We start from the raw sequence: 56,936 nt of genomic DNA on the forward strand, positions 1-56,936 counted from the left end.
CGCTCACCTCCTTGCGCACGGCGCCCGCGATCTGCGCGTTGATGGTGCTCGCGAGCTGACGGCTGATCGCCTCCGAGGTGCGCCACCACAACAGACTCGAGGCAAGGGCCGTCAGCAGGATCGCGGTCAGCACCAGGGCCGACACGGCGAAGCGGATGCTGACGGTCAGCCGCTCGTCGGCGGCGCCTCGGCGCGGCACTCGGCTCTTTGCGCTCGCCATCATCGCAGGTGGATCTCCGATCGGACCGATCGGCGCGCGGGGCGGCACGCGAGCGGGAGCCGCCAGACTGCGCTCCGATGGCGTGAACCGCCAATGCCGGCCGGCTAAGTCGATGATGCCTGCAAAGCATTGGCACTTCGAGTCGGCTTGCGCTCGACTAGGGCAGCTCCCAAGCACGCAATACCGCTCACAGGGTCGTGAGCGGAGTCGCCACGTAACATTGTCGTGGCTGCGGGCGAAGGAGAGATGCGCGTCGCCAAGCGAGCGACGCAGAACACGAGAGGAATTGTCATGTCCGCCAAGAGAACCGTCACCACGCTGGCGCTCGCCGGCGCCGTCAGCACCGCGCTCGCAAGCCTCGCAATGGCCGGGCCACTGACCAAGGCCGAAGCGGAAGCCGCAATGGCCGCCAAGAAGGAGAAATGCTTCGGCGTTGCCCTGAAGGGCCAGAACGATTGCGCCGCCGGTCCCGGCACGACCTGCCAGGGCACCTCCACGATCGACTTCCAGGGCAACGCGTGGAAATTCGTCCAGGGCGGCACCTGCACCAGCATCGACGTCCCCGGCGGCCGCAAGGGCTCGCTCAAGCCGATCTGATCGCTCTCGTTCACCCCAAGCGGAAAGCGGAGACGCAGCATGCGCACCGATGCCCCCCCTGCACCGGGCCCCACCATGCCGCTTCGCTTTCCGCCACCTCTCGGCGGCGTGGCCGGGACCAGCTTCAAGCCGTCGCACCTGGCCGCCATCCTGGCGGAAGCGCCGCAGTGCGGTTTCTTCGAGGTGCACGCCGAGAACTACATGGGCGCCGGCGGGCCGCCGCATCATCAGCTCGAGGCGATCCGCAGGGATCATCCGCTGTCGATCCACGGCGTCTGCATGTCGATCGGCGGCCCGCAGCCGCTCGATCGCGACCACCTCGCGCGCTTCCGCAAGCTCGTCGCCCGCTATCAGCCAAGCCTCGTCTCCGAGCATCTGGCATGGTCGACGCACGATGCGACGTTCTTCAACGACCTGCTGCCGTTGCCCTACACGACGGCCACGCTGGCACGGGTCTGCGACCATATCGATGAGGTGCAGAGCGCGATCCGCCGGCCGATCCTGCTGGAAAATCCGTCGACCTACGTCGCCTTTCACGACTCGACGATGAGCGAGACCGACTTCATCCGCGCCATCGTCCGCCGCACCGGCTGCGGGCTCCTGCTCGACCTCAACAACGTGTTCGTCTCCGCGATCAATCATGGCTTCTCGCCACAGGACTATCTGGCCGACGTTCCGCTCGCCGCTGTCGGGGAGATCCATCTCGCCGGTCACGCCGTGCAGGCCGACGATGAAGGCGAGCCGCTGCTGATCGACAGCCATGACGGCCCCGTCGCCTATGATGTGTGGGCCCTGTTCGCCAGCGTGGTCGCGCGCAACGGTCCGATGCCGACGCTGATCGAATGGGACAGCAACATTCCGGATTGGCCGGTGCTGAAGGCAGAGGCCGCGGCCGCGCAGGCGATTCTCGATGACCACGCACCCGACTGCTCGCAAGAGGTGCGCGATGCCGCAGCCTGAGCATATGTCCGACTATGCCGCTCAGTTCGCCGCGGCGCTGCTGACGCCGGATCGCGCGACGCCTGTCGCCGTCAGGGGTCCGCTGGCCAAGGCGGCCGGGCGCCGGTTCAACGTCTACCGCAACAACGTCACGGTCAGCCTGATCGAGTCGCTCGTCGCGATCTATCCGGCGGTGCAGCGCATCACCGGGCCCGACTTCTTCCGCGCGATGGCGCGGGCGCATGTACGCGAAACGCCGCCGACGTCGCCGCTGCTCGTCGACTATGGACGCGACTTCCCCGCTTTCATCGCAGCTTACGAGCACGCTCGGACGATGCCGTTCCTGACGGACGTCGCACAGATCGAGCGGGCCTGGCTCGACGCCTATCACGCGGCAGACGCCGCGCCGCTCGACGGCGCCACGCTGGCGACGGTGCCGCCCGAGCGGTTGCCCGAGCTGCGCTTCGCCGCTCATCCCGCCACCCGCATCGTGCGCTCGGATTTCGCGGCGGTGACGATCTTCTCGGCCAATCGCGGCGATGCCCCGGTGCCGCGCATCGACGGCTCGGTCCCGGAGGACGCGCTGATCACGCGGCCCGCGTTCGACGTCGCCGTGCGCCACCTGCCGCGGGGCGGCGCGATCTTCGCGAGCCTGCTGATCACGCGGCAGCCGCTCGGCGTGGCCGCGGAAGCCGCGTTCGAGGCAGCGCCGGAGTTCGATCTCGCCACCAACATTGCCGGCCTGATCGAGGCCGGCGCCTTCACGGACATCGGTTTCGAGGACGCATGATGACGACGGACCACTCCATGGCGCCGACCGCGACACTGTCGCTGCCTTCCCTCGTCGGCCAGACCGTGCGGCTGCTGCAGAGCGCGACCCCGCTCACCCTGGTCCAACTCGTCACCCGCATTGCGCTGGCGGTGCCGTTCTGGCGCTCGGGCATTCTCAAATGGGACGGCTTTCTCAGGCTGAGCGACACCGCCGTGACGCTGTTCAGCGACGAGTTCATGCTGCATCTGCCCGGCGGTCCCTACCACTTTCCCATGCCGACGGTGATGGCGTTCCTGTCGGGCTGCGGCGAGGTCACCTTCCCCGTCCTGCTCATTCTCGGCCTCGGTACCCGCTTCGCGGCACTCGGCCTGCTGTTCATGACATGCATCGTCGAGCTCACGGTGCCCGACGGCTGGCCGATCCATCTGACCTGGGCCGCGATGGCGCTGGGCCTCATTGCCCATGGCGGTGGAAAGATCTCGCTCGATCACGTCCTCGGCGGGCTGTTCGGCGGCGCGCACCAGGGCAGCGCGAGCCGTGGCATGTAGTAGCCGCGCCACTCGCAGACCTCCTCGGGCCCCTTGCGCTTGAGCGCCATCTTGACCGGCTCGGCCTGGCTGATGCCGACATGGAGTGCGAGCAGCACCGCGCCGATCGGATAGGCGAAGCGGGAAAAGCGCAGGTCCGACAGACGATCGAGCAGGACCATGCCGGCGATGATGATCAGGGGATCGGTGAAGACGAAGTACTCGACCTTCAGCCCGCGGCGGACGCCGAGCGTGTCGATGCCGATGGCCGCCAGCATCAGGAGGACGGCTTGGATGGCCGCCTGCCGCTCACCGCGGCGCCAGGCCATGACGATGCCGGGGATGATCAGCCAGGTCAGGAACACGGCGGGGCGGGCCGACGATTGCAGCACGAAGGTGTAGCGCCGGATGACCCCGAGGACGCCGGACAGCAACAGGCCGATCGCACCGCCCAGGCTGCCGGCGGCCTCGGGCGCGTCGACATAGGTGATCATCTTCTCGAGCGGATTGAGCACTACCACGACATCGTTGATGTCGTAGCTCAACTTCAGTGCCAGCAGGCCGAGGCTTGCGCCGGCCACCGCCGCCAGCAGCGCCGCGACGGTCTCGGCCGCGCTCACGCGCCATAACCACGCGAAGGCGGCCATGCAGACCGCGACCACGCCGAGCAGCGCGAACTGATAGAGGCCGAAGCGGCCGAGCAGCATCGGCTTGAGGCCGGCAGCCGTCGCATTGACGGGGTCGAAGCCGGCGGCGACCAGCGGCCAGGCGGCCATCGCGGCGACTATTGCCGCCACGGCAGCGACCATGACGGCCGCCCACGCGCGCGAGCTTTGCCAGAACGCCACGCTTGCGCTCGTCGCCGTCCCGAACGGCAACAGCAGCACGGGAATGGCGGCGATCAGCAGGATCGCATGCACCTTGTTCTCCAGGCCGAGCATGCAGAGCAGCGCGGCGAGTCCGGCGGCGAGCGGCCGCATCAGGCTGGCGCGGCGCGCGACCGCGATCAGGATCATCAGCGCGAGGATGCAGAACGACGCCGCGATCATCTCGCTGCGCAGGATGCGCAGATGCATCTGCACGCCGCCGGAGAACGCGAAGGCGGTGACGGCGAGCATGGCGATGCGCCAATCCGACACCAGCCGGCGCGCGGCCCAAGCAAAGGCGAGGATGATGCCGGCCGCCGTCAGCAGCGCGGCGACGCGTCCGGCATGGACGGCGCCGGTCATCGCGACATCGAAGGCGGCGCGATCGGCCGGGATCGCCGACAATGTCCAGGCCTCAAGCAGGCCGAGCCGATGCAGCAACGCGAACCAGGTCTTGACCGAGAGGATGGTGAGATAGGCCGGGTGATCGAAGAAGGCCTGTGCGCCGCCATCGTTGATGGCGAGCGCATTGTAGATCACCATGAAGTCCATGTCGGCATTGCGCCAATAGACGGTGAAATAGCCGGCGGTCAGGAACGACACGAGCGACAGCAGCAGCGCGACCGCGACCCCGCCGCGCCAGCCGAAGCGCGTCAGGCGGTCGAGGGCGTCGGGAAAGGGAGCCGATGCTTTCGGTACCGCTTTCTCCGTCATGCGCAGGCTTGTCCCACGCATCCATGTCGGCCCTCATCGACGAAAGAAGACGTCGATGGCCGGGTCAAGCCCGGCCATGACGATGTGGGAAGATGGGCAACCGATCCACGCACCGCTTGGTCAGGCTCGACGGCGTAGACAGCGGCCATCTCAGATCGCCTTGATCTTGAAGAACGCGAACACGACCATCTTCAGCAGCATCCAGCCGTGGCGGAAGCGGGAGATCTGGGTTTCGCCATAGCTGCGCGCGGCGTAGCGGATCGGCAGGTCGATCGATTTCAGGTTCAGCTTGGAGGCGCCGAAGATCAGGTCGAAATCGCCGAACGGATCGAAATCGCCGAAATAGGCCTTGCCGGCCTTGAGCCTGACATAGTCGCTGCGGCGGAGCACCTTGGTGCCGCAGAGCGTATCGGTGTAGCGCTGGTTCAGGAGCCACGAGAACAGATAGGAGAAGGTCTTGTTGGCGATGAGGTTGAGGAACCGCATCGCGCCCTCGTCCATCGGATAGACCAGGCGCGAGCCGTTGATGAACTCGCCCTTGCCGGAACGCAGCGCCTCGAAGAATTTCGGCAGTTGCTCCGGCGGCATGGTGAGGTCGGCATCGAGGATCATCAGCACGTCGCCGCGCGCGGCGTCGAACGCGGTGAACACCGCGTCGGCCTTGCCCTTGCCGGGCTGGCGCATCAGCTTGATGTCGTGATCGGGGAATGCCGCGCGCACCCGCTCCATCTCCTCATAGGTACCGTCCTGGCTGTGGCCCTCGACGAAGATGATCTCGACATCGTTGCAGAACGCCGCGATGCGCCGGACCGCCGGCTCGATGTTGCCGCGCTCGTTGCGCGCGGGGATGACGACGGTGGCCGAGCGGACGTCGTCGCTCACGCAGCGCAGCGAACGCGACACCAGATAGTGCCGCAGCGCCAGCGCGCGCAGGCCCGGCAGCACGCTGAGGAAGCGGTTGGCGAAACGGCCGAAGCCGTAGAGCCGCAGCGGCGAGAGCACGCGCTGCTCTGACTTGACGGGATCGAAATCGGCCAGGTGCGCCAGGCTGCGCAGGTCGGCTGGCGACAGCACGTTCTGCTCCGGCTGCGGCATCCGCAGGCCCAGTGCTTCCGCAGCCTTCAGCAGCGGATACCAGAGGTGCGAGAAGTAGCCGATGACGAGTCGCGTCTCGCGCGTGCACAGCGGATGCAGCTGTTCGATGAACTGCTGGCAGTCGTCGAGCGAGCCGATGGTGTCGAGCACCAGGATGACGTCGAACGGGCCTGACACGGCGGCGAGTGTTGCCGGGTCCTCGGCATCGCCGACGACGAAGGTCAGGTGCGGATGCCGGGTGCGGGCGATCGCGATCTGCGCGTCGCTGAAGTCGATGCCGACGCCGTAGGACGGCTCGAGCGCGGCCAGGGTGTCGCCGAGGCCGCAGCCGATCTCCAGCACCCGGCTGCCCGGCGGAATCAGGAAACGCAGATAGCACGCGTCCTCGCCATGGAAGAACGATGCCTTGTCGCGCCAGCCCGCGCGTTCGGCAGCAAAGCGATTGGCATGCGCGAGGATGGCCGCCTTGCGCGGCGACAGCGGTCCGGGCGCAGGCGCCTCGCTTGCCGCGGCCGGTGGCCGCTCATGCTCGTCCTGCAGGACCTGACCATCCAACTCCGCCACTTGATACCATCCTCGTTTGGGGTTGCATCCTTCTAGGCCAGCCCGGTTGGGCGGAGTCAAGGCAAGTGACGAGGCGCTCGGCTCGCCACATTCGTCGCGGTGCTCACCCAGCAACCGGGCGCAGCGAAGCAGCCGACATCGTTCACGCGGCGCGTTCGCGCCCGAGTTTTGCGAGTCGTTCGCGCCCTCAAAATGCGAGGGCGCAGGGAAGGCCGGACCTCGACTGAGGCCCGTGGCCCGCCTGCGGAAAAAAATGCAGGCGGCAGGTACCACAGGTCCAGCCGGACAGATCCGGCCCTCCCTGCGCGATGGGTTGAACGTCTGCTCCGAGCTCTCCCCGGGGACCGGCTTGTTTGCCCCCGTCGCCTGCGCGACACGTCATGCCACACCGACTTAGCGCCAGCATCGGGGCGCCAGGACCACACGGCTTGAACGTCCGCGAGCTGTCCATCGTCCAGCGCATCAGCACCCGACAGACCCGCGGCCACCGCTCCCCGCCTCTACGTATCGTGACGACGCGTACGCCCCTCTGCATGAGGACGGGATGCGCGGATCAAACCATGATTTCTGAAAAATAGCAACAGAAATTTCGTTCATTCCGAATAATGGCCCACACAGCTCACCGCCCGCAGCAGAACTTGGATTTCTTGCCGCTGCCGCAGGGGCAGGGATCGTTGCGGCCGACCTTGGCCGCGCCGGCCGTCCGCTTCTGCTCTGTGACCACGGCCCGCGTGTCGCCCGAGACGAACCGCCAGGCGCCGTCGTCGTCGCGGCGGAACTGCGAGACCTCGTGGTGCTCGATGGTCCTGCCGCCCTCGCGATAGGTGGCGACGAAGCTGACCACGCCGTCAGCGTCGTCAGCCCCGCCGCGCGTCGTCGAGACGATGCGCAGGGAAAGCCAGGTCGCGCGCGTCGCCCAGTTATTTGCCGCGACGGCATCGAACGCGCGACGCTGGCCGGCCGCGAGCGTCGCTGCGATGTAGCCGATGTCGCCGCGCGTATAGGCTGTGTAGCGCGAGCGCATCAAAGCCTCGGCGGTCGGCGGCATCGCATCGCCACTGAGATAGGGACCGCAGCAGCGGTCGAAGGGAAGGCCTGAGCCGCAGGGACATGGCATGAAATTACGCTAGCACCGTTTCGGGGTTGATGAAATCTGACGGCGACGGCTGGCCTGCGGCCTTGGCCAGGAATAACGGTGGTTGTAACGAAACGAAGCCCATTCAGCTTGGAGGCTCGGAGCGTGAGGATAATGGTCGTGCGGCTCGTCTCGATCGTTGTCGCGCTGGTCGCCATGAACGCCGGTTACGGCGTCGCCGTCGAGCAGCCGGGACCCGATCGGATTTCGTCCATTCAGCGCGCCGTGTTTGCGGAGGGGCGGCTCTGGCTGCTCGATACCGGCGGCCGGCTGTCGAGCATGGCGGAGGGCGGTGAACGAAGCGACGTTGCTACGCCGGAGCCGGTGATCGAGTTATTCGTCCAGGATGGACGAGTGGCAATCGTGACTTGCCCGCAGGAGTTCTGCGTGCCGTGGACCTCCGTCGAGCGATGGACTGTGCGCCGACGGGATGGCGACGGTTGGGGAACGGTGGCCAATATCGCAACGAAGGGCGAGAAGTTCGTGGCCGCGACGTCCACCCTCTTGCTGACGGACAGCAGGATGATCGACCTGACCGGCGGTGAATTAGCGGAGACGGCACTTACATCGTCGTCCACGTCGTCGCGCGCCGCCCCAAGGCCGCTGAACGAGGGCAAGGATTTCAGGTTCGGCGGAGCCATCATGCTGCTGGAAGACGGCAGGACCATTGATCTCACCGAAGGCATGCCATGGGAGGCGGCTCCCCTCATGCCTTCCTCCAACCAAACGCTGGCACGCAAAAAGCCGTTGCGGAGATCGCCGGCCGCCAGCGTCCTCCTCACGGCGAAGCATGTCTTCGTCGGCTACAACGCCGGAGAATGGGGCGGCGGGCTGCAGCGGATCGATCGGATCACCGGGATCGTCTCCGATATCGACGATGTCGAGGGCGACCTGTGCGGCGGCAAGCTGAACCCCGAGTGCGATCCGGTCAACGGCATCGCAATCATTCCGTGGAAGCCGCATTGCATCGCCGTCGCGGTCGGGCTGATCCATATGGCCGCGCATGGGCGCATCGTGGAAGTGTGCGACGCCTCGATGCGGCAGCTCTATCAGCATGTCATCCAGGCACCGACGGATCAGACACCTGACGGGCGGACGCGGATCTCTTGGTTCGCCCAGACGACCGCATTCTTCGGGCTGCAGCGCCAGGGCGAGGATCTGCTCGCAATGGGACATGACGGCCTGTACCGGATCGGCCAGGGCGATGTGGTGCGACAGATTCCATTCCCAAACTTCAAGCCAATTGATGGCGTCGCGGTGAGTTTCGACATTCCTGGACTTGTGTTGCTGCTGACCACCGCCAACCGGCGCTTCTCGGTGAGCGGCAGCACGCCCATGCTGGTGCCGCGCTGAGTGTCACTCGCTCCGGCGAGGGATGACGCGCTCATGTTGAGGCTGGCCGCATAGACCATGTTCGACTATCGCACATCATCCGAACGGCTTGCGCGCCGGCCCACGCGTCGCGCCTCCGCTCACGCGCGAGTTGTGACTCCAAAGCCGCAGCTCGCGACTCTTCAGCTCGCACCGTCCCGCTACACGCGCCGCGCGGTTTCGAAACCGGCGAATCCGTGTTAACCATTGGTTAAGAACAAGGGTGTTGGGCAGATTGCTGACCGGCCCGGCCCCGCGCGGACCAGAACCTTCCGGGCGCCGCCTCATTACGCGGCGTCCGTGACCGCAGCCCACCGCATCATCGGCGGTTCAGGGCGCGTGAGATGCGAACGATTTCTTCGCGCGACGCCAGCCAGGCCGCAAGACACCTCAAGCCCGCCCTCGATGCGGGCCGCTGCTCACCTCCCGATCAGACGTGCACCCCGATGCCGGCGCGATCGGCGCTGCGTGCAAACGCAGCGTCGCGCCCATCACCACCGATTGGAGCAGCCCCGATGGCTGATGAGTCCGTAGTCGCATCCATCATTCCCTGGCAGCAGCCGAAGACGGCCAAGCCGCGTCCGAAGCGGGCCAAGGTCGTCAAGCCACGCCCGCGGCCCCGAGCCGACAAGGCCGAGAAGGCCAAGATGGCGGCGCTCGACGACGAGATGCTCGCGTCCGAGACGCTGATCATGCCGGATTTCCTGGACTACGTGAACGAGCCGGCGAAAGCTCCGGCCGTTGCCGAGGCGTCCCGCACGGGGGCGGCTGCCAGCGCGGCGGCCGCGGCGATCCCGGCCGCAGCGCCGCCGGCCACGATACCGCCGCGCGAAGCGTCGGCCGCGACCGAAGGCGAGGTCGTGCCGGCCGCCGCGCCGATCACGCCGGCAAAGCCCGCGCGCGCTGGCATCACCGCCTCGTCGGTCCTGCTGCAGCTGGCCGCACTGGCGCTGGCCGCGGTCGGCATGGCCATGAACGGCTGGTTCGCACACTCGCTCGGCTCGAACAGCACCGCGGGCTACATGTTTCTGGCGGTCGGCGTCACCGCCGACCTCGTCGCGCTGGTGATGCCGACCTGCGCCGCACGGCTGTGGCAGGCGCGCCACCGCGCCTCGGCACTGACCGGCTGGACGGTGTGGCTGATGACCTTCGTGTTCGCGGTCACCGCCGGCATCGGCTTCGCCTCCACCAACATCAGCGACGTCACCTTGGCGCGCGCCTCGCGCGTGACGCCCGCGGTGCAGGCCGCGCAGACGGCGCTCGCGGATGCAATGACCGCGCGCGACCGCGAGTGCAAGGGCGGCGTCGGCAAGTTCTGTCGGGAGCGCGAGGCTGCGGTCGCCGAGCGTCGCCTGGCGCTGGACGCGGCGATGTCCACGGTCAGCCAGACCGCCGATCCGCAGACCGAGGCCGCGATCAAGCTGGTGGCGTGGGTGTCGCGCGGCGTGGTGAAGCCCTCCGCCGACGACTTCGTCATGCTCCGCCTGATCCTGCTGGCGCTCCTGCCGCAGATCGGCGGCGTCCTGCTGATGGTCGGGCGGAGGGTATGAGAGTTCTTGTCGCCGCCGGCGATTGTTTCGCCGGGGTCGGCTCAGCGCCTGCTGCGGCCGCGTGAACGCTGCGGACGATGCGCGGCGCGCCACGCGCTCTCGAGCACGCCGCGCAGGCGAGCGGCGTCGACATCGGCGAGTGACACGGTGGTCCAGCCCTGATCACCCCATTTGTTCGGGACCCGGCGAAACACGCCGGGCTGCAGGCCGGCATGGTGCTCCTGCTCGTCGGGCGTGAGCAGGACGTTGGCGGATGTGCCATCGGCGGCGAGGGTCGCGAAGGTCCGGTGCAGCTTGAACGCGGTGCGATCGAAGTGAGGCGCCGCGGTCGTTCCGGCGAACGACAGGGCGAGAGCACGAAATTCGTCACCGGTCATCTCGACGCGCCTCGTGTGATCGTATTCGAACGATAGGACTAGCACCGGCCATGGCGGTCCGCCATACGGCGGACGTCGCGCCCTGCACGCAAACGTGAAGCCCCGGCATCCCGGGGCCTTGATGCAGGTCAAAACTATACGACCTCGTTTCTATATGGCTTGTCGCAGGATGGATCAGAGGAGAGCAGCCATGCCGGCACAGAGCACGATGCAGGTCTACCTGAACTGGGCCAGGGAGCGCCTCCACGAGATGGATGCCGCGCTGGAGTCGCTGGGGGTCAAGGCAGCCGAGGTCGAAGCAGCATCCAAGGTGAAGACCGAGGAGATCATGGCGGACTTGAAGAAGCGCCGCAGCGACCTCGAAGCCCTGCTCAAGACGCAGGCAGCGGCCGGCGAAGCCGCGATGGCCAGCGCGAAGACCGAGCTGGACGCGCACTGGGCCGGATTCGAGGCGCAGATGAAGGCCTATTTCGACGCCGCCGGCAAGCAGGCCGCCCAGCAGCAGGCGACCTTCAAGGACATCGCCGCCGCGCAGGCGACGGCATGGCGGGAGTCGGCTGACAGGTTTCGCGAGGCGGCGACCAAGGTGACGACGGTCGGCACGACCGATCTGGACGCCGTGCTGAAGCAGCTCAAATCCGACGCGGCAGAGGCCGGTGCCCATCTCGAGAAGCTGAAACAGACAGGCAGCGAATCCTGGTCGGTGCTCAGCGCCGCCCTGAGCGAATCCCGCAAGGCGTTCGATCAGGCCAATCAGGCAGCTTGGAATGCGTTGAAGGGGCCGGGCGGGAAGAGCTGAGGGCGGTACGGCCAGAACGCCGCGATCCATCATGGGGCGGCGTCGCGAAACGCGACGCGCCCCGCAGTCAACGGATGGACGAAATGTGACGGGGTCGAGGGAAGCCGCAGCACCGCCCCCAGGGCAAGCCTACCAGCGCGAGCGGACAGCGCCGCTCGGACTCACTCCCTGATCGAGTCACTGCCCTGCGCGCGGCCGAGATATTGTTTGGGAAGTGGTACTGCTCCGCCGGACTATCGCCGTAGATCGAATCAGTCCGATGCATGAAGACGCAGTAGCTCATGCAGGCAGCTTAACTGAGCGACTCGGATGGAAGCAAATGTCGCAGCCAGCCGAGATCGCCGTGTCGCTGTACTTAGGAGTACGACGCTGGACGTCGATGCACGGCGCCTGCAACCGGCTTGGGCCGTGCTTGAAGGGCCCATAGCCGACGTCGAACCAGGCGTCCGTCAGCCTCGCTTCGAACTACCTGGCGGTGGCGCGCCGCTCACGCCCGGACTGATCGCGAGCGTGGTGCCGGCGGCACCTCCCGCTTCATAGGCCGCCGTCGACACCATCCGGCTCGTGCTGCGCGCCGACCGCAGCTTCAGATCGAGCTTGTCGAACTCGGCATCGACCACCGAGGTCTTGAGCACGACCAGCCCGCGGCCGCTGCTCTGGTTGATCTGATCCCGGGCCGCCTTCATCGCCGCCAGGCGGTCGGCGATCGACACCACCATGCCGAGGGCGAAGGAGGCATTGGCGAGATGCCGGTCCTGGTGCCGGAACCGGCGGTACTCGGCCGAGGTCTTGTAGCGGCCGAGTTCGGCGCGCACGGCGTTGTCGATCAGTTCCGCCAGGTAGTGCGCAACCTCGACATCCGCGGGGAGACCGAAGAACACATAGCTCGCTTCGCCGGCCGGATTCTTCTCGCGCCAGACCCGGCAATCGCAGAAATGCGCGATCGCGCCGATGCAGTCATCGAGCGGAATGCGCTTCTTGCGATGGGTCTCATAGACCTTGCGCTCGCACGCCGACGCGCGCAGCTCGAGGTCGGACAGCGACAGGTCGTGGCGATCGAGCAGTTCGGCGACCTTGGCGGCCGCGGACAGCGCCTCGTCCTCGGTGCAGCCATTGGCGATGGTCTTGGCGCGCAGCGCCTGAATGCGGGATTTCAGCTTGTCGAGCGCAACAGGATCGGAAGCGGCAGGATCGAACGTCTGGCTCACCGCTCAAGGCCCATGACAAGCCCCGCCGGGAGGTGGCCGAGGGAGGAACTGGCGGAGAGGGAGGGATTCGAACCCCCGATAGGCTTGCACCTATGCCGCATTTCGAGTGCGGTGCATTCAACCACTCTGCCACCTCTCCAGGCGCAAATCAGGGGCGAGCCCCCGGGTCGGGCGTCGTTCTAGGGCACGATGCGGGGGGTGACAAGGCAGCCGGTCGAAATTTTCCCGGGGCTCGCGCATGCGCGCGCCATTGCGGTCCGCTCGGGGAAGCGGACCGCACGCGGCGGCTGAACGGCTACACCGCTCGGCCCCGCGCTCCGAAGGCCCCAGACTGACGCGGGCCTTCGAACCCGCTGGTCTGCGCCGCGCTCGTCAGCGGAACAGGTCGAAATGGTAGTTCAAGCCGAGCCGCACGGAGTGAATCTTGGCCGCTCGCCAGTCCGGCAGATCGTCGTGCTTGAGGTCGGTGTAGAGGTACTCGAGCTTGGCCGACCATTTCGGCAGGAACGCCCATTCGGCGCCGCCGCCCGCGGTCCAGCCCATCTTCATCTTGTGGGTCGGCCCGTCCTTCAACTCGCCGGCCGCAAGACCCGCCGTACCATACAGCCACAGGCGCTGGTCGAGCACCGCGATGCCGGCGCGCGCGCGGCCGGAGGTGAGCCAGGGCATGCTGACGGCCGGATTGACGAGGTCGGCCTTGCGCGAGAGACCGGTGAATTCGAGATCGTTCTCGATGCCGACCACGAACATCGGCGAGATCTGGTAGTTGTAGCCGGCCTGCAGGCCGCCGATCACGCCGGACAGCTTACCGCCATTGGCGCCGGCGGCGTTCGTGAAGGAGTCGTTTCCGGTGAAGGCGCCGCCGACATTGGCGCCGGCATAGAAGCCGGTCCAGGAAAACGGTGCTGGTGCGGCGGCATAGGCCGGCGCCTTGTAGGTGGTCGCCGCCAGGTCGGCTGCCTCTGCCCCGCCGAGGCCCAGCGCCGCCGCCGCCACCGCCACCGCCACCGCCGCCGCCGCCGCCACCGCAGCCATCCAGCCTCTCGCCCGTCTGATCATCATGTCCTCACACTCCACCCGGCGCGAGATTGCGCCGTCAAATCCCACCCCATTTGGGATGTCAATTCATAAACCGACTAGACGGTTTGTAAATGGACTTGATTTATACCGACGACGATTTTCTCCTGCCGTTGCGGACGCGGCGGCTGGCGACGGAGGCCAGGAGACAAAGGTGGGACCGCCGTACGCTGACACATACCGGCGGTCCCGTGTCGCTACATCTTGGGGAAACCGACGGAAGAGACGGGGGTCAATCCGGCCGGCCTGAGCGACGCCGGCGACCCTGGGCCATCTGCGCGTGCATCGCAATGCGAACCGTTCCTTAACCTAACCAGTCAAGGTTACCGGGTTCCAGGCCATCCGACTGGTTGTACGGCGGTTTTCCGCACGTCCGGGAGCGCGGAGGCGCCCTGCTGCAGTGCGGCACGCCTCCCCCCTCTCCGGACCGCCGAGAGACATGGTGCGGCGCGCCAATGCTCAATCCTTCTTTTTCTTGGCCGCCTTCTTGTCGTCGGCCTTGTCCTCCTTGGCCTTGTCGTCCCTGTCTCTGCGGCCGTTCTCCTTGCGGCGGTTGGTAAAGCGGGCATTGCCCAGGCCGGTGCCGATGGTCAGCACGCCCCAGCGCTCGAACTCCTGCATGAACGGCACCTCGGAGAGGCCCTGCACGACGCCGTCATTGTGCATCAGCACCGCGGTGTCGTGATCACCGATCATCGGGATCGCCTCGACCAGGCTAGCCGGCAGGTTGAACTTGCTGCTCTCCCAATTGCCCGGCAGGTTCTGTGCGCCCTTCTCGATCGAGCCGTCCTCGTTGATGACGCCGGGACAAGCGATGCCGATGAAGGGCGCCAGCCGCAGGCCCTCGGCGTCCGCCTCCTCGATCAGCTCCTTCAGCATCTTGGCGAGCCGCTTGACCGCACCTTCCCGCGTGGGTTCGTCATCGGCATGGCGCCAGAGATCGGACTTCCACACCGACGCTTTCGACAGGTCCGGGGCCTTCTTGCGCGCGGTCTCGACCACGCCGCAGCGGATGTTGGTGCCGCCGATATCGACCGCCAGGATGCTGTCATGGGCCTCGAAGATCCAGGACGGCGCCAGATGCAGTGCGCCGATCAAGCCGGCATCGTCGGGATGGTAGCGGATCGGCTCCAGCTCGACGCCAAAACCCTCGTCCTTGAGGATGATCTCGGTGCGCGCGATCGCGAGCTCGCCGAGGCGAGAGTCGCGAAAGCCGCCGCCGACCACGATGCATTCGGTCTTGGCCCAGGCCTTGGTGCGCAGGAAGCGCCGGGTGACGTGGGCGAGCTCCTGGGCGAATTCCTCGATCGCGGAGTGCACCACGGCCGAGGCCTCGGTGTCGTCGCCGACCAGGATGGCGTCCAGCGCCTTCTTGCTGATGGTCTCGCTGTCCTCGTCGCCGAACGGATCCTTGCCGGATTTGCGCAACGGCTTGCGCCAGCGCTCCAGGATCTTGCGAAAGGCGCCCTTGGAGGCGCGGTCGCCGAGGAAGCCGTCCTCGTCCTTGAGCTCGATGTTGAAGCTGTCGATCTCGACCGTCGGCAGCCGCGCGGCGCCGTGGCGGGCGATGCCCGTGGTGGTCATGACGTCGTCGGCCATGCGATCCTGCCCTGTTGTGCATTGGGTCCGGACAACGGCGGAGGGAACAGTTGGTTGCGGGTCCGGTGCGCCGGGTCGAGCGAATGGCGGCCGGGGGTCGGCGGGGCCCGGGCATCCCGTCCGAGCGGCAACCGGCCATTCACCTTGACTCGCCGGCTCACGCCGCTATAAGCGCCCGATCGACCGGCGCGGGCGTTCCTGCGCCGTTTGTCGTTGCGCCCTTTCTTGAGGCCTCAAAGCCTCGGGCGCGACTTCCGGCTCCAATCGGGCCGGACCACATGAACCATAACGACTGAACAAGAAGCCGACCCGGAGCCATCGCGCTCTGAGGCCGGGATCGAACACGAAGGATGAGAACGATGTTCGCAGTCATCAAGACCGGCGGCAAGCAATACCGCGTCGCCCCGGATGATGTGCTCGAGATTGGCAAGATCGACGGTGAGCCCGGAACGATCGTGCAGCTGAACGAGGTGCTGGTGGTCGGCGGTGATACGCCGGTGCTGGGCATCCCCGCGGTGGCCGGCGCGTCCGTGGCCGTCGAGGTGCTGGACCACAAGCGCGGCCCCAAGGTGATCGCGTTCAAGAAGCGCCGCCGCAAGAATTCGCGCCGCAAGCGCGGCTACCGGGACGAGCTGACCTTGATCCGCGTCTCGGAGATCCTGACCGACAACGCCAAGCCGACCAAGGGCCCGCGCCCGAAGAAGGTCAAGGCGGAAGCCCCGGCGGCCGACGCCGCCGAGTAAGCGTGCCGGCGCGCGTCTCGCGCGCCGCACCGGCTTGACCTCATCGCGCGTGGATTTTTCGTCCGCGCAGGTTGCAAATGTGAATGATCCCTTAGCGGAATCGCGCTAAAGGTGATCGCAAGAGATCGGAGACGAGCGATGGCTCATAAAAAGGCAGGCGGTTCATCCCGCAACGGACGCGACTCCAAGGGCAAGCGCCTCGGCATCAAGGCGTTCGGCGGCGAGCGCGTGATTCCCGGCAACATCATTGCGCGTCAGCGCGGCACCACCTGGCATCCCGGCCTCAACGTCGGCATGGGCACGGACCACACGATCTTCGCGAAAATCGAGGGCGTCGTCGAGTTCCATGACCGTGCCAACCGCACGTTCATCTCGGTACGTCCGGTACTCGCCGAGGCTGCTGAGTAGAATACGGTGGAACAATTCGCGTCCGCCGGGTCCTGACAAACCGGCGGAGCGCCAGATGGCTCCAGGGGAGGCGGGACAACCGGCCTCCCCTTTTCATTTTCGCTGATCAGTTGATCCCGAAGCGTCGATGGAGCCCGACATGCTGCAGGACATCACCACTCCCACCTTGCGCGAGGCGAGACCTTGCGTCCTCGAAACCTCCCGGCTGACGCTGCGTGCGCCGGTGCTCGCGGACGTGACAGCCATCGCCCGGCTCGCCGACGACCGTGTTATCGCCGAGAATACCCGCCGCCTGCCGCATCCCTATTCGGAGGTCGATGCCGCTCGCTTCGTTCGCGCGCTGGAACAGACGGGTGAGACCGCCTTCCTGATCGAGCATCTGGACACGCCGATCGGCATGGTCGGGATCAATCGAGCAGCAACGGGCCGTGCCGAGCTCGGCTACTGGCTGGGCGTTGCGCATTGGGGCCGCGGCTTCGGCACCGAAGCCGCGCGCGCCGCGATCGACCATTTCTTCGAGACGAGCGAGGACAATTCGCTGATCGGGCACGCCCGCGTCAGCAACCCAGCCTCGCGCAACATCCTGGAAAAGTGCGGCTTCCAATGGACCGGCGTCGAGCTGCACCGCTTCGAGGTGATCGGCTCCTCCGCCCCGGTCGACGCCTTCCGCCTGACCCGCGGCGTCTGGTCCTCGCTGAAGGCCTGGGCCAATGCGGGGCGGCGGAGTTAGGCCGGGCCACCCTCCCCGCCTCACGTGTCGCTTCGCTCCGCGTGAGGCGACCCTCCCCCTCCAGGGGAGGGTCGCATCTCAGGCCGGCGGATTCACCGCACCCTGGCCCTGCCCCAGGCTGCGCTCGCGCAGATAGATGTACAGCCCCGCGCCGATGATGATGGTGGCGCCGATGATGGTGGCGGGATGCGGCACGTCACCGAACACGACGAAGCCGAACAGCACGGCCCAGACGATCATCGTGTACTGATAGGGCACGACCACCGAGGCCGGCGCCAGCTTGAGCGAGCGGTTGACGCAGAACAGCGCGGTCACCGAGATGAGGCCGGCGGCGGCGAACAGCACCAGGCTGCCGGGCGTCGGCGTCACCCAGCCGAACGAGGACATCGCGGCGCCGAGCAGGAAGGTCCCGACGAACTGCGACGACGCCATCACGATGTCCGGCGTCGCGCGCAGACTGCGCGTGATCAGCATCAGCACCGCGAACGACAGACTGCCGCCGAGCGCGATCAAGGCCGGCAGGCTGAAGGTCTGCGCCGAGGGCCGCAGCGCGATCAGCACGCCGCAGAAGCCGATCAGGATCGCGGTCCAGCGCCGCCAGCCGACATGCTCGCGCAGCACCAGCGCCGACAGCGCGGTGACGAAGATGGGCCCGGCGAGATAGTAGGTGATGACGTCGGCGAGCGGCAGATAGACGGTGGCGAGGAAGAACGCCGCGACCTCCAACGTCGACAGGATCACGCGCACGAGCTGCAGCCAGGGGCGCTCGAGCTGCAGGAACGCGGCGCGGTTGCGCCAGATGAACGGTACGAGCAAGAGCAGCGCCGCACAGGCGCGCAGCCACAGGAGTTGGCCGACGGCATAGGTCGACACCAGGAACTTGCCGAGGGCGTCGCCGAACGAGAACATCGCAATCGACAGCAGCATCAGGCCGATGCCGGCCAGCCGCGCCGAGCGCTCATCGTTGGCGGTGGAGATTCGGGACAGCACGCTCATGATGGGGCTGCCTTATCAGGCACGCCGCCGCGGCTCCAGCCCTTCCGCATGGCGCGTCATGCAGCCCTGCTGCAACCCCTGCGCACGCCTTGTCCACGTGCTGCGCAGCGCGGCTTTACCGCTCGAAATTAAGGCTTCGGGCCGAATTAAACCCATTCCGCGGTTGCCGTGGGGACCCGCCTCGCCTACGTAGGGCGCATCATGAAATTCCTCGATGAAGCCAAGGTCTATGTGCGCTCCGGCGACGGCGGCAACGGTTGCGTTGCGTTCCGGCGCGAGAAGTTCATCGAGTTCGGTGGGCCGAACGGCGGCAATGGCGGCCGCGGCGGCGACGTGATCATCGAGGCCGTCGACGGCCTCAACACCCTGATCGACTACCGCTACCAGCAGCATTTCAAGGCCCAGAAGGGCGAGAACGGCATGGGCAAGGACCGCCATGGCGCCGGCGGCAAGTCCGTGGTGCTCAAGGTTCCCGTCGGCACCCAGATCTTCGACGAGGATCGCGAGACGCTGATCCACGACTTTACCGCGGTGGGCGAGCGCTTCGTGCTGGCCGAGGGCGGCAATGGCGGCTTCGGCAACGCCCATTTCAAGTCGCCGACCAACCGGGCGCCGCGCAACGCCAATCCCGGCCAGCCCGGCGAGGAGCGCTGGATCTGGCTGCGCATGAAGCTGATCGCCGATGCCGGCCTGGTCGGCCTGCCCAATGCCGGCAAGTCGACCTTCCTGTCCAAGGTCTCCGCCGCCAAGCCGAAGATCGCCGACTATCCGTTCACCACGCTGCATCCGCAGCTCGGCGTCGTGAACGCCGACGGCCGCGAGTTCGTGCTGGCGGACATTCCCGGCCTGATCGAGGGCGCGCATGAGGGCGCCGGCCTCGGCGACCGTTTCCTCGGCCATGTCGAGCGCTGCCGTGTGCTGCTGCACCTGGTCGATGCCACCTGCGAGCACGCCGGCAAGGCCTACAAGACCGTGCGGCACGAGCTCGAAGCCTATGGCGGCGAGCTGACCGACAAGGTCGAGATCGTCGCGCTGAACAAGATCGACGCGGTCGATCCGGACGAGCTGAAGAAGCAGAGGGACCGGCTGAAGCGCGCCGCCAAGAAGACGCCGCTGCTGATTTCCGGCGCCACGGGCGAAGGCGTCAAGGAAGCTTTGCGCAAGCTCGCCGACGTGGTCGGCGAACAGCCTGTGTCCCTCAAGGCCAAGAGCACGACCGAGAGCGCCGCGACCGAGGAGCCGTGGGCGGCCCCAACGTCACCGCAGGGTTGAACTGAAGCCAACCTTGCCTCGCAGGCCCTCGCTTGCGACACTCGCCGCCATCCATCAACACTTGAGCCCCGTCCCGTGCGGACCGCGTGTCAGCCACGCACCTCTCATCACGATGCGAGGGCTCGAACCGACCCCGTTCACGCCATGGCACCCCGTCTCGAAAATTTCCGCCGCATCGTCGTCAAGGTCGGCTCGTCGCTGCTGGTCGATTCCGAGGCCGGCGAGGTCCGCGCCTCCTGGCTCGCCGCGCTGGCGGCCGACATCGCCCGGCTCCACAGCCGCGGCTGCGAGCTGCTGGTCGTATCCTCGGGCTCGATCGCGCTCGGCCGGAGCCGATTGAAGCTGCCGCGCGGACCGCTGAAGCTGGAGGAGAGCCAGGCGGCCGCCGCGGTCGGCCAGATCGCGCTGGCGCGGACCTGGTCGGAGGTGCTCGGCGCTCATGGCGTCAGTGCCGGCCAGATCCTGGTGACGCTGCAGGACACCGAGGAGCGCCGGCGTTATCTCAACGCCCGTTCGACCATCGCCAAGCTCCTGGAATGGCGCGCGGTGCCGGTCATCAATGAGAACGACACGGTCGCGACCGCCGAGATCCGCTATGGCGACAATGATCGCCTCGCCGCCCGTGTCGCGACCATGGCGAGCGCCGATCTGCTGGTGCTGCTGTCCGATATCGACGGCCTCTACACCGCGCCGCCCGCGCAGGATCCGAATGCGCGGCTGATCCCCGTGGTCGAGAGCGTCACCGCCGACATCGAGGCCATGGCCGGCAGCGCGGCTTCCGAGTTTTCGCGCGGCGGCATGCGCACGAAGATCGAAGCCGCCAAGATCGCCACCACTGGCGGCACCCACATGCTGATCGCCTCCGGCAAGATCGAGCACCCGCTGGCCGCGATCGCCAATGGCGGCCGTTGCACCTGGTTCCTGACGCCGGCAAACCCCGTCACCGCGCGCAAACGCTGGATCGCGGGTTCACTGGAGCCGAAGGGCACGCTGACGATCGACGCCGGCGCCGTGACCGCGCTGCGGGCGGGCAAAAGCCTCTTGCCGGCCGGCGTCATCCGTGTCGATGGCCAGTTCGCCCGCGGCGATGCCGTGGTGGTGCGCGGCCCCGACACCCATGAGATCGGCCGCGGCCTCGTTGCCTATGACGCCGACGATGCCGAGCGGATCAAGGGCCGTTCGTCGCCGGACGTGGCCGTCATCCTCGGCATCTCCGGCCGCGCCGAGATGATCCATCGCGACGATCTGGTGATCGGCCCGGCAGGTGCCGGTCAGGTCTGAGACCGCGGCACCAGCGTTCGCAAACGGCCGAATTCCGTGCTACTGGAGAGCCTTAATTCAAGGTTGAAACGCCCATGACCGCGCCTTTGAAAGCCATCGACGGCAGCGCCGATCTGCCTGCGCTGATGAACGACCTCGCCAAGCAGGCGCGCGCCGCCGCGCGCGTGCTGTCGCTGGCGCCGGCCGCGCAGAAGAACCGGGCGCTGGAGGCGATGGAGCGGCTGATCCGGGCCCGCGCGGACACGATCATCGCCGCCAATGCCGAGGACGTGGTCGAGGCCAAGGCCGCCGGCATCACTTCCTCCTTCCTCGATCGCCTGACCTTGACCCCGGCCCGCGTCGCCGCGATGGCCGACGGCATCGCCGCTGTGCGCGAGGTCGCCGATCCCATCGGCATCGTCACCGAGAGCTGGCAGCGGCCGAACGGCATGACCATCGAGCGCGTGCGGGTGCCGCTCGGCGTGATCGGCGTGATCTTCGAGAGCCGCCCCAACGTGGCGGCCGATGCCGGCGTGCTGTGCCTGAAGTCCGGCAATGCGGTGATCCTGCGCGGCGGCTCGGACTCGTTCCGCTCCTGCCGCGCCATTCACGAATGCCTGGTCGAAGGCCTGCGCGAGGCGGGCCTGCCAGACGCGGCGATCACGCTGGTGCCGACGCGCGATCGTGCCGCCGTCGGCCTGCTGCTGTCCGGCCTGAACGGCGGCGTCGACGTCATCGTGCCGCGCGGCGGCAAGAGCCTCGTCGCCCGCGTCGAGGCCGAGGCACGTGTGCCGGTGTTCGCGCATCTCGAAGGCGTCAACCACGTCTATGTCGACGGCGCCGCCGACCTGGAGATGGCCAAGTCGATCGTGCTGAACGCCAAGATGCGCCGCACCGGCGTCTGCGGCGCGGCAGAGACGCTGCTGGTCGATCGCGCGGCCGCCGACAAGATCAAGCCGCTGGTCGACATGCTAATTGGCGCCGGCTGCGAGGTGCGGGGCGATGAGGTCGTGTGCGCGGCCGATGCGCGGGTGAAGCCGGCCAGCAACGAGGACTGGGACACCGAATATCTCGACGCGATCATCGCCGCGAAGGTCGTCGACGGCGTGGAGGGCGCGATCGCCCACATCCACGCGCACGGCTCACACCACACCGACGCGATCGTCACCGATGACAATGCGGCCGCCGACAAGTTCCTCAACGAGGTCGACTCTGCGATCGTGCTGCACAACGCCTCGACCCAGTTCGCCGACGGCGGCGAGTTCGGTTTCGGCGCCGAGATCGGCATCGCCACGGGCAAGTTCCATGCGCGCGGCCCCGTCGGCGTCGAGCAGCTCACCAGCTTCAAATATCGCATCCACGGCACCGGGCAGACGCGGCCATGACGGCCGCATCCTGTGGTTGAGTTGCACGAGCAGCAGGCGGGGGCAGCCGTGACCGACGCCACAGCCATGCGCCTTGCGATCCGCCAGGCGCTGCCGCCCCACAGTGATGGCATGCGCATCGGCCTGCTCGGCGGCTCGTTCAATCCGCCGCACCAGGCGCACCGCGCGATCAGCCTGTTCGCGCTGAAGCGGCTGCAGCTGGACCGTGTCTGGTGGCTGGTGACACCGGGCAATCCGCTCAAGAACAATGGCGGGCTGCATGCGCTGGCCGAACGCGCCGAGGCGGCGCGCAAGGTGGCCGCCGATCCGCGCATCGAGATCAGCTGTCTCGAATCCGTCATCGGCACCCGCTACACTGCCGACACGATCGATTATCTGCGCCGGCGTGCATCGCGCTTGCGCTTCGTGTGGATCATGGGCGCTGACAATCTCGCGCAGTTCCATCGCTGGCAGAAGTGGCGGCACATCGCGGCCCAGGTTCCGATGGCCGTGGTCGATCGTCCGCCCCGCAGCTTCCGCGCCCTGAACGCGCCCGCCGCACGCGCCCTGGCGCGGTATCGCATTCCCGAAGCGCAAGCCAGCCGTCTGGCCGACCGCGCCGCTCCAGCCTGGGTCTACCTCACCGGCCTCAAGCTCAGCCTGTCCTCGACGGGCCTGAGGAACCCGGACGGCAGTTGGAAGTCGTTCTGAAAGGCCGCGCGTTCGCCATCGCGCGCGGCATCGGATATGCATGGAACTTGCCGTCTCCGCTACGGTCCGAAGCGGGGACGGCCTGGACGCTGTCGGGCCGGACGACCGGGTACTGGATTGTTGAAACCCTTAACCCCACATGCCTAATATGGTCAGCAGGCCGGGTTGGATTCGGCCTGCGATACAGTGAAAGGAATGGTCCCTGACCACATCTGTATTGTCCCAGTCGGCCTTACCGAAGACGAAGGCAACGACTACCAAGTCGGCGACTGCCAAGTCAGCGCGTAAGACGTCGACCCAAGATGCGGCCTTGCAGGCGCAACCCGACGCCGACAAGACCCTGCGCACGATCCTCTCCCGCCTCGAAGATATGAAGGCGGAGGAGACGGTCACGATCGATCTTCACGGCAAATCGGCGTATTCCGACTACATGGTCATTACTACGGGCCGCTCGAACCGGCACGTCGGATCGATCGCGGAAAACGTCGCCAAGGGCCTGAAGGAAGCCGGCACCAAGAAACTCCACATCGAGGGCCTGCCCAATTGCGATTGGGTGCTGATCGATTCCGGCGACGTGATCGTGCACGTGTTTCGACCCGAGGTTCGCGAGTTCTACAATCTCGAGCGATTGTGGACTCAAGGGCCGAACCCGGCCAAGGCGGTCTAGGCGGTCCCACGCCGCGACGGATGCGAATCGTGCGGCGCACGTGCTAGTCGGGTGCGCATGCGCCTGATCGTGGTCGCCATCGGCCGGTTGAAGCAGGGTCCCGAGCGGGAGCTCGCGGAGCGCTACCGCGAGCGTTTCGACGACATCGGCCGCAAGCTCGGCTTTCGCGGCCTCGACATCCATGAAATCCCGGAAAGCCGCGGGCGCGATGCGGCGACGCGCATGACCGAGGAGGCCTCCGCGATATCGGCGGCGATCCCCGACAAGTCCGTGCTCGTCTGTCTCGACGAGCGTGGCCGGAACGTCGACAGTACAACTTTTGCGGGTTATCTTGGGCGCTGGCGGGACGAAGGCATTCCGGCTGCCGTCTTCGCAATCGGCGGCGCCGACGGACTTTCGCCCGATTTGCGGCGCAGAGCCAAGCTTGGGGTTGCGTTTGGCGCCGCCACCTGGCCGCACCAGATCGTCCGCGTCCTGCTGCTCGAGCAGATTTACCGTACTGCTACGATCCTTGCCGGTCACCCCTATCACCGCGCTTGAACAAGGGACGATGGGAGCACAATAAGGACCTCGATGTTCGCTGCGCGGCCCCTCTCCTGCTTCCCAAGACCTGTCCGCAGCGGCCGGTCCTGCCGCGCGTCGCTCATCGCGCTCGTGGTGGTCTTTTCCGGATGTCCGGCGCTGGCGCAGAGCGGACTCCGGCCATCCATCCCCGGCACCGCGTCACCGACGCCGGTCACCCCGGAGCAGTTGAAGCAGCGCGAACAGGAGCTCGAGGCCGCCCGCGCGGCCCAGAAGGCCGCCGCCGAGGCCCAGGAGCGGCTGAAGGCCGACATCGCCGCGCTCGGCGAGGACCGCGGCAAGCTCAATCAGCAGCTGATCGACGTCGCGGCGCAGGTGCGTAGCGTCGAAGTGCGGGTTGGCGAGGCCGAAACGCGGCTGCGCGGGCTCGACGGCCGCGAGCAGGATCTGCGGACGTCGCTGGAAGCCCGGCGGACCGAGATCATCGAGGTTCTGGCCGCTCTGCAGCGCGCCGGCCGCCGCACCCCGCCGGCCCTGCTGGTCCGTCCCGAGGACGCGCTGCAGTCATTGCGCACGGCGATGCTGCTGGGTTCGGTGATCCCCGAGATGCGCAGCCGCGCCGAAAAGCTCTCGACCGATCTCGGCGAGCTCGTCGCCATCCGCAAGACGATCGCCAGCGAACGCGACAAGCTCGCCGGCGACCGCGACAGGCTGCGCACCGATCAGACCCGTCTCGCCGCCTTGGTGGAGGAACGCCAGCGCAAGCAGAGTTCGGCCGAGAAGGACATGGAAGCCGAAAGCGCGCGCGCCGCCGTGCTGGCGCAGCAGATCGACTCGCTGCAGGGACTGATCACGACGATGGAGCTGGACCTCAAGAGCGCGGCCAAGGCTGCCTCGACGGCGAGCCTGCAGGGGGTGCCGGTCAACAGCAAGCCGGACGCGAATGCGCTGCGCAACCCGGGCCGCAAGGCGCCCGCGATCGCGTTCGCCTCGACCAAGGGCATGCTGACGTTTCCTGTCAACGGCACCAAGATCCGCGAATTTGGCGCATCGGACGGTGCGGGCGGCTCGGATAAAGGCATTTCTTTGGCAACCCGGCCAGGGGCTCAGGTCACAACCCCGTGTGATGGCTGGGTTGTGTATGCGGGTCCCTTCCGTAGCTACGGACAACTCTTGATCCTCAACGCCGGTGGCGGGTATCATGTCCTGATCGCCGGGATGGAGCGCATTTCCGTCAACATCGGGCAGTTTGTTCAGACGGGAGAGCCGGTCGCGATCATGGGTAACAGCTCCCAGGTTGCCTCCATTCTCGCTACCAACGCGAGTCAACCAGTGCTCTATGTCGAGTTCCGTAAGGACGGCACTCCAATCGATCCAGGCCCATGGTGGGCCGCAAATGAAGGCGAAAAGGTACGCGGATGATGCGTAAGACTTCGGTAATTCTCCTGAGCGCGGCCACCGGTGCGGCATTGACCCTGTTCGTCTCGCAACCGCGCGCGGTGTTGATGGGATCGACGGCGCGCGCCGCGACCGCCGATACCTATCGCCAGCTCAACCTGTTCGGCGACGTGTTCGAGCGGGTGCGCAGCGATTATGTCGAGAAGCCCGACGATTCGAAGCTGGTCGAGTCCGCGATCAGCGGCATGCTCTCGGGCCTCGATCCGCATTCGAGCTACATGGATGCGAAGAGCTTCCGCGACATGCAGGTGCAGACCCGCGGCGAGTTCGGCGGCCTCGGCATCGAGGTGACGATGGAAGACGGCCTGATCAAGGTGGTGTCGCCGATCGACGATACGCCGGCCTCGAAGGCGGGCATCCAGGCTAACGACATCATCACCAATCTCGACGACGAAGCCGTGCAGGGCCTGACCCTCAACCAGGCGGTCGAGAAGATGCGCGGCCCGGTCGGCACCAAGATCAAGCTGAAGGTCGTGCGCAAGGGCGCCGACAATCCGCTCGACGTGACATTGACCCGCGACAACATCCGCGTCCGCTCGGTGCGCTCGCGCACCGAGAGCGACGACATCGCCTATATCCGCATCACCACCTTCAACGAGCAGACCACCGAGGGCCTGAAGAAGAGCATCGCCGACCTGCAGAACCAGATCGGTGACAAGCTGAAGGGCTACATCATCGACCTGCGCAACAACCCGGGCGGCCTGCTCGAGGAGGCGGTCACCGTCTCCGACGCGTTCCTGGAGCGCGGCGAGATCGTCTCGACCCGCGGCCGCAATGCCGAGGAGACGCAGCGCCGCGCGGCACATGCGGGCGACCTCACCAAGGGCAAGCCGGTCATCGTGCTGATCAATGGCGGCTCGGCGTCGGCGTCGGAGATCGTGGCTGGCGCGCTGCAGGACCACAAGCGCGCGACGCTGGTCGGCACCCGCTCGTTCGGCAAGGGCTCGGTGCAGACCATCATCCCGCTCGGCGCCGGCAACGGCGCGCTGCGACTGACCACCGCGCGCTACTACACGCCGTCGGGCAAGTCGATCCAGGCCAAGGGCATCGTGCCCGACATCGAGGTGCTGCAGGACGTGCCGGATGAGCTGAAGTCGCGCACCGACACCAAGGGCGAGGCGTCGCTGCGCGGCCATCTGAAGAACGACGGCGACGAGAAGACCGGCTCGCAGTCCTACGTGCCGCCGGACACCAAGGACGACAAGGCGCTCAAAATGGCCGCCGACCTGCTCCACGGCATCAAGAACAGCGCCAACACCCCGGCGCCGACCGAGAAGGCCGCGGCCGACAAGCCGGCCAAGGCGGCAAACTGAGGTCGCCAACTGAGCGGCAGCCGACCGACGCGAATCAGGTTTGAAGGGCGGCCTCCGGGCCGCCCTTCTTTTTTGGACGGCTTCTTGGTTTGCCGCTCCGCCGATCTACGGGCTTGCGGACACCGGCCCTGCGTCCGAATCCCCGCCGTGGTATCGTCGACCCGATTGATTCGGGAATTTCGATGACAGAGACGGCCGACGAGCTGAGCGCCCCGCTCGGGCAGACGGAAAAGCGTCGCAGGCGCCGCATTCGGCTTCCCTTCACGGCCCTGCAGGCCCTCGCGATGCTGCTGGCGCTGTTCCTGGTCGTGTTTGCCGGCTTTGCGATGTTCAACGACAATCCACTCGGTGGCGAGCCGGTCGCCCGCGTCGCGATCAACGAGGGCGCAAAACCCACCGACGACAAGCCCGCCGCCAAGCCGGATGGCAAGCCAGACGCAAAGGCCGACCACGGCGCGGCCCCCGCGGCCAAGCAGGAGGGCGGCGAGCGCAAGACGGTCACCATCATCGACGGCTCCAGCGGCGCCCGCCAGGAGGTCGCGATCGGTGCCGGTGGCGAGACGGCAGAGCCTGGATCGGCCGCGCCCGCGAGCCAGATGCCCGGCGTGGACCCGCGGCTGCTGGAGAAGTCGCGCTACGGCATGATCCCGGTGATGGCCGACGGGCTGAAGCCATTCACTGCCTATGCGGCCGAGGCCGACCGCGCCAAGGCGGCGCGCATGCCGGCCGTCGCGATCGTGATCGGCGGTCTCGGCGTCGGCGCCGCCAAGACGGCGGACGCGATCATGAAGCTGCCGCCGGCGGTCACCCTGGCCTTCACGCCCTATGGCTCCGATCCGACCAAGCTCGCCGAGCGCGCCCGGGCGCAGCGCCACGAGATCCTGCTGCAGGTCCCGATGGAGCCCTACGACTATCCCGACAACGATCCGGGTCCGCAGACGCTGCTCGCAACACTCGGACCGGACCAGAACATCGACCGGCTGTTCTGGCACATGAGCCGGCTGCAGGGTTACGTCGGCATCGGCAACTTCATGGGTGCGCGCTTCGTCGCAACGGAAGCGGCGATGCAGCCGATCGTGAACGAGGCCGCCAAGCGCGGTCTGGCCCTGTTCGACGATGGCGCAGCCCCGCGCAGCGTGGCAGCCTCGCTGGCCACGGGGCTCGCGATGCCGTTCGCGAAGGGCGACGTCGCCATCGACGCGGTGCCGACCCCGGTCGAGATCGACAATGCGCTCGCCAAGCTCGAAAGCCTGGCCAAGGAACGTGGCGTCGCCGTCGGGACCGCCTCGGCGCTGCCGGCCTCGATCGACCGCATCGGCACCTGGATCAAGGGGCTCGACCGCAAGGGCATTCTGCTGGTGCCATTGACAACCGCGATGCTGAAATCAAAATCGAACTGAACGAACGTGCGCCGGCCCGACTGGCGACGTGACAGCGGGAGGCCTGCGCAGCGAGGCGCAGGGGTCCCCGCAGGAAGGCCGAGACCGGAATGACGCGCTACGAGGACCTGCCTTACCGCACCTGCGTCGGCATCATGCTGATCAATTCGGAGGGGCTGGTTTTCATCGGTCGCCGCGCCGGCGGAATCGAGCATGTCGACGACACCCATGTCTGGCAGATGCCGCAGGGCGGCGTCGATCCCGGCGAGGATGCCTGGGAGGCGGCCAAGCGCGAGCTGTATGAAGAGACCAGCGTGCGCTCCGTCGAGAAGCTGGCCGAGGTCGGCGACTGGCTGACCTACGATATTCCGCGCACGGTCGCAGGCCGTGCCTGGAAGGGGCGCTATCGCGGCCAGCGCCAGAAATGGTTCGCGCTGCGCTTCACCGGGGCCGATGCCGAGATCGATGTCGAGCGCCCCGGCGGCGGCCACCACAAGGCGGAATTCGTCAGCTGGCGCTGGGAGCCGATGAAGAACCTGCCGGGGCTGATCGTGCCGTTCAAGCGGCCGGTCTATGAGCGCGTGGTCAAGGAATTCGCTCCGCTCGCAGGCGATTGAATCGCGATCCCCGCCCTCGACGCGGTACCCGACATCCGCTAGTCCGCTTCTGCGCAGGAGCTGCAGGGAATCTCTGCAGATGCGTCGCGACGATGCCGTCATGATGCACTGCCATGCGAACGACAGCTCATGGATTCGAGGATGACCGAGACCAGACCCTATCGTCCGAATGTCGGCATCGCGCTGCTCAACGCCGAAGGGCTCGTCTTCCTTGGACGCCGCTTTCGCGACGACGGGCCGGAGATCGTGCTGCCCGGGCTCGAATGGCAGATGCCGCAGGGCGGCGTCGACCCCGGCGAGGATCTTCAGGCGGCAGCGCGGCGCGAGCTGTGGGAGGAGACCGGCATTCGCGACGCCGACATCCTCGGCGAGACCGACTGGCTGACTTACGAATTTCCGCCATTCGAGGATCCGAACCACCGGCTCGCGCGCTTTCGCGGCCAGCGTCAGAAATGGTTCGCGATGCGCTTCACCGGGCGCGACGCCGACATCGATCCGGTGACGCCGCGCAACGGCCAGCCGGCCGAGTTCGACGCCTGGCGCTGGGACCGCCTGGCGCGCGTCCCGGAGCTGGTGGTGCCGTTTCGCCGCGAGGTCTATCGCGCGGTGGCGCAGGCTTTTGCGCATCTCGCCAACGTTGGCGACTGATCTACGTCGAAGCGCGGGGCTCTTCGTCATTCAAGGGCCGACGCTCCGCGCGCCTCGGAAAGGCGATGTCGCGAGAGTTCGCCGGCCTAATTGTCCTCGACCGTGAACGGCCCGATCGCAATCACCCGGCAGTCGTTGTCGCGTGTGGCGCAGTCGGCCAGCGCGCCGCCGATCGCCGTCTCCTCACGGTCGCCATTGAGGCCGAAGCCGGGGTGGCCGGCCGTTCCGACCGCGACTGCATTCCAGCCCGACGTCGCGGCCTCGAGACGTCGCGCCACCTCCTCGCGCGCCTCCGGGGCGATCGCCTGATGGATGGCCGCGCGGAAGAAGCCGGTGGCTTTCATCACCGTCGGTATCGGCACCACGAAGGCATCGTCGAGCGCAACGATGATGCAGGCGGTGCCCGCCTGGGCACCGCAGGCTTCCAGATTGCGGCGAACCACATCGTCGACGAGGTCGCCGCCGACGCTGTAGAAGAACTGCCCGCCGGGCCCGAGCGCGATGGCCTTGGTCCGACGCGCCGTGCCGTAGTTCGCTTCGAGCCGGGCCCGGCCTGTATCGCGCACCAGCGGCATCTCTGCCGCGCTGAAGGCGCGCTCGGTCATCGGGTCGTGGCGCACCCAGGGCTGCGGCGGCAACGGCGGTTTGCTGTGCACGTAAACGACATTGTCGCCGACGGCATAGAGTTCGCATTTGCGCGGGCCGTTCGCGCTCTCCGCGCGTTGCTGACATTGCTCCAGCGCGGCCGATTTCGCCGCCTCATCGCTCGCCTGTCCGGTGACATAGGCGCTGACGCCGTTGATCGTGGTCGCGAACGCCTTGTGATCCGGTGCCGGCACGTAGTCGCGCGCCAGCGCAATGCGGGTCCGCTCGCTCACGAACGGCACGGCTTCAGGTGCAAACTTCTCGGCGGCGACAGAGGATGAAGGCGAGGGCGACTGTTGCGGCTGCGGCGAGTCGGCCGTCTGCCTGGCGACGGATGACTGCGTCGGCGCGGGGGATGGGGATGCAGACGGGACCGAGGACGGCGAAGCCGGCGTGGCCGACAGCCGGGCCAGCGCTTCCGCGGCCGCCTTGGCGGCATCGCGCTGCGCGGGGTGCGGATCGCGATAATCCAGATAGAGCTCGGTCCCGACCCCGACGGCTCCGAGCGCAACCACGGCGGCCACAATTCGCCAGATCAGGCGGAGCCCGCCGCCGCGGGCGACTTTCTTTTCTTCCGGCGGCGCGTAGGTGCCGTCCTCGCGGCGCATCGCCACGCGATAGGCGTGAACCGGGGTCGGGATGTTCTTGACCTCCCGCGCGCCCATGTCGGCGAACTGCACCGACAGCTTGTTGGCGACCTGCTCATGAACGGCGCGCGAGATGCAGATGCCGCCGACGTCGGCGAGGCCCTCGAGGCGTGCTGCGATGTTGACGCCGTCGCCGAGCAGATCGCCGTCGCGCTCGACGACGTCGCCGATGGTGATGCCGATGCGGTAGCTCATCTGCCGGCTCGGCGGATAGGCCATGTTGCGCGTGCGCAGGCTCTCCTGGATGTCGATCGCGCAACGCACCGCTTCGACCGCGCTGGGAAATTCCGCGAGCACCGCATCGCCAGCGGTGTTGAAGATGCGGCCGCCGGCTCGCGCGATGAAGTCGTCAACGACCTCGCGATAGGCCGCCAGTCGCCGTAGCGTCTCTTCTTCATCCTCCGCGACGAGGCGCGAATAGCCGGCGATATCGGCGGCGAAAATCGCCGCGATCTTGCGTTTCAAGACGATCTGTCCTGCCATGTCACCGCGCCCGCTGGATTGGCCGGGAGCATGCCGTCAGATCGGTGAGCATGCAACCGGCCTCCCTTGAAGTAGTCATCGACCGGCGCACGACGTTCGAGCCCCAAACGAAAATGGCCGGGCAGAGCCCGGCCATGAACGTTCATTCATACGTCGTGCGGTGGGATCAATGCAGCGCAGTCGTATTGAGCTGCTGCTGGATCGTCTTGAAGTGATCGAGCCGCTCGATCGCGCGATCGAGCTCGTTGCCTTGCTTCTCGTTCAGCTTGGATTCCATGCCGGCGATCTCGGCCGCGAAAGCTGTCTGGTCGAGCTCCTTCAGCGACGTGGCGACGTCGGCGAGAACCGTCAGACCCTTGTCCGAGATCTCGGCAAGGCCGCCGAGCACGATGATCTTCTGCTGCGATCCGCCTGATGTCACCGTCAGGATACCCGGCCGCAGCGTCGCCACGAACGGCGCATGCCCGGCGAGCACGCCGAAATCACCCTCCTGGCCGGGAACGTCGACCTGGTCGACCTCGCCCGAGAAGGCGATCTTTTCCGGCGAGACGAGATCGAAATGGAAAGTAGCCATTGGGAAACCTGCGAATAGCGAATAGCGAATGGCGAGTAGTGAAGGAGGAAGCAGCGAACAGCTCGTCTATTCGCTACTCCTTATCCGCTAATCGCCCTTAGGCCGCCTCGGCGGCCAGCTTCTTGCCCTTCTCGACCGCCTCGTCGATGTTGCCGACCATGTAGAAGGCGGCCTCCGGCAGGTGGTCGTACTTGCCTTCACACAGGCCCTTGAAGCCCTTGATGGTGTCGGCGAGGTCGACGAACTTGCCCGGCGATCCCGTGAAGATTTCGGCGACGTGGAACGGCTGCGACAGGAAGCGCTCGATCTTGCGGGCGCGGGCCACGGTCAGCTTGTCCTCTTCCGACAGCTCGTCCATGCCCAGGATGGCGATGATATCCTGCAGCGACTTGTAGCGCTGCAGAATCTGCTGGACCTGACGCGCGGTCTGATAGTGCTCCTCGCCGACGACCAGCGGGGAGAGCATGCGCGAGGTCGAGTCGAGCGGGTCCACCGCCGGGTAGATGCCCTTTTCCGAGATCGCGCGGTTGAGCACGGTGGTGGCGTCCAAATGCGCGAACGAGGTCGCCGGCGCCGGGTCGGTCAAGTCGTCGGCCGGCACGTAGATGGCCTGCACCGAGGTGATCGAGCCCTTGTTGGTGGTGGTGATGCGCTCCTGCAGCGCGCCCATGTCGGTGGCGAGCGTCGGCTGATAACCCACCGCCGAGGGGATGCGGCCGAGCAGCGCCGACACTTCCGAGCCGGCCTGGGTGAACCGGAAGATGTTGTCGACGAAGAACAGCACGTCCTGGCCCTGGTCGCGGAAGTGCTCGGCGACGGTGAGGCCGGTCAGGCCGACGCGGGCGCGGGCGCCGGGCGGCTCGTTCATCTGGCCGAACACCAGCGCGCACTTCGACTTGACGCTCGGATCGGGATTGTGCGGATCGGCGTTGACCTTGGATTCGATGAACTCGTGATAGAGGTCGTTGCCTTCACGGGTACGCTCGCCGACGCCGGCGAACACCGAATAACCACCGTGCGCCTTGGCGACGTTGTTGATGAGCTCCTGGATCAGCACGGTCTTGCCGACGCCGGCGCCGCCGAACAGACCGATCTTGCCGCCCTTGGCGTAGGGAGCCAAGAGGTCGACGACCTTGATGCCGGTGACGAGAATCTCGGCTTCGGTCGACTGGTCGGTGTAGCTCGGCGCGTCCGCGTGGATCGGACGCAGGCCCTCGGCCTCGACCGGACCGGCCTCGTCGATCGGCTCGCCGATCACGTTCATGATGCGGCCGAGCGTGCCGACGCCCACCGGCACCTGGATCGGCGAACCGGTGTCGGTCACCTCCTGGCCGCGGACCAGACCTTCGGTGGTGTCCATCGCGATGGTGCGCACGGTGGATTCGCCGAGATGCTGGGCCACTTCGAGCACCAGGCGGTTGCCGGCGTTCTTGGTTTCGAGCGAATTGAGAATGGCCGGCAGGTGACCTTCGAACTGCACGTCGACGACGGCGCCGATGACCTGGGTGATGCGACCGATCTGGTTGGCTGCGGTAGCCATTGAGTGTCTCTCCTTACGATCCGTATACGAAACCACGGTCGGCTCGACCGGGATATGTTCCTGGGTTGCGCTTCAACGGGCGCTGCGCGATCCGGCTAGACCGCCTCGGCGCCCGAAATGATTTCGATCAGTTCCTTGGTGATCATCGCCTGACGCGTGCGGTTGTAGATCAGCGTCTGCTTGCGGATCATCTCGCCGGCGTTGCGCGTGGCGTTGTCCATGGCCGACATCTGCGCACCGTAGAACGAGGCGTTGTTTTCGAGCAGTGCGCGGAAGATCTGCACCGCGAGATTGCGCGGCAGCAATCCAGCCAGGATCTCGTCCTCTTCCGGCTCGTATTCGTAAGGCGCCAGCGGCGCCGCATTGGCCGGGCGCGCTTCGACCACCAGCGGAATGATCTGCTGAGCGGTCGGGATCTGCGCGATCACCGAGCGGAAGCGCGAGTAGAACAGGGTGCAGACGTCGAATTCGCCGGCCTCGAAGCGGGCAATCACCTTCTTGGCGATCTCGTCGGCATTGGCGAAGCCGATCTGGCGCACGGAGCGCAGGTCCATGTGCTCGACGATCTGCTTGTCGAACTGGCGGCGAAGCTGCTCATAACCCTTGCGGCCAACGCAGAAGAACTTCACCTCCTTGCCCTGGTTCATCAGGGCGAGCGCACGCTCGCGCGCCAGGCGGACGATCGAGGAGTTGAACGCGCCAGACAGGCCGCGCTCGCCGGTGCAGACCAGCAGCAGGTGCACCTGATCGCGACCGGTGCCCGCCAACAGCTTCGGGCCGCCGGCGGAGGCGATGGTGGCGCTCGCGATGTTGGAGATCACGGCGTCCATCTTCTCGGCATAGGGACGCGCCGCTTCGGCCGCCTGCTGCGCGCGGCGCAGCTTGGAGGCGGCGACCATCTGCATGGCCTTGGTGATCTTCTGCGTCGCCTTGGTCGAGGCGATGCGGACCCGCATGTCTTTCAGTGACGCCATTGTTCGTCTAGCTCACCCCGGCGGCCGATCCGTTGAAGACCCGACCGCTCAACCCTGAGATTGGTCATGCCCGGCCTGGCGCCGGGCATGAGATGTCACGTTGTCCCACCCCGAAGGGCGTGGATCGCCGGCCGGAGCCGGCCACGACCTCGCGATCAGGCGAAGGTCTTGGCGAAGCCCTCGACAACCGCCTTCAGCTTGGCGGCGCTGTCGTCGGACAGATCCTTGCTGTCGCGGATCGCGTTGAGCAGGTCGGCATTCTTGCCGCGCAGCAGCGACAGCAGGCCGTCCTCGAAGGCGCGCACCTTGTTGAGCGGCAGCGGATCGAGATAGCCGTTGGTGCCGGCCCAGATCACGCAGACCTGCTCTTCCATCTTCAGCGGCGAGAACTGCGGCTGCTTCAGGAGCTCGGTCAGGCGCGCGCCGCGATTGAGCAGGCGCTGGGTCGAGGCGTCCAAGTCGGAGCCGAACTGCGCGAAGGCCGCCATCTCGCGGTACTGCGCCAGCTCGCCCTTGATCTTGCCGGCGACCTTCTTCATCGCCTTGGTCTGGGCCGAGGAGCCGACGCGCGACACCGACAGACCGACGTTCACGGCGGGACGGATGCCCTGGAAGAACAGATCGGTCTCCAGGAAGATCTGGCCGTCGGTGATCGAAATGACGTTGGTCGGAATGTAGGCCGACACGTCGTTGGCCTGGGTCTCGATGACGGGCAACGCGGTCAGCGACCCCAGACCATGGTCCTTGCTGAGCTTGGCGGCGCGCTCGAGCAGGCGGGAGTGCAGATAGAACACGTCGCCCGGATAGGCCTCGCGGCCCGGCGGACGGCGCAGCAGCAGCGACATCTGGCGATAGGCGACGGCCTGCTTCGACAGATCGTCATAGATGATGACGGCGTGCATGCCGTTGTCGCGGAAGTACTCGCCCATGGTGCAGCCGGTGAACGGGGCCAGATATTGCATCGGGGCCGGATCGGACGCGGTGGCGGCGATGACGATCGAATACTCCAGCGCGCCCTGCTCTTCGAGCACCTTCACGAACTGAGCGACGGTGGAGCGCTTCTGGCCGATCGCGACATAGACGCAGTACAGCTTCTGGCTCTCGGGAGCGCCAGCGACGTTCAGCGGCTTCTGGTTCAAGATGGTGTCGAGCGCGATCGCGGTCTTGCCGGTCTGACGGTCACCGATGATCAGCTCGCGCTGACCACGGCCGACCGGGATCAGGGCGTCGATCGCCTTGAGGCCGGTCGACATCGGCTCGTTCACCGACTTGCGCGGAATGATGCCGGGGGCCTTGACGTCGACGCGCTTGCGCTCGGTGGCCTGGATCGGGCCCTTGCCGTCGATCGGATTGCCGAGCGCGTCAACGACGCGGCCGAGCAGACCCTTGCCGACCGGAGCGTCGACGATGGCGCGGGTGCGCTTGACGGTCTGGCCTTCCTTGATCTCGCGGTCGGCGCCGAAGATGACGACGCCGACATTGTCGGTCTCGAGGTTCAGCGCCATGCCGCGGGTGCCGTTCTCGAACTCGACCATCTCGCCGGCCTGGACGTTGTCGAGACCGTAGACGCGGGCGATACCGTCACCGACGGACAGCACCTGTCCGACTTCGGTGACTTCGGCTTCCTGCCCGAAATTCTTGATCTGGTCCTTGAGGATCGCGGAAATTTCCGCGGCGCGGATGTCCATCAGCCTGCCTCTTTCATCGCGTGCTTGATCGAGTTGAGTTTGGTGCGAAGCGAACTATCGATCATGCGGCTGCCGAGCTTGACGACGAGCCCGCCGATAATCGCTGGATCGACTTTCACGTTGAGCGCGACGTCCTTGCCGGTCACCGTCTTCAGTGAGGCCTTCAAGGCGTCGAGATTCTTGTCGGAGAGCGGCTCGGCGACGACGACGTCGGCCGTGGCCTCTCCCTTGTATTTGGCGACCAGCGCGTTGAAGGCGCGGATCACGTCGGTCACCGCGAACAGGCGGCGGTTGGCGGTCAGCACGCGCAGCACGTTGGCGGCGACACCGGCGATGCCGGCCTTGTCCAGCACGGCATTCAGCGCCTTGAGCTGCACGTCCGCACCGAACACCGGACTGCGGACGAGGCGCTTGAGATCGGCGCTCTCATCGAGGAGGGCATTGAACCTGTCGAGATCGGCCTTGACCGCATCGACGGACTTTTCGTCACGGGCCAGTTCAAACAGGGCCGTCGCGTAACGACCGGACACACCGGATACGGAGGGATCTTCAGCAGCCACAGACGTGCTCTTTTTATATGCGCCCAACCCACAAGAGGGACACCGGCGCGCCGCTGCGGCGCAAACCAGCTAAGCCCTTGGAATTCAAGCAGGACTTTGATTTTCGATCGCCGCGAGAGCAGCTTGATCACGAAAAGCGGCGCTTTGCTAACATAGCGTACGCGCAGCCGCAACAAGCGGCGGCCCGCTATTCGGCACCTTGTTGCCGCGCCGCGGTCGGAGCCTACGCGCGGTCCAACGGACTCGCTTGATGGCCGCCCGCGCGCGCCCGCCCCCGATACCAGTCACTCAGCGCAAGGTTCCAGCTGTTGCTGCATGGCCGCCATGCTGGTTTGGCCTTGACTCCCGTCGGCGGTGCCCGGCGGCCGCCGACCAGCCCGCACCGACATTACTTGCTGACATCTTGGCATCCTAAGTGAGAACTTAACTCAACAGTATTTTGAAGTATTTGATCGTTAATAAACCGTTAACGCGGTGGATTACGGAATTTTCCGTGATGAGTAGACCGCGATGCAAGATGTTTCGATCAGAGCGGAACAATTTCTACTGCCCCATTCACGCCTCATTGCCCCACCAAACGGCGCGCGCCTCAACACCTGACGGGGGTCCACTGGCCGCAGAACGCGGCAATACTGTTCGAGGGACATAGATGCTGAAACTGAAGAACCTCTCGGCTGGCAAGATCGCCGGCTCGCGCACCGCGCTCGCCGTTGCCGTGACGCTGATCGTCGGCGGCAGCGCCACCGAAGCCTCGGCCCGGTCCAGGCACCACCATCACCACGCTCGCCACCACCATCATCACATGGCGCGCCATGCTGCTCAGCCCGCGGCCGACTCGTTTTCGAACGGATGGTCGTCCAACGGCTCCTCGTGGATGAACTCCAACGCAGCGGTCACGCCGTCGTCCGGCACCGGCCGCACTTTCTCCGGCATGGCGTCGTACTACGGCAACGAGTCCGGCAGCCGCACCGCCTCCGGCCAGCGCATGAACGCCAACGCGATGACCTGCGCTCACCGCTCGCTGCCGTTCGGCACCAAGCTGCGCGTGACCCATGGCGGCAACAGCGTCATCGTCACCGTCAACGACCGCGGCCCGTTCATCCGCGGCCGGGTGCTCGACCTGTCGACCGGCGCAGCCCGCGCCATCGGCCTGACCCGCGCCGGCGTCGGCCGCGTCACCGCCGAAGTCGTGTCGTAAGATACCCGATCTTTCCGCGCGTCATTGCGAGGAGCGAAGCGACGAAGCAATCCAGAGTCCCAACCCGGCCCTGGATTGCTTCGCTGCGCTCGCAATGACGGTGGAGAGAGCGCTACAAGAAGCTCTGCGGGTCGACGTCGACCTCGAGCTTGAGATTGCCCTTGGGCTTCTCGGCATGCGCCAGCCAGTGGCGCAGATAATCCGACAGGTCGAAATTGCGCGCCGACTTGAGCAGCAGCCGGAAGCGGTAGCGGCCCTTGATCACCGCGAGCGGCGCCTCAGCCGGGCCGAGCAGCAGCACGCCCTCCTCACGCGGCGCTGACGCGACCAGCCGGCGGGCGAAGCCTTCGGCAGTAGGCCGATCCCCCGCCGAGATGATCAGGCTCGCCAGCCTGCCGAACGGCGGATAGCCGGTGCGCTCGCGCGCGTCGATCTCGCTGGTGTAGAACGCCTCGCGGTCGCAGGCGACCAGCGCCTTCATGACGGGGTGCTCGGGCTGGTGGGTCTGCAGATAGCCGCGACCCCGCCCCTGCTCGCGGCCGGCGCGGCCGATCACCTGGTTCAAGAGCTGCCAGGTGCGCTCGGCGGCGCGCGGATCGCCATTGCCGAGGCCGAGATCGGCATCGACCACCCCGACCAGATTGAGCCGCGGAAAGTTGTGGCCCTTGGCGACGAGCTGGGTGCCGATGATGAGGTCGACGCGGCCTTCGGCGATCTCGGTCAGCTCGGCGCGCATGGTTTCGATCGAGGTGATCAGGTCGCTCGACAGCACCATGCTGCGCGCCTCAGGAAACAGCGCCGCCGCCTCCTCCTGCAGCCGCTCCACGCCGGGCCCCACCGCGACCAGCGATTCCTCGGCCGCGCAATGCGGGCAGGTCGGCGGCCGCGGCATCGAGAACCCGCAATGGTGACAGACCAGCCGCTGACGGAAACGATGATCGACCAGCCACGCGTCGCAGATGGTGCAGGCGAAGCGATGGCCGCAGGCGCGGCACAGGGTCAGCGGCGCATAGCCGCGGCGGTTCAGGAACAGCAGCGCCTGCTCGCCGCGCTCGATCGCGGTGCGGATCTCACCCGCCAGCCGCGGCGAGATGTAGCGGCCGCGCGGCGGCGGCTCGCGCCGGAGATCAATGGCCTCGATATGCGGCATGTGCTGGCCGCCGAACCGCGACGGCAGCGCGACGCGCTGATAGCGGCCCTTGCGAGCATTGACCTCGGTCTCGACCGAGGGGGTGGCCGAGGCCAGCACCACCGGAAATTTGGCGATGTGGCCGCGCACCACCGCCATGTCGCGGGCGTGGTAATGCGCGCCCTCGTCCTGCTTGTAGGCCTGATCGTGCTCCTCATCGACGACGATCAGGCCGAGATCGGCATAGGGCAGGAACAACGCCGAGCGGGCGCCGACCACGACCGGCGCCTCGCCGGCGGCGATCGCCGCCCAGTTGCGCTGGCGCGTGCGCGGGGTCAGCTCGGAATGCCATTCCAGCGGCCGCACGCCGAAGCGGCGCGAGAAGCGGTCGAGGAACTGGCCGGTGAGCGAAATCTCAGGCATCAGGATCAGCGACTGCCGGCCGCGGCGGACGGTCTCGGCGACCGCCTCGAAATAGACTTCGGTCTTGCCGGAGCCGGTGACGCCGTCGAGCAGCGCGACCTGGAAGCCGCCATCGGCGGCCAGCGCCCGCATCGCCGCGACGCCGGCCAGCTGCGCGTCGAAGAACTCGGGCTGCGCGAACGACGGATCGGGCGCCGGCGGCGGCAGCGCACGCGGCATCGCCTCGACCGTGAGGGTCCTCTCGTCGACCAGGCCGTCGATCACGCTGCTGGAGACGCCGATCTCGCGGACGAGGTCGGACTTTCCATGCAGCAGACCGTCTGACACCGCCTCGATGACCCGCCGCCGCGCCGGCGTCAGCCGCTTGGGCGGCTCGCCGACCAGGCGGACGCCGAGCCGGACACGCTCCGGGCGAAGATGCTCGCCCATGCGCAGGCACATCCGCAGCACCATGCCACGCGGCGACAGCGTGTAATTCGCGACCCAGTCGACCAGCGAGCGCAGCTCCGGCTTGAGGGGCGGCACCTCGAGCTTCTCGCTGACGTCCTTGAGCCGGTTGTGCAGCCGCGGATCCGGATTGGCATTCTCCGCCCACACCACCGCCAGTACCTCGCGCGGCCCGAGCGGCACGCCGACGATATCGCCCGGCTTCAGATCCATGCCGCGCGGCACGCGGTAGGAATAGGTGTGGTCGAGCGCGACCGGAACCAGCACGTCGACCACGCCGGTCGTGCTGGCTGCACCTGGAAAGAGGTCGGTCGCGCGGTCCATGAGGGCGGAGATAGCCTTGCTCTGGCTGAAGCGAAAGCCGTCCGGCAAAGTTAGCGAACGGTAAAGGACGACAGTGCGATATACATGACTCGACGAGATGAGATCGAGCTGTTCCCGCGAGCGCCATTGCACTCCCTCTTCCCGATCTTGCGGGGAGAGGCGCAAACCGAGTTCGCGGCGATCGACAACGCTTCACAGCGACCCATCCGTGGGCACGGACGCCATGACAAAGCAAACAGAGCCGACTCACGCGGACACGGACGAAGAGTCTGAGGCCACCGCCCTCCTCGGCGCCGACGAGGGCGTCGTCCAGGCCATGATGCAGTGGCTGGCGCATCTGCGTAGCGAGCGCCGGCTATCTCCGAAGACCGTGGAGGCTTATGCCCGCGACCTCCGGCAGTGCCTGCAATTCCTCTGCATCCATTGGGGCGAGCCGGTGACGCTGGTGCGCTTCGCGGGGCTGGAGGCCGCCGACATCCGCGCTTTCATGGCGATGCGCCGCGCCGACGACATCGCCGGACGTTCCCTGATGCGATCCTTGGCGGGCCTGCGCTCGTTCGGGCGCTTTCTGGAGCGCGAGGGCAAGGGCAAGGTCGGCGCCCTCTCAGGAATCCGCGCGCCAAAGATCGCCAAGAGCCTGCCGAAGCCGCTGCCGATGGACGCCGCCAAGCGCCTCGCCGATGCCGACGAGCGCGCCGGCGAGACCCGCGAGACCTGGGTGCTGGCACGCGACGCCGCGGTGATGGCGCTGCTGTATGGCTCCGGCCTGCGCATCTCCGAGGCGCTCGGGCTGAAACGCCGCGAAGTGCCGCGCCCCGGCGAAGGCGACGTGCTGGTGGTGACCGGCAAGGGCAACAAGACCCGGATGGTGCCGGTGCTGCAGAACGTGCTGCAGCTGATCGACGAGTATGCCAGGCTTTGCCCGTACCCGCTGCCTGCGGAGGGGCCGATGTTTCTCGGCGCCAAGGGCGGTCCGTTGAGCCCGCGCATCATCCAGCTCGCGATGGAGCGGCTGCGCGGCGCGCTGGGCCTGCCGGACAGCGCCACGCCGCACGCGCTGCGCCATTCCTTCGCGACGCACCTGTTGTCGCGCGGCGGCGATCTGCGCGCGATCCAGGAGCTGCTCGGCCACGCCTCGCTGTCGACGACGCAGATCTATACCGGCATCGATTCGGAGCGCCTGCTGCAGGTCTACGCGTCAGCGCATCCGCGACGGTGACATTTTTCGTTCATATCGTTTCGCTTGCGCTGTCCCCCCGGTTCCGGCAATCGTCTTGGCAGCTTGATCCGGAGGGGAACAGATGAGCGCACATGAGAGCATGGAGCATGCGGAGCATGCCGAGCATGCGTCCGGCGAAAACAAGAAGATCGCGCTGCTGATCGCCGTCATCGCCCTGTTCCTGGCCCTGTCCGAAACGCTCGGCAAGGGCGCGCAGACCGAATCGATCAGCAAGAACGTCGAGGCCTCGAATCTCTGGGCCTTCTTCCAGGCCAAGACCGTTCGCCGCACCGTGGTGCAGACCGCCGCCGAGCAGGGCAAACTGAGCTTGCCGGCGCTGCCTGACGAGGCGGCCAAGGCGGCGTTGCAGAAGCAGATCGACGATTGGCAGAAGAATGCCGCGCGCTATCGCTCCGAGCCCGAGACCGGCGAAGGCAGCGAGCAGTTGGCGGAGCGCGCCAAGCATGCCGAGCATGAGCGCGACGAGGCGACGGCGAAGTACCACCACTATGAGCTGGCGTCGGCTGCCTTCCAGATCGGCATCGTGCTGGCGTCGGCGACGATCATCACGGGAATGATCGTTCTGGCCTGGGCCTCCGGAGGGCTCGCGCTGATCGGTATTGCCATGACGCTGCTCGGCCTGTTCCAGCCGCATCTCTTGCATCTGCACTGAGGTCAGCGACAGCAACTGGCTTGCGACGTCGCGACCACCACTACCGCGCCTGCTGCACGCTCCTGCGGAAGCGCATGATCACGCGCAGCACGCGCGATGACCAGCCATCGGCATTGCCGTGGATGATCTCGCGGATGCGCTGCTTGATAGGATCGACCAGCGCCGCGGCTTTCCTGCGCAGCGCGAGCACGGCCTCGTAGAGCCACGCGAACCAGGACATCTGCAGCAGCTTGCTGCGCGTCACATCGAAGATGAAGGCGGTGACGCCGACACCGACGATCTTGCCGAACACGATCGTGGCCAGCGCAAACTTCCACTGCTGGTGCATCAAAAGCCACATGCCGATCAGCTTGAGCGGAAACAGCAGCACGACCGGCACGACGAAGACGATCAGGGTCAGCGCCGGCGACAGGGTCTCGATGCGCGCGGCCAGCCAGTGCTTGAAGCTACGCAGCGGTATCGCGGCGACGATGCGCGCCACGATCGGCTCGAGATGGTCCCACAGCCAGGCTTCGATCAGGAAGATGATCGCAAGCAGAACCCAGAACGGCTGAAGCAGGCGGCGCAGCATCGGACTCCATCTCCGCCAGGCCTCGCGGGTTGAGGCCGCTATGACGATACGACCTCGCGCCTTGCCGTTCGGTTCAGCGTCAAAAGCGGGCGTTTTGTCGCACCCACCGAAGGCGCCTCCGGGCGTCCATCACATATGGATGGCCCGCTTACCCACCGCAAGCGCGGCTTCCTTCACGGCCTCCGACCGTGTCGGATGCGCGTGGCAGGTGCGCGCGAGATCCTCGGCAGAGCCACCGAACTCCATCAATACGGCGGCCTCGTGAATGATTTCCCCGGCCTCGCGGCCGATGATATGGGCGCCGAGCACGCGATCCGTCTTCGCATCGGCTAGGATCTTCACGAAACCGTCAGTGGTCTGGTTGACCTTGGAACGGCCATTCGCGGTAAACGGAAACTTCCCGACGGTATAGGCGACGCCGGCCTGCTTCAGCTCGTCCTCGGTCTTGCCGACGGAGGCCACTTCGGGCGTCGTGTAGACCACGCCTGGAATGACGTCGTAGTTCACGTGCCCGGCCTGGCCCGCGAGGATCTCGGCCACCGCGACGCCCTCGTCCTCCGCCTTGTGCGCGAGCATCGGCCCTGCAACGACGTCGCCGATGGCGTAGACACCGGGCACGCTGGTCGCGAAATGATGGTCGATCTGGACGCGGCCGCGGTTGTCGAGCGCGACGCCCGCTTCCTGCAGCCCGAGTCCCTCGGTGTAGGGCACGCGGCCGATCGCCACGAGCACCACGTCGGCTTCGATCTTCTCGGCCGCGCCGCCGGCCGCCGGCTCGATCATGGCCGAGAGCGTCGTGCCAGAGGTGTCGACACCGGTCACCTTGGCGCCGAGCTTGAACGCAAAGCCCTGCTTCTCGAGGATGCGCTGAAACTGTTTTGCGATCTCGCCATCCATGCCGGGCAGGATGCGGTCGAGGAATTCGACCACGGTGACCTTGGCGCCGAGGCGGCGCCACACCGAGCCGAGTTCGAGCCCGATCACGCCGGCGCCGACCACCAAGAGCGTCGAAGGTACCTTGTCCAGCGACAGCGCTCCGGTCGAGGACACGATGCGCTTCTCATCGATCTCGATGCCCTTGAGCCGCGCGATGTCCGAGCCCGTTGCGATCACGATGTTCTTGGTCTCGACGGTCTGCACGGCGCCGTCATTTCCGGTGACCTGCAGCTTGCCGGTGCCGAGGATCTTGCCCCTGCCCACGAGCACGTCGATCTTGTTCTTCTTCATCAGGAACTCGACGCCCTTGACGTTGCCGTCAATGCCCTGCTGCTTGAAGTTCATCATCGCCGGCAGATCGATCTCGGGCTGGGGCACCTTGATGCCCATCTTGGCGAAGGAGTGCCCGGCTTCCTCGAACAGCTCCGAGGCGTGCAGCAGCGCCTTCGACGGCATGCAGCCGACATTGAGACAGGTGCCGCCGAGGGTGGCGTTCTTCTCGACCACGGCCACCTTCATGCCGAGCTGTGCTGCGCGGATGGCGCAAACATAACCACCGGGTCCGGTGCCGATGACGACGAGATCGTAGGATGCCATGATCGAATGTTCCGTAAGCTTGCAAGTCAGAGATAGCGACGGTCGTCAGCGTCCGCCCGACACGTCGAGAATGGCCGAAGTGACATAGGAAGCCTCGTCCGACAGCAGCCAGACGATGGCATTGGCGATTTCCTCCGCGGTGCCGACGCGCTTCATCGGCACCAGCGGGGCGAGACGATGGGCGCGATCGGGCTCGCCGCCGGAGGCGTGGATATCAGTGTCGATCAGCCCTGGGCGAATGGCGGCGACGCGGATGCCTTCATTGGCGACCTCATGACCGAGTCCGACGGTGAAGGAATCGATCGCGCCCTTCGACGCCGCATAATCGACGTAGGTATTCGGCGAGCCGAGCTTGGCGGCGACCGAGGACAGGTTGATGATCACGCCGCCCTGTCCGCCATGCCGCGTCGACATGCGCTTCACCGCCTCACGTGCGCACAGGATGCTGCCGGTGACGTTGACCGCCATCAAACGCTCGATGCGCTCCGCGCTCATCTCGTCGACGCGCGTGGTCGGACCGACGATGCCGGCATTGTTGATGAGCGCGCCGAGCGTGCCGAACTTGTCCGCCGCCTTGAACAGAGCGAGGATGTCGTGCTCGCGGCCGACGTCGCATTTGACTGCGATGGCCTTGCCGTTCTTGGCCTCGATCGCGGCCACCGTGCTCTGCGCGGCGGCCTCGTTGGAGGCGTAGCCGACAACGATCTTGAAGCCGCGCGATGCGGCGGCGATGGCGGTGGCGCGGCCGATGCCGCGGCTGCCGCCGGTGATCACTGCAACCCTGTCGGTCATGATGGCCCCCGTTAGGTCTGAGGCGCGCTCATGAAGCGCGCCTCATGTCTTCAGGTCGTCGCGTGCCCTCAGAGATCCAGCACGAGCCGTGCCGGATCCTCCAGGCTTTCCTTGACGCGCACCAGGAACGTCACGGCTTCCTTGCCGTCGATGACGCGGTGATCGTAGGACAGCGCCAGATACATCATCGGGCGGACTTCGATCTTGCCGCCGACCACCACCGGGCGCTCCTGGATCTTGTGCATGCCGAGGATGCCGGACTGCGGCGCGTTCAGGATCGGGGTCGACATCAGGGAGCCGTAGATGCCGCCATTGGTGATGGTGAAGGTGCCGCCCTGCATCTCGTCGATCTTGAGCTGGCCGTCACGGGCGCGGCGGCCGAAATCGGCGATGCCCTTCTCGATGTCGGCGATCGACTTGTGGTCGCAGTCGCGCACGACGGGCACGACCAGGCCCTTGTCGGTGCCGACGGCGACGCCGATGTGATAGTAGTTCTTGTAGATCAGGTCGGTGCCGTCGATCTCGGCGTTGACCGCCGGGATGTCCTTGAGCGCCTGCACCACGGCCTTGGTGAAGAAGCCCATGAAGCCGAGCTTGGAGCCGTGCTTCTTCTCGAACACGTCCTTGTACTGGCTGCGCAGCGCCATGACGTTGGTCATGTCGACCTCGTTGAAGGTCGTCAGCATCGCCGCGGTGTTCTGCACGTCCTTGAGGCGGCGCGCGATGGTCTGGCGCAGCCGCGTCATCTTCACGCGCTCCTCGCGCGCGGCGTCATCGGCCGGCGACGGCGCACGCACCTGGACCGAGGCGGCGGGCTGATTGACCGGGGTCGGCGCGGACGCGGCGCGCTCGATGGCGGCCAGCATGTCGCCCTTGGTGACGCGGCCGTCCTTGCCGGAGCCCGGAACGGTGGTCGCATCGACGCCGCTCTCGGCCGAGAGCTTGCGCACCGACGGGGCCTGCGGCGTATCGGCGGGCAGCGCCTTGGCCGGAGCGGGAGCCGCAGCCGGCGGCGGCGCGGCGGGCTTCGCGGGAGCGGGCGCAACAGCGGCAGGCTTCGCAGCAGCCGCGCCATCATTGATCTGGCCGAGCAGCGCGCCGACGGCGACCGTCTCACCATCCTTGGCGATGATCTCGCCCAAGGTGCCGGCCGAAGGCGCGGGCACCTCGATCGTGACCTTGTCGGTCTCGAGCTCGACGAGGGGCTCGTCGACCGCCACGGCGTCGCCTGCCTTCTTGAACCAGCGGCCGATGGTGGCTTCGGTGACGGATTCACCCAGCGTCGGAACGCGAATTTCAGTCATGGTCTTTATCCTCAATAACCCGTGCGGTCATAAAGCCGGTCCGCCATCGCCTTGCGGCGAGCAAGCGATGCGGGACGGACGATCAACGCGATGTACTTGCGCCCCGCCGATTGCGGGGCGCGTCAAAAAAGGCAGGTTCAGTTCAGGGCTTCGTCGAGCAGCGCCTTCAACTGGGCGAGATGCTTGGACATCAGGCCCGTGGCGGTCGCGGCCGACGCAGCACGGCCGGCATAGCGCGGACGCTTGCTCTTGCCGCCGGTCTGGTTCAGCACCCACTCGAGATACGGCTCGATGAAGTGCCACGCGCCCATGTTGCGCGGCTCTTCCTGACACCACACGACTTCTGCGTTCTTGAAGCGGCCGAGCTCGGCGACCAGCGCCTTGAGTGGCACCGGATAGAGCTGCTCGACGCGCATCAGGTAGACGTCGTTGAGCCCGCGCTTCTCGCGCTCGTCGTAGAGATCGTAATACACCTTGCCCGAGCACAGCACGATGCGGCGGATCTGGTCGTCCGGCACCAGCTTGGTCTTGTCGTCCGCCTGCATCTGGGCGTCATCGTACAGGATGCGATGGAACGTGGTGCCCTTGGCGAGCTCCTCGAGCCGCGACACCGCGCGCTTGTGGCGCAGCAGCGATTTCGGCGTCATCACGATCAGCGGCTTGCGGATCTCGCGATGCAGCTGGCGGCGCAGCACGTGGAAGTAGTTTGCCGGCGTGGTCGGATAGACCACCTGCATGTTGTCCTCGGCGCACATCTGCAGATAGCGCTCGAGGCGTGCCGAGGAATGCTCGGGGCCCTGGCCCTCATAGCCGTGCGGCAGCAGGCAGACCAGGCCGGACATGCGCAACCATTTGCGCTCGCCCGACGAGATGAACTGGTCGAACAACACCTGAGCGCCGTTGGCGAAGTCGCCGAACTGCGCCTCCCACAGGGTCAGCGCGGTCGGCTCTGCGAGCGAATAGCCGTATTCGAAGCCGAGCACGGCTTCTTCGGACAGCAGCGAGTTGATGACCTCGAAGTGGCCCTGCTCCGGCGCCAGATGGTTGAACGGCGTGTAGCGGCTCTCGTCCTCCTGGTCGATCAGGACCGAATGGCGCTGCGAGAAGGTGCCGCGCTCGCTGTCCTGGCCGGAGAGACGAACCTTGTGGCCTTCGAGCAGCAGCGAGCAGTACGCCAGCGCCTCGCCGGTCGCCCAGTCGAGCCCGATGCCGCTCTCGATCGCCTTGGCACGGTTCTCGAGGAAACGCTGGATCGTCCGATGCAGGCGGAAGCCGTCCGGTACCTTGGTGATCTTGCGGCCGATCTCCTTGAGGCGGTCGATCTCGACGCCGGTGACGCCGCGGCGCGCCTCCTCCTCCTGGTCGGCGGACTTGAAACCCGCCCACTTGCCGTCGAGCCAGTCGGCCTTGTTCGGACGATAGCTCGTGCCGGCCTCGAACTCGGCGTCGAGACGGGCGCGCCAGTCGGCCTTGGCCTTGTCGACCTCGCCCTCGGTCATCACGCCTTCGGCGACCAGCCGCTTGGAGTAGATCTCCAAGGTCGACGGATGGCCGGCGATCTTCTTGTACATCACCGGCTGGGTGAAAGCCGGCTCGTCACCTTCGTTGTGGCCATGCCTGCGGTAGCAGAACATGTCGATGACGACCGGCTTGTGGAACTTCTGCCGGAACTCGGTCGCGACCTTGGCCGCGAACACCACCGCTTCAGGATCGTCACCGTTCACGTGGAAGATCGGCGCATCGATCATCTTGGCGACGTCGGACGGATAGGGCGACGAGCGCGAATAGCGCGGATAGGTCGTGAAGCCGATCTGGTTGTTGACGATGAAATGAATCGAGCCACCGGTCCGGTAGCCTTTCAGATCCGACAGCGCGAAGCACTCCGCCACCACGCCCTGGCCGGCGAACGCAGCGTCGCCATGCATCAAGAGCGGCAGCACCGAGATGCGCATGTCGGGCGGATCGCCGTGCTGGTCCTGCTTGGCGCGGACCTTGCCGAGCACCACGGGGTCGACGATCTCGAGATGCGAGGGGTTGGCGGTCAGCGACAGGTGGATGCGATTGCCGTCGAACTCGCGGTCCGAGGAGGCGCCGAGGTGGTACTTGACGTCGCCGGAGCCTTCGACCGCGTCGGGATTGGCCGAGCCGCCCTTGAACTCGTGGAACAGCGCGCGATGCGGCTTGCCCATGACCTGGGTCAGCACGTTGAGGCGGCCGCGATGCGGCATGCCCAGCACGATCTCCTTCACGCCGAGATTGCCGCCGCGCTTGATGATCTGCTCCAGCGCCGGGATCAGCGACTCGCCGCCGTCGAGACCGAAGCGCTTGGTGCCGGTGAACTTGACGTCGCAGAACTTCTCGAAGCCTTCGGATTCGATCAGCTTCTGCAGAATCGCGCGACGGCCCTCACGGGTGAACGAGATCTCCTTGTCCGGCCCCTCGATGCGCTCCTGGATCCAGGCCTTCTGCGCCGCGTTCGTGATGTGCATGAACTCGACGCCAAGCGTCTGGCAATAGGTGCGCTCGCAGATCGCGACGATCTCGCGCAAGCTGCCGTATTCGAGGCCGAGCACGTGATCGAGGAAGATCTTGCGGTCGTAGTCGGCCTCGGTGAAACCGTAGGAACGCGGGTCCAGCTCCTCGCGGTTGCGCGGCGCCTCGATGCCGAGCGGATCGAGCTTGGCGTGGAAGTGGCCGCGCATGCGGTAGGCGCGGATCAGCATCAACGCGCGGACGGAGTCGCGGGTGGCCTGGTTGACGTCGGCCGCCGACAATTCGACGCCCTTGGCCTGAGCCTTCTGCGCAATCTTCTCGCCGACCTTCTTCTCGACGACGGCCCAGTTGCCGTCCAGCGCCGAGGTCAATTCGTCCCGGGGGGAGACCGGCCAGTTGCTGCGCGCCCAGGAGGGGCCCGACGCATTCTTCTGCACGTCGGCCGGCGCATCCTTCAGGCTCTTGAAGAACTCCTGCCATTCCGGGTCGACCGAAGCGGGATCCTTCTCGTAGCGGGCGTAGATCTCATCGATGTAGGTGGCATTGGTGCCCTGCAGAAAAGACGACAGGGCGAAGGCGGCGTTCGCATCTTGGCGAGACATGGTGGCGTCCTGGTAATTTCGATGCGCCCAATCAAAACGGCGCAATGCCTGACCCGCGGGGGACGCGGATCAGGCTCGGGTTAGGACCGTTTACCTTATTTATTGTAAATATTCGCGCCGAAAAGCACTAAGTCCTGAATCAGGATTTCAACTTTTCGACAAGCGTCTTTCCGAGCCGCGCAGGCGACGGCGACACGGTAATACCAGCCGCTTCCATCGCGGCCGTCTTCGAGCCGGCATCGCCCTTGCCGCCGGAGATGATCGCGCCGGCATGACCCATGCGACGGCCGGGAGGCGCGGTGACGCCGGCGATGAATCCCACCATCGGTTTCTTGCGACCGCGCTTGGCTTCGTCCTTGATGAACTGCGCCGCGTCCTCCTCGGCCGAGCCGCCGATCTCACCGATCATGATGATCGAGGTGGTCTTGGGGTCAGCGAGGAACATCTCGAGCATGTCGATGAACTCGGTGCCCTTGACCGGATCACCGCCGATGCCGACCGCCGTGGTCTGGCCGAGACCTTCCGAGGTGGTCTGGAACACCGCCTCGTAGGTCAGCGTGCCGGAGCGCGACACGATGCCGACCGAACCGGGCTTGAAGATGTTGGCCGGCATGATGCCGATCTTGCACTCGCCGGCGGTCATCACGCCCGGGCAGTTCGGCCCGATCAGGCGCGACTTGGAGCCCTGCAGCGAGCGCTTGACGCGGACCATGTCCAGCACCGGGATGCCCTCGGTGATGCAGACGATCAGCGGGACCTCGGCGTCGATCGCCTCGCAGATCGCGTCGGCGGCGCCCGGCGGCGGGACGTAGATCACCGAGGCGTCGGCCCCGGTGGCCTCGCGGGCCTCCTTGACGGTGTCGAACACGGGCAGGCCGAGGTGGGTCGAGCCGCCTTTGCCCGGCGACGTGCCGCCGACCATCTTGGTGCCATAGGCGATCGCCGCCTCGGAGTGGAAGGTGCCGTTCTTGCCAGTGAAGCCCTGGCAGATGACCTTGGTGTTCTTGTCGATGAGGATGGACATCGTGCTTTCTCTAAAAGCGTTGCGGTGAGGAATGAGCGAGCGCCTGGACCGGCGCTCAGCCTCCCTTGACGGCCTTGACGATCTTCTGCGCGGCGTCGTCGAGATTGTCGGCGGGCAGCACGTTCAGACCGGACTCGCTGATGATCTTCTTGCCGAGATCGACATTGGTGCCTTCGAGGCGCACCACGAGCGGCACCTTCAGGCCGACTTCCTTGACCGCGGCCACGACGCCCTCGGCGATGACATCGCACTTCATGATGCCGCCGAAGATGTTGACCAGGATGCCCTTCACGTTCGGGTCGGCGGTGATGATCTTGAACGCCGCCGCGACCTTCTCCTTGCTGGCGCCACCGCCGACGTCGAGGAAGTTGGCGGGCTCCATGCCGTAGAGCTTGATGATGTCCATCGTCGCCATGGCAAGGCCGGCGCCGTTGACCATGCAGCCGATGGTGCCGTCGAGCGCAACGTAGTTGAGGTCGTATTTGGAGGCCTCGATCTCCTTGGCATCTTCCTCGGTCTCGTCACGCAGCGCGACGACTTCCGGGTGCTTGAACAGCGCGTTGGAGTCGAACGACACCTTGGCGTCGAGCACGCGCAGCTGGCCCTGCTTGGTGACGACCAGCGGGTTGATCTCGAGCATCGCCATGTCCTTGGCGACGAACGCATTGTAGAGTTGGGTGGTGAGCTTCTCGGCCTGCTTGGCGAGGTCGCCGGAGAGCTTCAGCGCCTTGGCGACGGCGCGGCCGTGATGGCCCATGACGCCGGTGGCCGGGTCGACCGAGAAGGTCACGATCTTCTCGGGGGTCTCGTGGGCGACGTCCTCGATGTTGACGCCGCCTTCGGTCGACACCACGAAGGCGACCCTCGAGGTCTCGCGGTCGACCAGCAGCGACAGATAGAACTCCTTGTCGATATCCGAGCCGTCCTCGATGTAGAGGCGATTGACCTGCTTGCCGTCGGGGCCGGTCTGCACGGTCACCAGCGTCGCGCCCAGCATCTGCTTGGCGAAAGTGTTGACCTCGTCGATCGACTTGGCGAGGCGGACGCCACCCTTGTCGCCGGCCGAGGCCTCCTTGAACTTGCCCTTGCCACGGCCACCGGCGTGGATCTGGCTCTTCACGACCCAGACCGGGCCACCGAGCGTCTTCGCCGCCGCATCCGCGTCCTCCGGACGGAGAACCGGCACGCCCTTGGAAATCGGCACGCCGAACTCGTGCAGCAGTGCCTTGGCCTGATATTCGTGAATGTTCATAAGCGCTTGCTCCCCGAACCCGCGATGGGGTGACGACCAGAATTGTTGTTAGGATGTCTGGTATACCATATACCAAACATCCTGCAACTCGATGTGGGCGAGATTACGCCCCGTGAATGACCCCTGATCAGCGGCCGAGCAGGTCGGGCGCGATCTTCTTGCAGGCGTCGACCAGGCCCTGCACGGCGGCAACCGACTTGTCGAACGCCTCGCGGTCCTTGCCGGCGAGCTCGATCTCGACGATGCGCTCGACACCCTTGGAGCCGATCACGACGGGCACGCCGACATACATGTCCTTGACGCCGAACTCGCCGTTGAGATGCGCCGCGCAGGGCAGCACGCGCTTCTTGTCGCGCAGATAGCTCTCGGCCATTGCGATCGCCGACGCCGCCGGAGCGTAGTAGGCGGAGCCGGTCTTCAGCAGGTTGACGATCTCGGCGCCGCCGTTGCGGGTGCGATCGACGATCTCGTCGATGCGGGCCTGCGACGTCCAGCCCATCTTGACGAGGTCGGGCAGCGGAATGCCGGCAACGGTCGAGTACTTGGTCAGCGGAACCATGGTGTCGCCATGACCGCCGAGCACGAAGGCGGTGACGTCCTCGACCGAGACGTTGAACTCATCAGCCAGAAAGTAGCGGAAACGCGCCGAGTCGAGCACGCCGGCCATGCCGACGACCTTCTTGGCCGGAAGCCCCGAGGCCTTCTGCAGCGCCCAGACCATCGCGTCGAGCGGATTGGTGATGCAGATGACGAAGGCGTCGGGCGCGTACTTCTTGATGCCGGCGCCGACCTGCTCCATCACCTTCAGGTTGATCGACAAGAGGTCGTCGCGGCTCATGCCCGGCTTGCGCGGTACGCCCGCCGTAACGATGCACACCTTGGCGTTGTCGAGCGCCTCATAGGAGTTGGCACCGGTGTAGTGCGCGTCGAAGCCGTCGACCGGCGATGACTGGGCGATGTCGAGCGCCTTGCCCTGCGGAACGCCTTCGGCAATGTCGAACATCACGACGTCGCCGAGCTCCTTGAGGCCGACGAGGTGAGCCAGCGTTCCGCCGATCTGACCGGAGCCAATCAAAGCAATCTTGTCGCGCGCCATGGCAAATTTTCCTTTGAACCCGAAGGAGTGAGGGAGGTTGAAAAGTCGACTGGTGGTTATCCCTTTCGCCCCGGCCGTTCAAGTCAAGCTATGGCCAATTGACGGGCCTGCCTTCATTTCGATCAGGACCGGGCGACGGCTGCTGATGATCCTTTCAGCATGATTGGCGTGGCCTTTTCGCGGCTGTGTGCCCGGCGGCTGGCGTTCGCCAAAACTCCAGTATTTGTCAGGTTTCGACCAACCCCGTGGAAGTCCCAGATGCCGCCGAGTCCTTCCGCCCGTGCGGCAGGGCCAGATAGGAGTCCGAACCCATCTCGATCAGGCGCGAGGTGGTCCGCTTGAACTCCATGGCCTCGGTGCCCTCGGTCGCGACGTAGAGCGAAATCGGGTCGGCTTCGGCGGAGGCGATCAGCTTCACGGCGTTGTCGTAGAGCGTATCGATCAGGGTGATGAACCGCTTGGCGGCATTGCGCTCGGCCAGATCCATGACCGGAACGTGATCGATCAGGATCGTATGATAGTCGTGCGCGAGCCGCAGATAGTCCGAGGCCGCCAGCGGCTTCTCGCAGAGATCGGCAAAATCGAAGCGGGCGACGCCGTTGGCGGAGCACGGGACGTGCAGGATGCGCCCCTTGATCGTCATGTCGCGCGGCTTGCACTTGGCGTGGCCCGTGAGCCGCGCCCAGGCATTGTCGAGCGCCGCTCGCGCGTCGACATCGGCCGGCACCAGCCACATCTTCACGCCGGCCAGCTTCTCCAGCCGGAAATCGGTGCGCGCGTCCAGCCGCATCACGTCCATGTGGTCGGCAATCTGCTTGATGAAGGGCAGGAACAGCGCGCGGTTGAGGCCGCCTTTGTAGAGGTCTTCAGGCGCGACGTTGGAGGTCGCCACCACCACCGTGCCGAGCTCGAACAGCCTGGCGAACAGACGTCCCAGGATCATCGCGTCGGCGATGTCGGTGACATGGAATTCGTCGAAACAGAGCAGCCAGGCCTGATCGAAGATCGCCTGCGCCGTGAGACCGATCACATCGGCATCGGCGAGCTCGCCGCGCGCGATGTTCTGGCGGTAGCCGTAGATGCGCTCATGCACCTCGGCCATGAATTCGTGAAAATGCGCGCGGCGCTTGTGCTCGACGGGACAGTTCTGGAAGAACAGGTCCATCAGCATGGTCTTGCCGCGCCCGACCTCGCCGTGGACATAGAGGCCGTTCGGCGGCTCGCTCTTGTCGGCAAAAAGGCGGCCCAACAAGCCTTGCTTGCGCGTGGGCTTGTAGGTGGAGAGCCGGCGCTCCAGCGCCGCCAGGGCGTCGGCGACCTCGGCCTGGGCGAGGTCGGCCTCGATCGCACCGGTATCGACCAAAGACTGATATTGCGCGCGGAACGCGTCTGACGGAGTGGACAGCATGAGCCCACTCTAGGTCATGAGACTTACGCAAAATGCAATCCGCAAATGGTGGAAGCCGCCATGCGTCGGAGCCGTGTGGTCGTGGTATATGGCACGCAAACGCCGCCGTGATCGTTAGTCCGGGGCTAACGACGTTCGTCTTCGCTCCCGGCCTCAGCGAACGGCTGGCTTGAACGACCCCGCTGCAGACCTCACCCCCGGCGAGAGGTCGTAGGCGTCCTCGACCACATAGGGCCCGCCGCCGGTCGAGGCACGCGACGAAAACAGCACGAAGCGCTCGGCCATGAACACGCGGCTCGGGAAATAGCCGCGGACGGAGAGATAGTCGGCGACGTCCTGGCTCGACGCATCGTGCAGCCGCGCCAGCGTGACGTGGGGCACGAATTTGCGGCCCTCCGGATCGAGCCCGATCCGCTGCATGAGCCGCTCGAGCTCGGCCTGCAGCTCGATCAGGGGGCGGCTCGGCGCGACGTTGGCAACGACGGCGCGCGGCTTGCGGCCGCCGAAGCTGGAAAGACCCTGCACCGTCACTTCGAACGGCTTGCGGTTCACCCGCCACAGCATCGAGGCGATCTCGTTGGCGGAGGCGCCGTCAATGTCACCGATGAAACGCAACGTCACATGGTAATTTTCGGGATCGATCCAGCGGGCGCCGGGGAGGCCACCCCGCAAACCGGAAAGCGTGTGGCCAACCTCGGCCGGGATTTCCAGTCCAGTAAACAAACGCGGCATCGTTTCGGGACTCCCGATGCTGGAGGCTGATCTCGAAAATTGACGAGATCATGCCTTCGAGAAATGATCGACGACGAATCGCCAATGCATCATTCCTACCGAACTTATATGACTCCGCGACGGAAGGCGGGTTAACGCCGGTAAAAGCTGCGGAAAACCCGGTCCTTAAGGTTATCGCAAATGATCGACGCGGCGCTTCGTTCCGTCATTGCCCACGAAGCGGACGCAGGAATGCTTCCGCCGTAGGCAACAGCCTGGACACGATGATGTCGACGCCCGCCGCAGTGGGGTGGATGCCGTCGGCCTGGTTCAGCTTGGCGTCGGCGGCGACGCCATCGAGGAGGAATGGATACAGCGGCACGTCGAACTGCTTGGCGAGATCGGGGTAGATCGCGTTGAATTTCGCGGCGTAGTCGCTGCCGAAATTCGGCGGCGCCAGCATGCCGCACAGCATCACGGCGATGCCCCTAGCCTTCAGCCGGGCCACGATCTCGCTCAAAGCCTTGCGCGTCACGGCGGGATCGATGCCGCGCAGCGCGTCATTGGCGCCGAGCTCGACGATGACCGCTTCGGTCCCCTCCGGCACCGACCAGTCGAGCCGGTCGCGGCCGCCGGACGAGGTGTCCCCGGACACGCCGGCATTGGTGAGGTCGATCGGCAGCCCCTTGGCCTGCAACGCCTTCTGCAGCTTGGCTGGAAACGCATCCGAGGCGGACAGGCCGAGTCCCGCGCTCAAGGAATCGCCGAGAACGACGAGCTTGATCGGCTTGACGGCCTCGGCACCCGCGAACGCGGGCCCGACTGTCATCAAGGCGAGCATCAACACGAGTATGTGCACGAAGATATGTCCGCGCCTCTCGACCCGGCTTGCGGAGTTGCCATATGACCGAGCCATGGACAGTCTCATCGAAACCTCGCCTTTGGCCGGCCTTGCGCCGGACACCATTACCATCTCGAACGTCAACCTCTCGCTCGGCACCGGCGCGGCGCGGGTCCATATCCTCAAGGACATCAGCCTGCGGGTGGGACAGGGCGAGACGATCGGTCTGATCGGACCGTCGGGCTCTGGCAAGTCCACATTGCTGATGGTGATGGCGGGGCTGGAACGTCCTGATGGGGGTGAGGTGGTGGTCAACGGGACCGCTTTCAATGCCCTGGACGAGGACGCCCTGGCCCGGTTCCGCGGCCGCCAGGTCGGCATCGTCTTCCAGTCCTTCCATCTGATCCCGACCATGACGGCGCTGGAGAATGTCGCGGTGCCGCTGGAGCTGGCGGGCCATTCCGGCGCCGCCGAGCGCGCCGCCCGCGAGCTGGATTCGGTCGGACTCGGACACCGGCTGCACCACTATCCGACCCAGCTCTCGGGCGGCGAGCAGCAGCGCGTGGCGCTGGCGCGGGCACTTGCGCCGGACCCGGCCATTCTGGTGGCCGACGAGCCGACCGGCAATCTCGACGAGACCACCGGACGGCAGATCGTGGACCTGCTGTTCACCAAGCATGCCGAGCGCGGCATGACGCTGGTGCTGGTGACCCATGACAGCGGGCTTGCGCATCGTTGCGACCGCGTGGTCCGGCTGCGCTCGGGGCGAATCGAAGCCGACGGCGGCGCGCACGAGCCGGCCCTCGCATGACCACCGTCGCTGAACCGATCGCCGGCGGCCGCATGGCCGCGCTGCCCGTGCGCTACGCGCTGCGCGAGCTGCGGGGCGGCCTGCGCGGCTTCTACGTCTTCATCGCCTGCATCGCGCTCGGCGTGCTCGCCATTGCCGGTGTCGGCTCGGTGGCGGCGAGCCTCAACGACGGCCTGGTTCGCGAAGGACGTACGCTGCTCGGCGGCGACGTTGCCTTTTCACTGTTTCAGCGCGAGGCCAAGCCGGAGGAGATCGACTTCCTGCGCTCGCGTGGAAAGCTGTCGCTGGCAGCGACCCTGCGCGCCATGGTGCGCTCGGGCGACGCCAAGCTGGCGCTGGTCGAGCTGAAGGCGGTCGACAACGCCTATCCGCTGCTCGGCAAGGCTGAGCTCCAGCCAGATCTGCCGATGGCCGACATCCTGGCCGAGCGCGACGGCGTCTACGGAGCTGCGGCGGATCCGGCGCTGCTGGCTCGG

53 protein-coding genes, 1 tRNA gene and 1 pseudogene (2 of these 55 cut by a window edge) are annotated in these 56,936 nt (G+C 66.3%); 26 read left to right on the forward strand and 29 right to left on the reverse strand.

Features of this window, described 5'->3' with window-relative positions:
• Positions 1-223 carry the 5' portion of an adenylate/guanylate cyclase domain-containing protein gene (locus QW887_RS32225; protein ID WP_316195920.1) on the reverse strand. 1,874 nt of this gene lie to the left of the window's left edge, so 223 of the gene's 2,097 nt are visible here — the first part of the coding sequence; its start codon is at positions 221-223; its stop codon lies beyond the left edge, outside the window.
• Between the two features lie 288 nt (positions 224-511).
• Here QW887_RS32225 and QW887_RS32230 point away from each other — a divergent pair, with 288 nt between their 5' ends.
• From QW887_RS32230 to QW887_RS32245, 4 genes are read left to right on the forward strand one after another with little or no spacing between them, the layout of a single operon-like run.
• On the forward strand, positions 512-817 hold the full coding sequence (locus QW887_RS32230; RefSeq protein ID WP_315715966.1) for a DUF2282 domain-containing protein: 306 nt from the start codon (positions 512-514) through the stop codon (positions 815-817).
• A 39-nt stretch (positions 818-856) separates the two neighbouring features.
• Positions 857-1,777 (forward strand): DUF692 domain-containing protein, encoded by a 921-nt coding sequence (locus QW887_RS32235; protein ID WP_315715965.1) that lies wholly within the window; start codon positions 857-859, stop codon positions 1,775-1,777.
• Positions 1,764-2,546, forward strand: coding sequence for a DNA-binding domain-containing protein (locus QW887_RS32240; RefSeq protein WP_316195922.1), 783 nt, complete (start codon positions 1,764-1,766; stop codon positions 2,544-2,546). Before QW887_RS32235 ends, QW887_RS32240 begins: the two co-directional genes overlap by 14 nt.
• Positions 2,546-3,076 carry a DoxX family protein gene (locus tag QW887_RS32245; RefSeq protein ID WP_410052171.1) on the forward strand — a complete coding sequence of 177 codons (531 nt, stop codon included), beginning with the start codon at positions 2,546-2,548 and terminating at the stop codon, positions 3,074-3,076. The genes QW887_RS32240 and QW887_RS32245 overlap by 1 nt, the downstream gene beginning before the upstream one ends.
• Here the strand turns inward: QW887_RS32245 and QW887_RS32250 are convergent.
• The 3 genes from QW887_RS32250 to QW887_RS32260 form a co-directional block, all read right to left on the reverse strand.
• Positions 3,016-4,635: a hypothetical protein gene (locus QW887_RS32250; protein WP_316195926.1), complete on the reverse strand. Its 1,620-nt coding sequence runs from the start codon at positions 4,633-4,635 to the stop codon at positions 3,016-3,018. The two genes, QW887_RS32245 and QW887_RS32250, sit on opposite strands and share 61 nt — an antisense overlap.
• A 150-nt stretch (positions 4,636-4,785) precedes the next feature.
• Complete coding sequence (locus tag QW887_RS32255; protein WP_316195928.1) at positions 4,786-6,294, reverse strand: bifunctional class I SAM-dependent methyltransferase/glycosyltransferase family 2 protein; 1,509 nt, start codon at positions 6,292-6,294, stop codon at positions 4,786-4,788.
• Between the two features lie 619 nt (positions 6,295-6,913).
• Positions 6,914-7,411, reverse strand: a complete 498-nt coding sequence (locus tag QW887_RS32260; protein ID WP_315715960.1) for a YchJ family protein — start codon at positions 7,409-7,411, stop codon at positions 6,914-6,916.
• Between the two features lie 132 nt (positions 7,412-7,543).
• On the opposite strand from QW887_RS32260, the gene QW887_RS32265 reads away from it, so the two are divergent.
• Positions 7,544-8,782: a hypothetical protein gene (locus QW887_RS32265; protein WP_315715959.1), complete on the forward strand. Its 1,239-nt coding sequence runs from the start codon at positions 7,544-7,546 to the stop codon at positions 8,780-8,782.
• Between the two features lie 533 nt (positions 8,783-9,315).
• A complete protein-coding gene (locus QW887_RS32270; RefSeq protein ID WP_315750659.1) occupies positions 9,316-10,350 on the forward strand; it encodes a hypothetical protein in 1,035 nt (344 codons plus the stop codon).
• A gap of 41 nt (positions 10,351-10,391) precedes the next feature.
• Here QW887_RS32270 and QW887_RS32275 read toward each other — a convergent pair whose 3' ends face one another.
• Entirely contained in the window at positions 10,392-10,727 is a 336-nt protein-coding gene (locus QW887_RS32275) for an MmcQ/YjbR family DNA-binding protein (RefSeq protein ID WP_316195931.1), read from the reverse strand.
• A 190-nt stretch (positions 10,728-10,917) separates the two neighbouring features.
• On the opposite strand from QW887_RS32275, the gene QW887_RS32280 reads away from it, so the two are divergent.
• The gene (locus QW887_RS32280; protein WP_315716186.1) at positions 10,918-11,526 is read left to right on the forward strand and encodes a hypothetical protein; all 609 of its coding nucleotides are present in this window, start codon (positions 10,918-10,920) and stop codon (positions 11,524-11,526) included.
• Positions 11,527-11,711: 185 nt separating this feature from the next.
• Here QW887_RS32280 and QW887_RS32285 read toward each other — a convergent pair.
• The 5 genes and pseudogenes from QW887_RS32285 to QW887_RS32305 form a co-directional block, all read right to left on the reverse strand.
• Positions 11,712-11,809 (reverse strand): annotated as a pseudogene (locus tag QW887_RS32285) (restriction endonuclease); the annotation flags it as partial.
• 166 nt (positions 11,810-11,975) lie between these two features.
• A complete protein-coding gene (locus QW887_RS32290; RefSeq protein ID WP_316195933.1) occupies positions 11,976-12,734 on the reverse strand; it encodes a DUF2786 domain-containing protein in 759 nt (252 codons plus the stop codon).
• A gap of 49 nt (positions 12,735-12,783) precedes the next feature.
• Positions 12,784-12,873, reverse strand: a tRNA-Ser gene (locus QW887_RS32295).
• A 233-nt stretch (positions 12,874-13,106) separates the two neighbouring features.
• The gene (locus tag QW887_RS32300) at positions 13,107-13,769 is read right to left on the reverse strand and encodes an outer membrane protein (RefSeq protein WP_410052641.1); all 663 of its coding nucleotides are present in this window, start codon (positions 13,767-13,769) and stop codon (positions 13,107-13,109) included.
• Positions 13,770-14,270: 501 nt separating this feature from the next.
• The gene (locus QW887_RS32305; RefSeq protein WP_315750655.1) at positions 14,271-15,410 is read right to left on the reverse strand and encodes an ROK family protein; all 1,140 of its coding nucleotides are present in this window, start codon (positions 15,408-15,410) and stop codon (positions 14,271-14,273) included.
• A gap of 359 nt (positions 15,411-15,769) precedes the next feature.
• Between QW887_RS32305 and rplU the strand changes: the two genes are divergently transcribed.
• The 3 genes from rplU to QW887_RS32320 all read left to right on the forward strand — a co-directional run bounded on the left by rplU (position 15,770) and on the right by QW887_RS32320 (position 17,291).
• Positions 15,770-16,153 (forward strand): 50S ribosomal protein L21, encoded by a 384-nt coding sequence (gene rplU, locus QW887_RS32310; RefSeq protein WP_315715953.1) that lies wholly within the window; start codon positions 15,770-15,772, stop codon positions 16,151-16,153.
• 138 nt (positions 16,154-16,291) lie between these two features.
• On the forward strand, positions 16,292-16,561 hold the full coding sequence (rpmA, locus tag QW887_RS32315) for a 50S ribosomal protein L27 (RefSeq protein ID WP_315750651.1): 270 nt from the start codon (positions 16,292-16,294) through the stop codon (positions 16,559-16,561).
• A 139-nt stretch (positions 16,562-16,700) separates the two neighbouring features.
• Positions 16,701-17,291, forward strand: a complete 591-nt coding sequence (locus QW887_RS32320) for a GNAT family N-acetyltransferase (RefSeq protein WP_316173383.1) — start codon at positions 16,701-16,703, stop codon at positions 17,289-17,291.
• A gap of 78 nt (positions 17,292-17,369) precedes the next feature.
• Here the strand turns inward: QW887_RS32320 and QW887_RS32325 are convergent, their stop codons facing one another.
• On the reverse strand, positions 17,370-18,287 hold the full coding sequence (locus tag QW887_RS32325) for a DMT family transporter (protein ID WP_316195936.1): 918 nt from the start codon (positions 18,285-18,287) through the stop codon (positions 17,370-17,372).
• A gap of 201 nt (positions 18,288-18,488) precedes the next feature.
• On the opposite strand from QW887_RS32325, the gene obgE reads away from it, so the two are divergent.
• The 11 genes from obgE (at position 18,489) to QW887_RS32380 (ending at position 29,498) form a co-directional block, all read left to right on the forward strand.
• Positions 18,489-19,559, forward strand: a complete 1,071-nt coding sequence (gene obgE / locus QW887_RS32330) for a GTPase ObgE (protein ID WP_315715949.1) — start codon at positions 18,489-18,491, stop codon at positions 19,557-19,559.
• A 144-nt stretch (positions 19,560-19,703) separates the two neighbouring features.
• Positions 19,704-20,840 (forward strand): glutamate 5-kinase, encoded by a 1,137-nt coding sequence (gene proB / locus QW887_RS32335; protein WP_316173384.1) that lies wholly within the window; start codon positions 19,704-19,706, stop codon positions 20,838-20,840.
• A gap of 74 nt (positions 20,841-20,914) precedes the next feature.
• Positions 20,915-22,204: a glutamate-5-semialdehyde dehydrogenase gene (locus tag QW887_RS32340; RefSeq protein ID WP_316173385.1), complete on the forward strand. Its 1,290-nt coding sequence runs from the start codon at positions 20,915-20,917 to the stop codon at positions 22,202-22,204.
• 66 nt (positions 22,205-22,270) lie between these two features.
• The gene (locus tag QW887_RS32345) at positions 22,271-22,894 is read left to right on the forward strand and encodes a nicotinate-nucleotide adenylyltransferase (RefSeq protein ID WP_315716185.1); all 624 of its coding nucleotides are present in this window, start codon (positions 22,271-22,273) and stop codon (positions 22,892-22,894) included.
• A 310-nt stretch (positions 22,895-23,204) separates the two neighbouring features.
• The gene (rsfS, locus tag QW887_RS32350; RefSeq protein WP_315715946.1) at positions 23,205-23,561 is read left to right on the forward strand and encodes a ribosome silencing factor; all 357 of its coding nucleotides are present in this window, start codon (positions 23,205-23,207) and stop codon (positions 23,559-23,561) included.
• Between the two features lie 57 nt (positions 23,562-23,618).
• Complete coding sequence (gene rlmH, locus QW887_RS32355; RefSeq protein WP_316173387.1) at positions 23,619-24,101, forward strand: 23S rRNA (pseudouridine(1915)-N(3))-methyltransferase RlmH; 483 nt, start codon at positions 23,619-23,621, stop codon at positions 24,099-24,101.
• A 33-nt stretch (positions 24,102-24,134) separates the two neighbouring features.
• Positions 24,135-25,505, forward strand: a complete 1,371-nt coding sequence (locus QW887_RS32360; protein WP_316173389.1) for a murein hydrolase activator EnvC family protein — start codon at positions 24,135-24,137, stop codon at positions 25,503-25,505.
• Entirely contained in the window at positions 25,502-26,854 is a 1,353-nt protein-coding gene (locus tag QW887_RS32365; protein ID WP_315715943.1) for a S41 family peptidase, read from the forward strand. The genes QW887_RS32360 and QW887_RS32365 overlap by 4 nt, the downstream gene beginning before the upstream one ends.
• 182 nt (positions 26,855-27,036) lie before the next feature.
• Positions 27,037-28,254 carry a divergent polysaccharide deacetylase family protein gene (locus QW887_RS32370; RefSeq protein ID WP_315715942.1) on the forward strand — a complete coding sequence of 406 codons (1,218 nt, stop codon included), beginning with the start codon at positions 27,037-27,039 and terminating at the stop codon, positions 28,252-28,254.
• A gap of 89 nt (positions 28,255-28,343) precedes the next feature.
• The gene (locus QW887_RS32375; RefSeq protein ID WP_315715941.1) at positions 28,344-28,850 is read left to right on the forward strand and encodes an RNA pyrophosphohydrolase; all 507 of its coding nucleotides are present in this window, start codon (positions 28,344-28,346) and stop codon (positions 28,848-28,850) included.
• A 141-nt stretch (positions 28,851-28,991) separates the two neighbouring features.
• Positions 28,992-29,498, forward strand: coding sequence for an RNA pyrophosphohydrolase (locus tag QW887_RS32380; RefSeq protein ID WP_315715940.1), 507 nt, complete (start codon positions 28,992-28,994; stop codon positions 29,496-29,498).
• Positions 29,499-29,584: 86 nt separating this feature from the next.
• On the opposite strand, the gene QW887_RS32385 is transcribed toward QW887_RS32380, so the two are convergent.
• The 6 genes from QW887_RS32385 to QW887_RS32410 all read right to left on the reverse strand — a co-directional run bounded on the left by QW887_RS32385 (position 29,585) and on the right by QW887_RS32410 (position 36,609).
• On the reverse strand, positions 29,585-31,273 hold the full coding sequence (locus tag QW887_RS32385) for an adenylate/guanylate cyclase domain-containing protein (protein WP_315715939.1): 1,689 nt from the start codon (positions 31,271-31,273) through the stop codon (positions 29,585-29,587).
• A 166-nt stretch (positions 31,274-31,439) separates the two neighbouring features.
• Positions 31,440-31,847 (reverse strand): F0F1 ATP synthase subunit epsilon, encoded by a 408-nt coding sequence (locus QW887_RS32390; protein WP_315715938.1) that lies wholly within the window; start codon positions 31,845-31,847, stop codon positions 31,440-31,442.
• Between the two features lie 97 nt (positions 31,848-31,944).
• Positions 31,945-33,387 (reverse strand): F0F1 ATP synthase subunit beta, encoded by a 1,443-nt coding sequence (gene atpD, locus QW887_RS32395; protein ID WP_315715937.1) that lies wholly within the window; start codon positions 33,385-33,387, stop codon positions 31,945-31,947.
• 95 nt (positions 33,388-33,482) lie between these two features.
• A complete protein-coding gene (locus QW887_RS32400; RefSeq protein WP_315715936.1) occupies positions 33,483-34,361 on the reverse strand; it encodes a F0F1 ATP synthase subunit gamma in 879 nt (292 codons plus the stop codon).
• 155 nt (positions 34,362-34,516) lie between these two features.
• Positions 34,517-36,049: a F0F1 ATP synthase subunit alpha gene (gene atpA / locus QW887_RS32405; protein WP_315715935.1), complete on the reverse strand. Its 1,533-nt coding sequence runs from the start codon at positions 36,047-36,049 to the stop codon at positions 34,517-34,519.
• Positions 36,049-36,609, reverse strand: a complete 561-nt coding sequence (locus tag QW887_RS32410) for a F0F1 ATP synthase subunit delta (protein WP_315715934.1) — start codon at positions 36,607-36,609, stop codon at positions 36,049-36,051. Before QW887_RS32410 ends, atpA begins: the two co-directional genes overlap by 1 nt.
• Before the next feature lie 649 nt (positions 36,610-37,258).
• On the opposite strand from QW887_RS32410, the gene QW887_RS32415 reads away from it, so the two are divergent.
• Positions 37,259-37,807 carry a septal ring lytic transglycosylase RlpA family protein gene (locus QW887_RS32415; protein WP_315715933.1) on the forward strand — a complete coding sequence of 183 codons (549 nt, stop codon included), beginning with the start codon at positions 37,259-37,261 and terminating at the stop codon, positions 37,805-37,807.
• 112 nt (positions 37,808-37,919) lie between these two features.
• Here QW887_RS32415 and QW887_RS32420 read toward each other — a convergent pair whose 3' ends face one another.
• Positions 37,920-40,130, reverse strand: coding sequence for a primosomal protein N' (locus QW887_RS32420; RefSeq protein ID WP_316195938.1), 2,211 nt, complete (start codon positions 40,128-40,130; stop codon positions 37,920-37,922).
• Positions 40,131-40,446: 316 nt separating this feature from the next.
• Here QW887_RS32420 and QW887_RS32425 point away from each other — a divergent pair, with 316 nt between their 5' ends.
• Both QW887_RS32425 and QW887_RS32430 read left to right on the forward strand, forming a co-directional pair.
• Complete coding sequence (locus QW887_RS32425) at positions 40,447-41,349, forward strand: tyrosine recombinase XerC (protein ID WP_315716184.1); 903 nt, start codon at positions 40,447-40,449, stop codon at positions 41,347-41,349.
• 82 nt (positions 41,350-41,431) lie between these two features.
• Positions 41,432-42,022 carry a DUF4337 domain-containing protein gene (locus tag QW887_RS32430; protein WP_315715931.1) on the forward strand — a complete coding sequence of 197 codons (591 nt, stop codon included), beginning with the start codon at positions 41,432-41,434 and terminating at the stop codon, positions 42,020-42,022.
• Between the two features lie 40 nt (positions 42,023-42,062).
• On the opposite strand, the gene QW887_RS32435 is transcribed toward QW887_RS32430, so the two are convergent.
• From QW887_RS32435 to QW887_RS32485, 11 genes are all read right to left on the reverse strand, one after another.
• Complete coding sequence (locus QW887_RS32435) at positions 42,063-42,593, reverse strand: hypothetical protein (RefSeq protein ID WP_315715930.1); 531 nt, start codon at positions 42,591-42,593, stop codon at positions 42,063-42,065.
• A gap of 129 nt (positions 42,594-42,722) precedes the next feature.
• Positions 42,723-44,126, reverse strand: a complete 1,404-nt coding sequence (lpdA, locus tag QW887_RS32440) for a dihydrolipoyl dehydrogenase (RefSeq protein WP_316173392.1) — start codon at positions 44,124-44,126, stop codon at positions 42,723-42,725.
• A 45-nt stretch (positions 44,127-44,171) separates the two neighbouring features.
• Entirely contained in the window at positions 44,172-44,918 is a 747-nt protein-coding gene (locus tag QW887_RS32445) for an SDR family oxidoreductase (protein ID WP_315715928.1), read from the reverse strand.
• 68 nt (positions 44,919-44,986) lie between these two features.
• Positions 44,987-46,222: a 2-oxoglutarate dehydrogenase complex dihydrolipoyllysine-residue succinyltransferase gene (gene odhB, locus QW887_RS32450; RefSeq protein ID WP_316195940.1), complete on the reverse strand. Its 1,236-nt coding sequence runs from the start codon at positions 46,220-46,222 to the stop codon at positions 44,987-44,989.
• 137 nt (positions 46,223-46,359) lie between these two features.
• Complete coding sequence (locus QW887_RS32455) at positions 46,360-49,317, reverse strand: 2-oxoglutarate dehydrogenase E1 component (protein WP_315750632.1); 2,958 nt, start codon at positions 49,315-49,317, stop codon at positions 46,360-46,362.
• A 139-nt stretch (positions 49,318-49,456) separates the two neighbouring features.
• Entirely contained in the window at positions 49,457-50,341 is an 885-nt protein-coding gene (gene sucD / locus QW887_RS32460; RefSeq protein ID WP_172184319.1) for a succinate--CoA ligase subunit alpha, read from the reverse strand.
• Positions 50,342-50,396: 55 nt separating this feature from the next.
• Complete coding sequence (sucC, locus tag QW887_RS32465; RefSeq protein ID WP_315715925.1) at positions 50,397-51,593, reverse strand: ADP-forming succinate--CoA ligase subunit beta; 1,197 nt, start codon at positions 51,591-51,593, stop codon at positions 50,397-50,399.
• A 127-nt stretch (positions 51,594-51,720) separates the two neighbouring features.
• Positions 51,721-52,689 carry a malate dehydrogenase gene (gene mdh / locus QW887_RS32470; protein ID WP_009031546.1) on the reverse strand — a complete coding sequence of 323 codons (969 nt, stop codon included), beginning with the start codon at positions 52,687-52,689 and terminating at the stop codon, positions 51,721-51,723.
• A 226-nt stretch (positions 52,690-52,915) separates the two neighbouring features.
• Positions 52,916-54,097: a cell division protein ZapE gene (gene zapE / locus QW887_RS32475; RefSeq protein ID WP_316167766.1), complete on the reverse strand. Its 1,182-nt coding sequence runs from the start codon at positions 54,095-54,097 to the stop codon at positions 52,916-52,918.
• Between the two features lie 153 nt (positions 54,098-54,250).
• Positions 54,251-54,829: an RNA 2',3'-cyclic phosphodiesterase gene (thpR, locus tag QW887_RS32480; protein ID WP_315715923.1), complete on the reverse strand. Its 579-nt coding sequence runs from the start codon at positions 54,827-54,829 to the stop codon at positions 54,251-54,253.
• A 205-nt stretch (positions 54,830-55,034) separates the two neighbouring features.
• The gene (locus QW887_RS32485; protein WP_315750842.1) at positions 55,035-55,667 is read right to left on the reverse strand and encodes an arylesterase; all 633 of its coding nucleotides are present in this window, start codon (positions 55,665-55,667) and stop codon (positions 55,035-55,037) included.
• Between the two features lie 55 nt (positions 55,668-55,722).
• Between QW887_RS32485 and QW887_RS32490 the strand changes: the two genes are divergently transcribed.
• Entirely contained in the window at positions 55,723-56,460 is a 738-nt protein-coding gene (locus QW887_RS32490) for an ABC transporter ATP-binding protein (RefSeq protein WP_315750630.1), read from the forward strand.
• On the forward strand, positions 56,457-56,936 hold the start of the coding sequence (locus tag QW887_RS32495; protein WP_316195944.1) for an ABC transporter permease. Its footprint extends 2,091 nt past the window's final position; 480 of the gene's 2,571 nt are visible here — the first part of the coding sequence; the start codon lies at positions 56,457-56,459; its stop codon lies beyond the right edge, outside the window. Before QW887_RS32490 ends, QW887_RS32495 begins: the two co-directional genes overlap by 4 nt.

The organism is Bradyrhizobium sp. SZCCHNRI3052, from assembly GCF_032484895.1.
Classification (GTDB): domain Bacteria; phylum Pseudomonadota; class Alphaproteobacteria; order Rhizobiales; family Xanthobacteraceae; genus Bradyrhizobium.

Coding starts and splice junctions, on each gene's coding strand:
- QW887_RS32370 (WP_315715942.1), top strand. CDS start 27,037: ATGACAGAGACGGCCGACGAGCTGAGCGCCCCGCTCGGGCAGACGGAA.
- QW887_RS32420 (WP_316195938.1), bottom strand. CDS start 40,130: ATGGACCGCGCGACCGACCTCTTTCCAGGTGCAGCCAGCACGACCGGC.
- QW887_RS32235 (WP_315715965.1), top strand. CDS start 857: ATGCGCACCGATGCCCCCCCTGCACCGGGCCCCACCATGCCGCTTCGC.
- QW887_RS32380 (WP_315715940.1), top strand. CDS start 28,992: ATGACCGAGACCAGACCCTATCGTCCGAATGTCGGCATCGCGCTGCTC.
- atpD (WP_315715937.1), bottom strand. CDS start 33,387: ATGGCTACCGCAGCCAACCAGATCGGTCGCATCACCCAGGTCATCGGC.
- rpmA (WP_315750651.1), top strand. CDS start 16,292: ATGGCTCATAAAAAGGCAGGCGGTTCATCCCGCAACGGACGCGACTCC.
- QW887_RS32240 (WP_316195922.1), top strand. CDS start 1,764: ATGCCGCAGCCTGAGCATATGTCCGACTATGCCGCTCAGTTCGCCGCG.
- QW887_RS32435 (WP_315715930.1), bottom strand. CDS start 42,593: ATGCTGCGCCGCCTGCTTCAGCCGTTCTGGGTTCTGCTTGCGATCATC.
- QW887_RS32445 (WP_315715928.1), bottom strand. CDS start 44,918: ATGACCGACAGGGTTGCAGTGATCACCGGCGGCAGCCGCGGCATCGGC.
- rplU (WP_315715953.1), top strand. CDS start 15,770: ATGTTCGCAGTCATCAAGACCGGCGGCAAGCAATACCGCGTCGCCCCG.
- QW887_RS32270 (WP_315750659.1), top strand. CDS start 9,316: ATGGCTGATGAGTCCGTAGTCGCATCCATCATTCCCTGGCAGCAGCCG.
- QW887_RS32260 (WP_315715960.1), bottom strand. CDS start 7,411: ATGCCATGTCCCTGCGGCTCAGGCCTTCCCTTCGACCGCTGCTGCGGT.
- QW887_RS32275 (WP_316195931.1), bottom strand. CDS start 10,727: ATGACCGGTGACGAATTTCGTGCTCTCGCCCTGTCGTTCGCCGGAACG.
- QW887_RS32265 (WP_315715959.1), top strand. CDS start 7,544: ATGGTCGTGCGGCTCGTCTCGATCGTTGTCGCGCTGGTCGCCATGAAC.
- sucC (WP_315715925.1), bottom strand. CDS start 51,593: ATGAACATTCACGAATATCAGGCCAAGGCACTGCTGCACGAGTTCGGC.
- QW887_RS32345 (WP_315716185.1), top strand. CDS start 22,271: ATGCGCCTTGCGATCCGCCAGGCGCTGCCGCCCCACAGTGATGGCATG.
- QW887_RS32230 (WP_315715966.1), top strand. CDS start 512: ATGTCCGCCAAGAGAACCGTCACCACGCTGGCGCTCGCCGGCGCCGTC.
- mdh (WP_009031546.1), bottom strand. CDS start 52,689: ATGGCGCGCGACAAGATTGCTTTGATTGGCTCCGGTCAGATCGGCGGA.
- QW887_RS32400 (WP_315715936.1), bottom strand. CDS start 34,361: ATGGCGTCACTGAAAGACATGCGGGTCCGCATCGCCTCGACCAAGGCG.
- lpdA (WP_316173392.1), bottom strand. CDS start 44,126: ATGGCATCCTACGATCTCGTCGTCATCGGCACCGGACCCGGTGGTTAT.
- thpR (WP_315715923.1), bottom strand. CDS start 54,829: ATGCCGCGTTTGTTTACTGGACTGGAAATCCCGGCCGAGGTTGGCCAC.
- QW887_RS32430 (WP_315715931.1), top strand. CDS start 41,432: ATGAGCGCACATGAGAGCATGGAGCATGCGGAGCATGCCGAGCATGCG.
- proB (WP_316173384.1), top strand. CDS start 19,704: ATGGCACCCCGTCTCGAAAATTTCCGCCGCATCGTCGTCAAGGTCGGC.
- QW887_RS32305 (WP_315750655.1), bottom strand. CDS start 15,410: ATGGCCGACGACGTCATGACCACCACGGGCATCGCCCGCCACGGCGCC.
- QW887_RS32280 (WP_315716186.1), top strand. CDS start 10,918: ATGCCGGCACAGAGCACGATGCAGGTCTACCTGAACTGGGCCAGGGAG.
- QW887_RS32425 (WP_315716184.1), top strand. CDS start 40,447: ATGATGCAGTGGCTGGCGCATCTGCGTAGCGAGCGCCGGCTATCTCCG.
- QW887_RS32325 (WP_316195936.1), bottom strand. CDS start 18,287: ATGAGCGTGCTGTCCCGAATCTCCACCGCCAACGATGAGCGCTCGGCG.
- rlmH (WP_316173387.1), top strand. CDS start 23,619: ATGCGCCTGATCGTGGTCGCCATCGGCCGGTTGAAGCAGGGTCCCGAG.
- QW887_RS32390 (WP_315715938.1), bottom strand. CDS start 31,847: ATGGCTACTTTCCATTTCGATCTCGTCTCGCCGGAAAAGATCGCCTTC.
- QW887_RS32375 (WP_315715941.1), top strand. CDS start 28,344: ATGACGCGCTACGAGGACCTGCCTTACCGCACCTGCGTCGGCATCATG.
- QW887_RS32340 (WP_316173385.1), top strand. CDS start 20,915: ATGACCGCGCCTTTGAAAGCCATCGACGGCAGCGCCGATCTGCCTGCG.
- sucD (WP_172184319.1), bottom strand. CDS start 50,341: ATGTCCATCCTCATCGACAAGAACACCAAGGTCATCTGCCAGGGCTTC.
- QW887_RS32455 (WP_315750632.1), bottom strand. CDS start 49,317: ATGTCTCGCCAAGATGCGAACGCCGCCTTCGCCCTGTCGTCTTTTCTG.
- QW887_RS32360 (WP_316173389.1), top strand. CDS start 24,135: ATGTTCGCTGCGCGGCCCCTCTCCTGCTTCCCAAGACCTGTCCGCAGC.
- QW887_RS32415 (WP_315715933.1), top strand. CDS start 37,259: ATGCTGAAACTGAAGAACCTCTCGGCTGGCAAGATCGCCGGCTCGCGC.
- QW887_RS32365 (WP_315715943.1), top strand. CDS start 25,502: ATGATGCGTAAGACTTCGGTAATTCTCCTGAGCGCGGCCACCGGTGCG.
- QW887_RS32245 (WP_410052171.1), top strand. CDS start 2,546: ATGACGACGGACCACTCCATGGCGCCGACCGCGACACTGTCGCTGCCT.
- QW887_RS32385 (WP_315715939.1), bottom strand. CDS start 31,273: ATGGCAGGACAGATCGTCTTGAAACGCAAGATCGCGGCGATTTTCGCC.
- obgE (WP_315715949.1), top strand. CDS start 18,489: ATGAAATTCCTCGATGAAGCCAAGGTCTATGTGCGCTCCGGCGACGGC.
- odhB (WP_316195940.1), bottom strand. CDS start 46,222: ATGACTGAAATTCGCGTTCCGACGCTGGGTGAATCCGTCACCGAAGCC.
- QW887_RS32300 (WP_410052641.1), bottom strand. CDS start 13,769: ATGGCTGCGGTGGCGGCGGCGGCGGCGGTGGCGGTGGCGGTGGCGGCG.
- QW887_RS32320 (WP_316173383.1), top strand. CDS start 16,701: ATGCTGCAGGACATCACCACTCCCACCTTGCGCGAGGCGAGACCTTGC.
- QW887_RS32250 (WP_316195926.1), bottom strand. CDS start 4,635: ATGACGGAGAAAGCGGTACCGAAAGCATCGGCTCCCTTTCCCGACGCC.
- zapE (WP_316167766.1), bottom strand. CDS start 54,097: ATGCTGTCCACTCCGTCAGACGCGTTCCGCGCGCAATATCAGTCTTTG.
- QW887_RS32490 (WP_315750630.1), top strand. CDS start 55,723: ATGGACAGTCTCATCGAAACCTCGCCTTTGGCCGGCCTTGCGCCGGAC.
- atpA (WP_315715935.1), bottom strand. CDS start 36,049: ATGGACATCCGCGCCGCGGAAATTTCCGCGATCCTCAAGGACCAGATC.